This is a genomic window from Promicromonospora thailandica, assembly GCF_024171955.1.
GTDB classification, from domain to species: domain Bacteria; phylum Actinomycetota; class Actinomycetes; order Actinomycetales; family Cellulomonadaceae; genus Promicromonospora; species Promicromonospora thailandica.
Genome location: NZ_JAMTCS010000002.1, coordinates 1 through 56,595, shown reverse-complemented (window position 1 = coordinate 56,595; position 56,595 = coordinate 1). Strand labels below are relative to the sequence as shown.

Below are 56,595 nucleotides of genomic sequence, written 5' to 3'. Positions count from 1 at the left end.
ACCGGCATGACCTGCGGGCACTGCGTGTCCGCCGTGACCGGCGAGCTGCGGAACGTGCCGGACGTCCAGGACGTCACCGTCGAGCTGCACGCCGGCGAGACGTCGCAGGTGCGCGTGATCTCGGACGCGCCGCTCGCGGAGCAGCCGCTGCGCGACGCCGTCGACGAGGCCGGCTACGCGGTGTCGGGGGTCGACGTGCTCGAGAACGCCGTGGCCGCCGAGTCGGCCGCGCAGGCGCCGGGCAAGCAGGCGAAGCGCACGCTCCCGATCATCCCGTCCTGATCGCGGTGACCGGCATGACCGGCGCCACCGGGCCGGACCCGCGGGTCTCGGCCGTGCAGGTGGTCGGTGCGGGTGCGGGCCCGGAGGACGGGGCGCCGGAGCAGCGGGCCGAGATCCTGCGGTATGCCGGTGCCGTCGCCGCCCTCGGCGACGGCCCGGTGTGGCGCGCGATCGCGGCGGCGGACCGGGCAGCGAACGAGGCGGCGGACGACGGCGACGCCCGGCCGGAGCTCGAGGTCGGCGGATTCGTGGCGCACGCGGACGGCGGTGCCGAGGGGCTCGTCCGCCGCGCGCACGCCGGTCTGGCGCCGGGCGGCCTGCTCAACACCCGCCGGGTGCTGCTCGGCCCGCCCGCCTGGCTCGCCGGGCAGGGCGTGACCGTGCCGCCCGAGGTGGCTGCCGCCGTCGGGCCGCTGGACGGGCCGCTCGACGAGCAGGGTGCGGCGGACGCCGTCGCCGTGGCATGGCACGGCGCCGTGCGCGGCGTGATCACGCTGCGCACGGCGCCGTCGGGCACCAGCTGACGGGCGCCGGCCCTAACGGAACCGCCGCCCCTCGTCCCGCCGGTAGGCGAGCACCGCCAGCACGGCGAACAGCACCGTCCAGCCGACGAGGACCGGGAGTGCGAGAGCGTAGCCCTCGGCGCCGGTGGTGGCCTGCACCAGCAGATCACGGCCGGCGCGGGTGGGCGTGGCCTGCGAGATCGCGTCGAGCCAGCCGGGGAACATCTGCGGCGGCAGGAACAGCCCACCCGCGAAGGCCAGCGGGAACAGGATGACCTGCACCACCGGCAGCGCGGCCTTGGCCGACAGCGCGTGCCCGATCGCCATGCCCAGCAGCACGAACGGCACGGACACGGCCAGGATGGTCCCGATGCCGGCCAGCAGCTGCCCCGGCGTGACCGTGGCCGCCGTGAACAGCCAGCCGATGACGATCAGCGGCAGGAGCCCGAACAGCGAGAAGATGCCGCCGTTCAGCACGCGCGCCACCATCTGCGGGCCGGGCCCGGTGGGCAGCGAGCGCAGGAACGGGTAGAACGGCAGCTGCCGGTCCTCCGCCACGCCGAGGCCGTAGGTGAACAGGCTCGCCGAGCACACGGCGAACAGGCCCAGGCCGGCCACCGCGACGGTCGCGAACAGCGGGTCGTCCGCCACGGTCCGCTGCGGCACCACGAAGAAGAACATGGACAGCGAGGGGAACAGCAGGTTCCCGAGCACCGCGACCGGGATCCGCACCGTCTCCAGGAACTGGTAGCGCAGGTGCAGCCAGGCCAGCACCCAGAACGGGCGGGTCCGCCGCTCCGGCTCGGCGTGGGCGGACGCCGCGGCCGTGGCCGGGCTCGTCGTGACAGGGCTCATCGGAGTGCTCCTTCGTTCCCGTGGGCGACCAGCTGACCGAAGGCCTCCTCGAGGGACGCACCCCGGATCTCCAGGTCGCTGAACCGCGTGCCGGAGGTGACCAGGTCGCGGACGAACGCGTCCGAGTCGGCCACGAGGTGCTCCTGGCGCACGCCGTCGCCGTCGGTGAGCTGCACGCGCCGCACGCCCACCCGGCGCAGGATCGCCGCGAGGGAGTCGTCGGCGAGCACCGTGCCGTGGTCGATCACCACGACGCGCTCCGCCAGCGCCTGGACCTCCTCCAGGTAGTGCGAGGTGAGCAGCACCGTGCCGCCGCTCGCGTGGTAGGCGCGGATCGCGTCCCACAGGGCGGCGCGGCCGCTGACGTCGAGGCCGGTGGTCGGCTCGTCGAGCAGCACGACGCGCGGCCTGCCCACGAGGGAGAGCGCGACGGCGAGCCGCCGCTTCTGACCGCCGGACAGCGACCCGGTCTGCCGCTTGCCGAGGTCGTCGAGGCCGAACTGGTCCAGCAGCTCGCCGGTCGGCACCGGGTCGGGGTAGTGCCCGCCGACGAAGTCCACGACCTCGCGCACCCGCAGGGTCGCGGGCAGGCCCGTCTCCTGCGGGGTCAGGCCCAGCGTCGTGCGGGCCCGGGGGTCCCGGGGGTCGCGACCGTCGAGGCGCACCTCTCCGGCGTCGGGCCGTCGCTGGCCGCTGACCAGCGACAGCAGCGTGGACTTGCCGGCCCCGTTGGGGCCGAGCAGGCCGACGAGCTCGCCGTGCCCCACCTCCAGCGAGACGTCGTCGAGGGCGACGACGGTGCCGAAGCGTCTGGTCACCCCGCTGACCTCTACCGCGCTCATCACTGTGCTCCCTTCAGAAGGTCCATCAGTGCCGCCTGGTAGTCCGCGAACGCGGTGCGGCCCTTGTCGGTGAGGGCGAGGTACGTGGCAGGCATCCTGCCCTCGTGCGTCTTGGTGACCTGCACGTACCCGGCGTCCTCCAGCTTGCGCAGGTGGGTCGACAGGTTCCCGGCGGTCATGTCCAGCAGTGCGCGCAGCTTGGGGAAGGCCAGCTCGTCGCCGCGTCCCAGCGCCGCGAGCGAGGCCACGACGCGCAGGCGGGCGGGGGCGTGGATGACCGGGTCGAGGTCCTCAGGCACTCCGCACACCGCCCTCCGTCCGGGCAGAGGTCGAGCGGCGGCGCCGGCGCAGCACGTGCTCGACGACGGCCATCGCGAGGAACCCGCCCCCGCCCGCGAGCGCCATGACGAGATAGGTGTGGGGCATGCCCGCGAAGGCGGCGACCACCGCGGTGACGAGCATCCAGCCGCCGACGGCCGACATGCGGTACTCCTCGAACAGCATGCCGCCCGCGATGTACAGGAGGCCGGTGATCAGGGCCGCGAAGCCGTTGGCCGCGATGGCCATGATCTCGGGCTCCGCGCCGGCCCGGCCCATCGCCCCGAGCAGCACGCCGAGGCCCAGGAACGCGAGGAACCAGGTCCACCCGTACATGGCGCCGATCCGGGCGCTCACGCCGCGCACGCCCGCGGTGCGGGTGACGCTGTGCACGATGGTGAACACCATCGCGCCGACGATGCACCCGGCGAACACCCAGCCGGCCCAGGCCGCGGGCAGGCCTGCCGTGCGCGCCGTGGTCCACATCGCGAGGTAGCCGATCAGCCAGGCGAGGCCCCAGGCGCCGAACAGCAGCCGCCCGTCGGGTCCGGTGGCGTCGCGGGCACGCTCCTGCTGCTCGCGGATCAGGCGCAGGGTCTCGGCGGCGTCGAGCGCGCCACCGTCGCCGTCCTGCCCGGCCCCCGCCGGGGTTCCTGCCGTCGGATCGCTCACCATGATCTCCACCTCGTCGCCCAAACTGGTTTGTACCGCAAACCAGTCTGCCGCACGCCGCGGCGGTTTCGCAACCCTCCATCCGGCCTGATCCCCTTTGAGACCGAGGTTGCTCGCGTTTGCGGGGCCTCAAAGCGAAGCAACCTCGGTCTCGAAGGGGATCAGGCGGGCCGCACCCGGGCTCGCGGTAGGTTCCTCGCGTGACCGATGCGAAGAGCACCAGTACCGACCAGCCCGAGGCGACCCCGGCGGCGTCCGACAGCGAGAAGAAGGCGCGGCGGGAGCCGGCCGACGACCTCGTCACCAGCCACCACACCCTGCACACCGCCGACGGCGACCTGGCCTACACCGCCACGACGGGCCGGGTCGTGCTGCGCCAGGAGGTCGTGAAGGACGAGAAGTACGACGGCCGCAGGCCCAAGGCCGAGGTCTCGCTCACCTACTACACGCTCGACGGTGCCGACGTGACCGAGCGCCCCGTGACGTTCGCATTCAACGGTGGCCCGGGGTCGTCGTCGGTGTGGCTGCACCTCGGGGTGCTCGGCCCGCGCCGGGTCGACTCGGGCGACGTGGGCCACCTGACCCCGCCGCCCTACGGTCTGGTCGACAACCACGAGACCCTGCTGCGCGTCTCCGACCTGGTGTTCATCGACCCCGTCTCCACCGGCTTCTCGCGCGCCAGCGAGGGCGAGCAGGCGACGCCGTTCCACGGGTTCACGGGCGACCTGGAGTCGGTGGGCGAGATCATCCGCCTGTGGACGAGCCGCCACGACCGGTGGATGAGCCCCAAGTTCCTCATCGGCGAGTCCTACGGCGGCACGCGCAGCGCCGCCCTGGCCGAGTACCTCCAGCAGCGCTTCGGCATGTTCCTCAACGGCGTCATGCTCATCGCGCCCGCCTTCAACCTGGAGGCGTTGTTCGACGCCGAGCGCTCCAACCTGCCGCACCCGCTGTTCCTGCCGCTCTACGCGGCGACGGCGCACTACCACGGGCTGCACGGCGACCGAGAGCTCGACGACGTCGTGGCCGAGGCCCGCGACTGGGCCGAGACCTATGCCTCGGTGCTGGCGCGCGGCGCCCGCGTGCCGGACGACGAGCGCGCCGCCGCCGTCACCAAGATCGCCGCCCTGACCGGCCTGAGCGAGGACTACGTGGACCGCGCCAACCTGCGCCTGGAGCACACGCGCGTCTACGCGGAGCTGCTGCGCTCCCGGCGCCTGGTCACCGGGCGGCTCGACACGCGGTTCACCGGCCCGGCGGACCACTACATCCACGAGCAGATGCCGTACGACCCGTTCATCACCGCCATCTCCGGCCCGTACACGGCCGCGCTGCACCACTACCTGCGCGGGGAGCTCGGCTACGAGCACGACGCGGTCTACGAGGTGCTGTCCCGCCACGTGCACCCGTGGTCGTTCAAGGAGTTCGAGGGCAAGGCGGTCGACGTCGCGGACAAGCTGGCCACCGCGATGCTCCTGAACCCGCACCTCCAGGTGCACGTCGCCATGGGGCGGTACGACGGCGGCGTGCCGGTCGAGGCCATCGAGTACAGCCTCGACCAGATGGACATCCCGGCGGCGTACCGCGAGCGCATCGAGACCCGCGTGTACCCGGCAGGGCACATGATGTACATCCACCCGGAGTCCCGCGTCGCGCAGGCGGCGGACCTGGCGGACTTCGTGCGGCGGGCCTCGAACCGCTGAGCGCCCGCGCTGCCCGGCCGGCCTCCCCGGCCGGGCCCCAGCCTCGGCTGCTATAACGGGGCCGTGCCCTCCAACCGCCGTGTCGCCGCCGAGGTGTGGATCGTGCTCGGGCTCAGCCTGGGCCAGTCCGCGGTGTACGCGCTCGTCAACATCGCGGCCCGGCTCACCGCGGGGACGCCCCTGGCCGAGCAGACCGCCACGCTCAACGCGAGCCGTTCCGAACGCCCGTACCTCGACCTGGTCTACCAGCTCCTCTCCATCGGGTTCGCGCTCGTGCCGGTGGCGCTGGCGCTGTACCTGCTGAGCGACCACGGCCGCAGCGCCGTCCGCCTGCTCGGCCTGGACCGGAGCCGGCCGGGCCGCGACCTCGGGTGGGGCGTGGCCCTCGCCGCGGCCATCGGCCTGCCCGGCCTGGCGTTCTACGCCCTGGGCCGGGCGCTGGGCATCACGGTGGAGGTGCAGGCCAGCGCCCTGGACACGCACTGGTGGACCGTGCCGGTGCTCCTGCTCAGCGCGTTCCAGAACGGTCTGCTCGAGGAGGTGATCGCCGTCGGCTACCTCTTCGAGCGCACGCGCGAGCTGGGCTGGAACCGGGTCAGGTTCGTCGTGGCGAGCTCGCTCCTGCGCGGTTCCTACCACCTGTACCAGGGGTTCGGGCCGTTCCTGGGGAACGTCGTGATGGGCGTCGTCTTCTCGTGGTTCTACACGTCGCCCCGGTTCGCGGCGGGCGGGCGAGGGCGCGTGGCACCGCTCGTCGTCGCGCACACGCTGCTCGACGTCGTGGCGTTCGTCGGGTACGCCCTCGTGCCCGCCGAGTGGCGCGAGGCGCTCGGTATCCGGTGAGCTTCCAGGTCCTGGTCGTGACCTGAGCCGTTGCGGACCCGGTCCGGGGTATCGCGGGTGTCACTCCCCTTTCCCGGTCATGGCACGCCCAACCGCCCTAGACTCCCGAGTATGTCCGAGCCGCGCACCGGAAGCGCCGATGCCGGTGCCCGGCTGTCCGAGGCGCCGCAGCAGCAGCCGCCGCCCGGGCTCGTGCGCGTGATCGACACCCCCGAGGAGCGGGTGCGGCACCCGCGCGCGCTGGTCTGGATGATCGGCTGCGCCGTCGGCGTCGCGGCGGTCATGGTCCTGTCGGTGGTGGCGCACGGCACGACGGCGGGCGTGACCGAGGACGTCCGGAGCTTCAACGACCTGCTGGCCACCCTGCTGTTCGTGCCGGTCGCGGTGCTCCAGGGCCTGGTCAGCCTGTTCGCGCCCGTCGCCGTGATGATCGAGCTCGGGGTGCGGCGGCTGGGCCGGCAGATCGTCGAGTCGATCGTCGCGGGTGTCACCGGCCTGGTGCTCGGCGTCGCGACGACCCTGCTCGTGCGGCACCTGGGCTCGGACGAGCTGGTCCGCGGCATGTCGGTGTGGGAGCGCGGCACGGGGTACGTGCTGGCGGTGCCCGAGTACGCCGTCGCCCTCACCGCGATGCTGACGGTCGCCGGTCCGGCGACCCGCCGCCGGACCGTCCGCATCTCGTGGAACCTGATGTTCGCCGCGCTGCTGATCGTGCTGATCACCGGCCAGGTGTCCCTGCCCGGCGTGCTCCTGGCGCTCCTGCTCGGGCGGCTGGCGGGGTCGGCCGTGCAGTACGTGTCGGGCACGCGCAGCGAGCGCGCCTACGGTCCCGACCTGGTGGAGGCGGTGCGCCGGGCGGGCTTCGCGCCGACGTCGCTGGCCCGGGTCCGCGACGTGACGGACGGCGGGGCGCACGACGACGGCGCGCGCTCCGACGTCGGCCCCGGACGCGCGGGCGACCCGGCGGCCCTCGCCCTGAGCCGCGCCGGCGACAACCGCGTCTACGCCCTGTACGACGCCGACGGCGTGCGCCGCGACGTCGTGGTGCTCGACGGCGACAGGCAGGTGGTCGGCCTCATCACGCGCCTGTGGCGATCCCTGCGCCTGCGGGGCATCGAGGGCCGTGCCGCCATCTCGCTCAAGGCCGTGGCCGAGCGCACGGCCCTGCTGTCCTACGCCGCCACGGCCGCGGGGGTGCGCACGCCGCGCCTGCTGGGAATCGGTGAGTTCGGCGACTCGGTGGCGCTCGTCCTGGAGCACGCCTCCTCGGCCGTCTCGCTCCGCGACCTGCCGGACGACGAGGTCCGCGACGACGTGCTGGCGAAGGCCTGGGAGCAGCTCGGACGCGCGCACGCCGCCGGGCTCACGCACCGTGCGCTCACCCAGGACGTGCTGCTCCTGCACCGCGACGTGTCCGGCACGGACAGCACCGACGGCGCGGGCCCCGCCGGGGGCGACGGGAGCCCGCACGTGTGGCTCACGGGCTGGGAGCAGGGCGACATCGCGTCGTCGCCGCTGTCGCGGCGCCTCGACCTGGTGCAGATGCTCGCGCTGCTCGGGCTGCGCGTGGGCCCGCGCCGGGCCGTCGCGTCCGCCGTGCGGGTGCTGCCCGACGCCGACATCGCCGCCATCGGACCCCTGATCCAGTCGATCGCCCTGCCGCGGACCACCCGCGAGGAGGTGCGCCGCGCGAAGGGCCTCCTGGGTGAGCTGCGGGGCGCCCTCGTCGAGCGACTGCCCGAGGCCAGCGTCCAGCCGCAGCGCATCTCGCGGTTCAGCGCCCGCACCGTGCTGACCACGACGCTGATGATCGTCGCGATCGCCGTCGTCGTCACCACCATCAACTTCAACGAGATCACCCGGGCGGTGCGCGAGGCCAACCCGTGGTGGATCGCGGTGGCGTTCGCGCTCGCCCTCGTCACGTGGTTCGGGGCCGGGCTGACGCTCGTCGCGTTCTCGCCGGCGCGCGTGCCGGTCACGCGTGCCACGCTCACCGCGGCGGCGGGCTCGTTCGTCGCACTCGCCGCGCCCGCGGGGATCGGCCCGGCGGCGCTCAACCTGCGGCTCCTGACCCAGCGCGGCGTGTCGATGTCGATGGCGGTGGCCACGGTCGCGCTCGTCCAGGTGTCGCAGTTCGTGGTGACCGTGCTGCTGCTGGTGGGGCTCTCGATCTTCACCGGCTCGGGCGCGCTGGTCGAGCTGCCCTCCCCGGCGGTGCTCATCACGCTCGCGGGCGTGGCGCTGGCCGTCGTCGCCGCGCTGCTGGTGCCGCCCGTACGCCGGTGGGGCATGGGGTACATCGGGCCACGGCTGCGCCAGGTCTGGCCCCGCCTGGCCCAGATGCTGAGCCACCCGGGCCGGCTCGCGCTGGGCGTGGCCGGGAACCTCGTCATGACCCTCGGCTACATCGTGGCGCTGTGGTGCTGCCTCGCGGCGTTCGGCGAGTCGCTCTCGCTGGTCGACATCGCACTCGTCAACCTCGTGGGCAACGCGCTCGGCGCGCTGATCCCCACGCCGGGCGGCCTGGGCGGTGTCGAGGGCGCCCTGACGGCGGGCATGTCGGCCGCGGGCGTGCCGGCCACCATCGCGTTCTCCGCGACCATCCTGTACCGCCTGTGCACCTACTGGGGCCGGGTGCCGATCGGCTGGGTCGCGATGCGCTACCTGGAGCGCAAGGGCGACCTCTGATCTGCCGAGGTAGAACTCTGGCGAGATAGAACTGGGGCCGAGGTGCTGATCAGCACCTCGGCCCCAGTTCTATCTCGCCAGAGTTCTACCTCGGCAGATCAACGGCGAAGCGTCACTTCGCGACGGCCTTCTTCAGCAGCGAGCCGGCGCTGATCTTGACGCCGAAGTTCGCCGGGATCGAGATCTCCTCGCCGGTGCGCGGGTTGCGGCCCGTGCGGGCGGCACGCTCGACGCGCTCGGCCGAGAGGAAGCCCGTCACCTTGACGGCCTCGCCCTTGGCGAGCGACTCGATCAGCACCTCCTGGAAGGCGTTGAGCGCGGCCTCGGCCTCGGACTTGTTGATCTCGGCCTTGCTGGCGATGGCCGAGACGAGCTCGGACTTGTTGAGCGACATGCGGTTCCCTTCATCGGTCACGTCGTGCGGCGGTACCCGCCCGACGACGAGGCCCCATACTGCCAGCAGATCGGCGGGAATTCGCGGAGAACGGGCACTTCCACGGCGAGTCGTGGCTAACTTTCCGCTCTCAGAGGACACGAACCTGTGTACGAGCCTGTGGATGACGACGTCGGAGGCCCGTCGCGGCCGTGTCACCCTGCACTATCCGATGACTTCCGCAACCCAGAGCGGTCTACCGTTCCGGTAGGGCCCCGTCGATGAGAGGAAATCGTGGAGAAACCGCCGCACGAGCGCCGCAACCTCGTGATCCTGGTGCTCAGCAACCTGCTGGCCGGCGTCGGGGTCGCGTCGGGCGCCGCCGTCGGGGCCCTGCTCGCCGAGCAGCTCGGCGGCACCGCCATGGCCGGCCTGGCGCAGGCCGTGGGCATCCTGGCCGCCGCGGTGGCGTCGATCCCGCTCGCGACGCTCGCCCAGACCCGCGGACGGCGCTGGGCGCTGTCGCTCGGGTACGCGCTGTCGACCGTCGGCGCGGTGCTCATCGTCACCGCGGCCGTGCTGGGGCAGCTCGTCGTGCTGCTCGTGGGTCTCACGCTCTACGGCGTCGCCAACGCGACCAACCTGCAGTCCCGGTACGCCGCGGCCGACAACGTCGGCTCCGGCACGCGCGCCCGCACCATGTCGGTGGTCCTGTGGTCCACGACCGTCGGGTCGGTCGTGGGCCCCAACCTCGCGGCGCCGGGCGCCGTCGTCGGGCAGGGGTTCGGTGTGCCGGACCTCGGCGGCCCGTACCTGTTCTCGGTCGTGGCCTACCTGCTGGCGGGCCTGCTGCTGGCCGCCCTCTACCGCGACCCGGTGGGGGTGGTCGAACCCGTGGGCCGCGCCGGGACGGCGGCCGGGGCGGCGACGGCGGCCGGCGCGACGGAGCCGGGCGGGGTCGCGGCCGGCGCGACGGAGCCCGGCGGGGTCGCGGCCGCACCGGACGCGGGGACGCCGCCCGCCAGGGCCCGCCGGACCGGTGCCCTCGGCGCGCTGCGCTGGGCCTGGGCGCACCCGCGGGCCCGGTTCGCCGTCGTGACCACGGCCGCCGCGCACGCGGTGATGATCATGGTGATGGTGATGACGCCGGTGCACATGCAGCACGGCGGCATGTCGCTGCAGCTCGTCGGCATCGTGATCAGCCTGCACGTGCTGGGGATGTTCGCGCTCAGCCCCGTGTTCGGGTGGCTGGCCGACCGGTTCGGACCGCTGCGCGTCGCGGTGGGCGGCATGGTGCTCCAGGGCGCGGCCGTCGTGCTCGGTTTCACCGCCGCGGCCCTCGTCCCGGACGCGCCGCGGCACGCGGGCCACGGTGCGGGCCCGGCCCTGGACACCGAGGTGCTGACGGCGGTCGCGCTCGTGCTGCTCGGACTCGGCTGGTCGGCGTGCGTCATCGCGTCGTCGGCCGTGCTGGCGGCCGTGGCGGAGCCGCGGGTCAAGCTGCCGCTGCAGGGCGCGACGGACGCCCTGATGAACTACTTCGGCGCGGGAGCCGCGGCCCTGGCCGGGCCGCTGCTGGCCTGGGGCGGCTTCGAGGCGGTCAACACGGCGGGCGCGGTGCTGCTGGCGCCCGCCGTGGTCGCGGTGGTCCTGGCCACCCGCTCCCGCGCCCCCGTGTCAGACCCTCAGGCCACCCGGGTGACCTGAGGGTCTGGCACGTCGCGGGTCAGTGCTTGGTGTCGCGGTTCTCGTTCGGCTTGCCCGGGTCGCGGGACTCCGCCTCGTCGGCCTGGCGCAGACGGTCGTTCTCCAGGATCTTGCGGCGCATGATCACCAGGAGACCGAGCACGACGAGCACGGCGGCGAGGATGCCGCCGCCCACGGCGAGCCCGTTGGGACTCGCGCCGTCGCCCGCGCCCGCCAGCTCGGACGGGGTGCTCGCGTCGGCGGTGGGCTCGGTGGGCTCCGCCTCCTGCGTGGACATCTCGGGCTCGCTCGGCTCCGTCGACGGCTCCGGCTCCAGCTCGCCCTCGACCGTGTAGGCGAGCTCGCCCTCGATCGGGTGGCCGTCGGAGGACACCACGTGCCAGGCCACGTCGTACGCGCCGGCGGGCAGCCCGGCGTCGAGCCGCGCGGTCACCACCCGGTCCTCGACCTGGATGTCCTCGCCGCGCGCGGTGACGCCGTCGGGACCCGAGAGGACGATCTCGATGCCGGTGTCGAGCGGCTCCGAGCTGAACGTGAGGCTGATCTGCTCCGGCGCCGCGTCGAGGGTGGCGCCGTCCTTCGGGTCGGACGACAGCAGCTGGTCGTGCGCGCTCGCCGGTCCGGCCACCAGGAGCACGCCGACGAGGGTCAGGACGGCCGCGAGCGCGGCGACCAGGCCGAGCCGGCGCCGGATCGCGGGCCGGGCCAGGGCTACCGAGCGGGCGGGGGCAGCAGGGGAGACGGCAGGCATGACGGCACCCTACCGGCCCCCTCCGGGCGGGCGCCGGGGCCTTCGTCACGGGCGTAACCCTGGCGCCTCGGGGAGTCCCGGCCGCGGTCAGGACTCCGGGACGTCGCGCTCCAGCTCCGCCAGCCAGGCCGTGGGCGCGGCGTCCGAGGGCATGCGCCAGTCCCCCCGCGGGGACATCGTGCCGCCCGCCGACACCTTGGGGCCGTTGGGCAGGGCGGACCGCTTGAACTGCGACGCGAAGAACCGGCGCAGGAACACGTCCAGCCAGTGCCGGATCGTGGCCAGGTCGTACGCCGTGCGCCGGGCGTGGGGGAAGCCGGGGGGCCACTCGCCGTCGTCCGCGGCGTGCCAGGCGTGCCAGGCCAGGAAGGCGATCCGCGACGGCCGGAAGCCGTAGCGCAGCACGTGGAACAGCGTGAAGTCCTGGAGCGCGTAGGGGCCTACGGTCGCCTCGGTGGACTGCGGTGTCTCGCCCTCCTCGGTCGGGATGAGCTCCGGTGTGATCTCCTGCTCGACGATCTCCGTCAGCACGGCGTTGACGGGGCTGTCGGGCTCGGCCGCGAACTGCCTGCTGTCGACCGTCCAGCGGATCAGGTGCTGGATCAGCGTCTTCGGCACGCCCGCGTTGATGCCGTAGTGCGACATCTGGTCGCCCACCCCGTAGGTGCACCAGCCGAGCGCCAGCTCGGAGAGGTCGCCTGTGCCGAGCACGATGCCGCCGCGGTGGTTCGCGAGCCGGAACAGGTAGTCGTAGCGCAGACCGGCCTGCACGTTCTCGAACGTCACGTCGTACTGCTTGGCGCCCTCGGCGTACGGGTGGCCGAGGTCGCGCAGCATCTGCTCGGCGGCGGGCCGGATGTCGATCTCCTCGAACGTCACCCCCAGCGCCTCGGCCAGCCGGTACGCGCGGCCCTTGGTCTCCGAGCCCGTCGCGAAGCCGGGCATCGTGAACGCGTGGATGTCGGTGCGGGGCCGGCCCAGCCGGTCCATCGCCTTGGCCGCGACGATCAGGGCGTGCGTCGAGTCGAGGCCACCGCTCACGCCGATCACCACCTTCGGCTGCCCGATCGCGCGCAGGCGCTGCTCCAGGGCCGTGACCTGGATGTTGTAGGCCTCGTAGCAGTCCTGGGCGAGGCGGGCCGGGTCGTCCGGCACGAAGGGGAAGCGGTCCACCTTGCGGCGCAGGCCGAGGTCGCCCTGGGGCGGGTGCACGCTGAAGGCCACGTCGCGGAACCCCTCGCCGGGCTCCAGCCCGAGGCCGCGCCGGTTGTCGTCGAACGTGCCCTGCCGCAGCCGCTCCTGCCGCAGGCGGTCCAGGTCGACGTCGACGACCGTCGCGCGCGGGCCGTCCGGGAACCGCTCGGTCTCGCCGAGCAGGTCCCCCGCCTCGTACACGAGCGTCTGGCCGTCCCAGGACAGGTCGGTGCTGGACTCGCCCTGGCCCGCCGCGGTGTAGACGTAGGCAGCGCTGCAGCGGTAGCTCTGGTCGCGCACCACGAGGCGGCGGTCCTCGGCGCGGCCCACGGTAATGGGGCTGGCCGAGAGGTTGAGCAGCACGGTGGCGCCCGCGAGCGCCGCGAGCGAGCTGGGCGGTACGGGCACCCAGATGTCCTCGCAGACCTCGACGTGGACGGCCAGCCCGCGGACGTCGTCGGCCCGGAAGACGAGGTCCGGGCCGATGGGCACCTCCTCGCCGAGCAGCGTGAGGGTGCCGCGGTGCTCGTCGCCCGAGGCGAAGTACCGCTTCTCGTAGAACTCGCGGTAGTTCGGCAGGTAGGACTTGGGCGCGACGCCCAGGATGCGCCCCCGGTGCACGACGACGGCGGTGTTCAGCAGGCGGCTGCCGACCAGGAGCGGGGCTCCGACCACGAGCATCGGCATGAGCTCGACGCTGGCGGCCTTGATCTCGGCGAGGGCGTCGAGCACGCCCTCCAGGAGGGTGTCCTGCAGGAACAGGTCGTCGATCGCGTAGCCGCTCAGGGACAGCTCCGGGAAGACGGCGACCGCCACGCCGTCGTCGTGCAGGCGCCGGGCCTGCTCCAGGACGACGGCGGCGTTCGCCGCGGGGTCGGCGACGGTGACGGGGATGGTGCAGGCCGCGACCCGGGCGAACCCGTGGGCGTACGCGTTGTAGAAGTCCACGTCTGCGAGTCTAGGTACGTGGGCGTGACCTGCCCGGCGACGGTGTGTGCGCCCTCGGCTAGAGTCCGCGCATGACCCAGCAACCCGACTGCCTGTTCTGCGGGATCGTTGCCGGCACGGTCCCCTCGACACAGGTCGACGAGGACGAGCGCACGCTCACGTTCATGGACATCAACCCCGGCACCGACGGGCACGCCCTCGTGATCCCCAAGGCGCACGCGCGCGACCTGTACGACATCGACCCGGGCGACCTGGCCGCCTGCTCGGTGACCGCGCAGCGGGTCGCGGGCCGGGCGGTGCGACAGCTCGGCGCCGACGGCGTGAACCTGATCAACTGCGCCGGGGAGGCCGCCTGGCAGACCGTGTTCCACTTCCACCTCCACGTGGTGCCGCGCTACCGCGACGACCAGGCCCGCGACTCGCTCCGCCTCCCGTGGACGCCGACGCCGGGCGACCCCGCCCGCATCGCCGCCGCGGCGGACCTCCTGCGTGCCGCCGGCTGACCCGCGCCCCGGAAGCGATGAGTTCTCCGCGACCGGGACGTCTGTCCTGGTGGGGCGCACGGGCGCCCGCTGCTGACGAGAGGATCGCCGATGTCGTTCCAGGCCTATCTCGACGCCGTCGAGGACAAGACCGGTCACAGCCCGCGGGAGCTCGTCGCGCTCGCGCAGGAGCGCGGCTTCGACGCGTCGACGAAGGCAGGCCCCATCCTGGAGTGGCTCAAGGAGGACTACGGCCTGGGCCGGGGGCACGGGATGGCGATGGTCCACGTGATCACCAAGGGGCCGCAGATCAGCGCGAAGCACGTCGGCTCGTCGGGCACGCACCGTGACGCCTCCGACACGCTGTGGCTCGACGGGAAGGCGACCAACCCGGCGACGACCGGGTGACGGTTCCGGGACGTCGTTACCTTCGGTAATGATGTACCCATGACAACGCGCTCCAGCATCGCCATCACCCACGCCTACGTGGTCCCTGTCTCCGCCGAGCCGATCGAGGACGGCACGGTACTCATCGAGGACGGCGTGATCACCGCCGTCGGGCAGGACGTCGTCGTGCCCGACGGCGTCGAGACGATCGACGCGGGCGGCCGGTGGCTGCTGCCCGGCTTCGTGGAGGGCCACGGCCACCTCGGCGTCCACGAGGAGGGCGAGGGCTGGGCCGGCAACGACACCAACGAGATGACCGACCCGAACGGCTCGGCCCTGCGCGCGATCGACGCGGTGCAGATCGACGAGGAGGGCTTCCGGGACGCGCTCGCCGGCGGCGTGACGACGGCGGTCATCAAGCCCGGGTCGGGCAACCCCATCGGCGGGCAGACCGTCGCCATCAAGACCTGGGGCGGCCGCACGATCGACGAGCAGCTGATCAGCGACTCCGTGTCGGTCAAGAGCGCCCTGGGCGAGAACCCGAAGCGGGTGTACGGGGACAGGAAGCAGCTCCCGTCGACCCGGCTGGGCGTGGCCAACGTGATCCGCGCGGCGTTCGTCGAGGCGCAGAACTACGTGGCCCGGCGCGACGCCGCGGCCGCCGAGGGCAAGCCGTTCGAGCGCGACCTGGGCAAGGAGACCCTGGCCCGCGTGCTGGCCGGCGAGCTGGCGTGGGACCAGCACACGCACCGCGCCGACGACATCGCGACGGCGATCCGGCTGTCGGAGGAGTTCGGCTACCGGCTCGTGATCAACCACGGCACCGAGGGTCACCTCATCGCCGACGTGCTCGCCGAGAAGGACATCCCCGTCATCTACGGGCCCATGTTCGTCTCGCGCTCCAAGGTCGAGGTGCGGCAGCGCGCGAACCGCAACATCGCGGCGATGGCGGCCGCCGGCGTGCGCGTCGCGATCACCACCGACCACCCCGTGATCCCGATCAACTTCCTGGTGCACCAGGCGTCGTTCGCCGCGCGCGACGGCCTGCCCCGCGAGACGGCGCTGGCCGCAATCACCGCCAACCCGGCGTCGTTCCTGGGTCTGGACTCACGGGTGGGGTCGATCACGGAGGGGCTCGACGGCGACGTCGTGCTCTGGTCCGGCGACCCGTTCGACACCGACCAGCGCGCCGAGCGGGTGTTCATCACGGGTACCGAGGTCTACACCTGGGACCCGGAGGCCGACGCCGGCCGCGGCGCGGGCCGCGTGCGGGAGCGCACGACCCGCTTCGCCTGACACCACCGTCCGCTGCCCCGCCGCCGACTGCAGACTGCCGCCGACTGCAGACTTCCTCCCGGCGAGTAGTCGACTGCAGAGTTGTCGCCCGCATCGGGGGGCACCGGCGCACGAAACTCTGCAGTCGACGGCGGGACGCACGGAAGTCTGCAGTCGGCGGCGGCCGGTGGCCGGCGGCCGGCGGCCGGTGGCCGGTGGCACCACCGGACGACACGCGGCGGTACCGCGGACCGACGCGGGCGTCACGCGCCGGGCGTAGCGTGCGAGCATGCTGGGCACCATCCGACCCGCGCGCGACGACCCCGCCGCCCCCGGGCCCTTCGACCGTCTGCGGCCGCGCGTCCTGGTCGCGCTGGCCGCCGCCCTGTTCAGCACCACGGGGTCGGTCTTCGCGGCCCGCAACCAGGGCTGGACGGACGAGCCCGGGCTGGTCGGCCTGCTCCTGCTGCTGGTGGCGCCGGCGGCGCTGGTGCTGCTCCTGCCGCGCCGGCCTGCCCTCGCCACGACGGCGGCCGTCGCGGCCACGCTCGCGTTCCTGCTGCTCCGGTTCCCGTGGGGTCCCGTCTTCATCGGCCCGGTCGCGGTGCTCGTCGGTGTGATGCTGAGCGGGCCGGTGCGCCGCGCGCGGCTGGTCGCCTGGTCCGGGGCCGCGCTGCTCGCGGGGGGCGGGGCGGCCGTCGCCGTGCTGGTCGCACCGCACGCCGAGCAGTACCTCCGGGACCACCCGGCGGCGTGGGTCAAGGACTGGGGTCCGCCCGGACCGGGCTTCCACGGGCCGGGCTGGGCCGACGACGGCGCCTGGTTCTTGAGCCCGGGCTCCCTGATCGCGGGGGTCGCGTGGCTCGCCGTCGCGATGCTGGTCGCGAGCGCCGCCCGGGACCGGGTGTCGCGCCGGCTGGCCGCGCAGGCCGCGGCCCGCGAGACGGCGGCCGAGCGCGAGCGCACCGCGGTCACCTCGGAGCGGCTCCGGATCGCCCGCGAGCTGCACGACGTCCTCGCCCACTCCCTGTCCGCGATCAACGTGCAGGCGGGGGTCGGACTCCACCTGCTGGAGAAGCATCCGGGGCAGGCGCGCGAGGCGCTGACCAACATCCGCGACACGAGCCGGGAGGCGCTCACCGAGGTCCGCACGGTGCTCGGGATCGTGCGCGACGGGACGCCGGCCGCCCCGGACGCCGGAGGCCCGCGCCCCGGCTGGGACGCCGCCGCCCCGCTCACCCCGACGTGGGACCGCACCGCCCTGGACCGCCTGGTCGAGCAGGCGCGGGCGGACGGGCTCGTCGTGACCGCCGATGTCGCCCCCGACCTGGACGACCTGCCCGACCACGTGGCCGGCGTCGTGCACCGCGTGGTCCAGGAGTCGCTCACGAACGTGCGGCGCCATGCGCCGTCCGCCCGCCGTGTCACCCTGCGGGTGGCCCGGGCCGACGCCCTGGAGGTCGTCGTGACCGACGACGGCCCGGGGCCCGCCGCGCCGTCCGCGCCCGGTTACGGCCTGGTCGGGATGCGCGAGCGCGTCGAGGGCGCGGGCGGCACGCTCGACGTGGGGCCGCGGCCCGACGGTACGGGCTGGCAGGTCCGGGCGCTGCTCCCGGCCCCGCGGGGCGGGACCCGGCCGCCGTCCGGCCCGTCGCCCGACCCGGCTGACAGCCCCGACACCACCGAGACCCCCGGAGGGGCCGCATGATCGACGTCCTGCTCGCCGACGACCAGGCCCTGGTGCGCGGCGGGTTCCGCGCCCTGATCGACTCGGAGGACGACATGCGCGTCGTCGCCGAGGCCGCGACGGGCGACGACGCCGTCGCGCTGACGCTGCAGCACCTGCCGCAGGTGGTGCTCATGGACATCCGCATGCCGGGCCTGGACGGGCTGGCGGCGACCCGCCGGATCATCGCCGAGCCGCGCGCCGCGGACGTGCACGTGGTGGTCGTGACCACCTTCGAGCTGGACGAGTACGTGACGGACGCGATCCGGGCCGGGGCGTCGGGGTTCCTGGTCAAGGACACCGAGCCCGCGGAGCTGGTGCGCGCGGTGCGGGTGGCGGCGTCGGGCAACGCGCTGCTGTCGCCGACCGTCACCCGTCGCCTGCTGGCGCGGGTCGCGGACGCGACCCGCGAGGTGCGCCCCGTGCCCGCGCTGGCCGAGCTCACCCCGCGCGAGCGCGAGGTGCTGGTCGAGGTGGCGGGCGGGCTGGCGAACGACGAGATCGCGAGCCGGCTCTACCTGTCGGAGTCGACCGTGAAGACGCACGTCTCCCGGGTGCTCATGAAGACCGGGTCGCGCGACCGCGCGCAGCTCGTGGTCCTGGCGTACGAGGCAGGCCTCGTCCGGCCCGGCTGGTCGCACGGCGACTCCTGAACGACGCCGGCACCACGGGGGTAGACGACCAGGCACACCGGGCTGACGACCGCGTGGTCCGGCGGCGGCAGCCTGGTGGTACGGCCGGAACGACCGGCCGAACCGACTGCTGGAGGTCGACATGCTCACCGCGACGACGGAGGTCCTCGCCAACGGGCCGCACGACGGCTGGGGCGGGCCCGGACCGTTCTTCTTCATCTTTCCGCTGCTGTGGTTCCTGCTGTTCGTGGCGGTGATCATCCTGATCGCCCGCCGGGCACGCCGCGGCCCGCGCGGCGGCTGGGGCGGGCCGTGGGCCGCCCACGCGGCGGCCGGGACGGATCCGGTGACGCTGCTGGGCACCCGGTTCGCGCGCGGGGAGATCGACGAGGCCGAGTACCGCTCGCGCCTGGCCGTGCTGCGCTCCGCCGACCCGTACCCGACCGCTCACCCCGGCGGCGCCCCGGCGTCCGACGTGCCGCCCGCGGCCCCCGGGCCGCAGGACCGCCCGCCGGCCGAGGGCTGAGCCCCCCGTCCGGACGCCCGGACCGCCCGCGCGGTCCGGGCGTCCCGGCACGTGCGGGTGAGCCTGTCCCGAGGCCCCGGGCGATTGGTGTTCCGGCGGGACCGTGGCGCTAGACTCGCGGCGGGTGCGACGGACCGCACTCTTCCGAACCGTTGACGTGAGGGAAGTACATCGTGAGCACCAGCAAGAAGTGGGGGGCCGCCGCACTGGTCTCGTGCGCGCTCCTGCTGTCCGGATGCGCGGCCCTCGAGGACATGGCCAACGACTTCATGCCCTCGGGAGAAGAGGTGCAGCAGCAGGCCGACCCGTCGGAGCAGGCCGTCCAGGCCCCCATCAGCACCGGCGAGTACGACCTGGTCGAGGCGTGCAACACCTTCTTCAAGGGCCCTCTCGTCCAGAGCATCACGGGTCTCTCGCAGGCCGTCGCGGCACCGCTCAACGAGGAGTACACGGGCCTCGCGAGCGGCGTCAGCAAGAGCATCGGCCTCATCATCGGCAAGGCCGACGAGGTGAGCATCGCTCACCTGGAGGCGGTCCGCGCGCCGTTCGACCAGGCGCTCGACGGCACCATCGCCCGTCCGACCGCGGTCCAGAAGGCGATCAAGGACTACCGCGACACGTGCACCGAGGCCGGCTGGAAGGGCTGAGCGCCCGCCGCACGCACCACGCACACAGAGGACCCCCGGACCGCCGCAGCGGACCGGGGGTCCTCTCGTCCTGTCCGGCGTCAGCCGTTGGTGAGGAACTCGTGCATCACGGGCGCCGCCACCGTCGAGGCCAGGTCGCCCTCCTCGATGAACACGGCGGCCGCCAGGTCGTCCGTCACGGCGACCATCCACACGTGCGCCTTCGACCCGTCGCCGAACTGGGCGGTGCCGGTCTTCGCGCCGACGATGCCCGGCACGTCCTGCAGCGTCGTGCCGGACCCCTCGCGCACCACACCACCCATCAGGTCGCGCAGCGTGGCGGCCTCCTCGGCGGTCAGGTCGCCCGACGGCGCCTCGGGCGCCTCACCGTTCTCCGGCTGCACCAGCCACGGGGAGACCGTGTGGCCGGCGGCCACGCTGGCGCCCACCGTGGCCATCGCCAGCGGCGTGGCCAGCACCTGGCCCTGACCGATCATCGACGCGGCGTGCTCGGTACCCGTCGCCTCGGCCGGTACGTCACCCATCGTGCCCGCGGCGCCGAACCCGGTGGCCTCGACGCCCAGGCCGAGCGACGCCGCGGCGTCGTGCAGCTGCTGCTGCGTGACGGACTGGTGCTGCGCGATGAACGCCGTGTTGCACGAGTTGGCGAAGACGGTGCGGAACGGCACCGCGTCGCCGAGGGCGGACGCCGGGTAGCCCGGCACGTTCCGGAACTCGCGGCCCTCGACCGCGATGGTCGGCGTGCAGGGCAGCGGGGTGTCGGGCGTGACGCCGGACCGGATCATCGCGAGCGACGTCGCGATCTTGAACGTGGACCCGGGCGGGTACTGGCCCAGGGTCGCCGTGTTGTACCCCTCCGACCCCGGCCCGGACGCGACGGCGAGCACCTCGCCCGACGACGGCCGGATCGCCACGATGGCGCTGGCCAGGTCGGTGATGTCGGCGAGGGCGGCCTCGGCGCGGAGCTGCGTGGCGGGGTCCAGCGTGACGACCAGCGGCTTGCCGTCCTGCTTCTCGATCGTGAACGCCTCGCGGCTCGCACCGCCCTCGTCGCCCTCGCCCGCCGGCTCGATGGTCACGGCCAGCCCCGGCACGCCGCGCAGCTGCTCGTCGTAGGCGGCCTGCAGCCCGGAGACGCCGACGACGTCGCCCTGCCGGACGGTGCCCTCCGACTCCTCGATGATCTCCGCCGTGGCCTCACCGACCGTGCCGAGCACGCTCCGCGCGAAGTCGCGGCTCCGGGCCAGCGGCATCTCGTCCGGGATGCCGACCACGCCGGGGATGGCCATCGCGGCGTCGAAGTCGTACTCCGGGTCACCGTCGCGGATCGTGATGACCTGGACGAACGCCTTCTCTCCGGCCGATGCGACCCGCGCCGCGACGTCGTCCGTCGCCGCCTGGTCGAGCCCGAGCACCGTGCCGAGCTGCGGGGCAGCGGTGTCCCAGCCCGGCCGGGTCTTGTCGATGCCGACGTGGTGCACCGGCGTGATGCCCACGAGCGTCTCACCCGTGGTCGTGACGATCTCGCCGCGCGCGGGTTCGGTGCGCTCGACGGCGAGCCGTTCGGCGGGCTCCAGGCCGGGCACCAGCACGCCCGGGTCCCAGGCGGCGGCCCACTCCCCGGCCTCGCCGTCGGTGGCGCCCGGGTAGCTGAGCCGGACGACGGTCTCGTAGTCCCAGGCCGTGTCGGTCGCGACGGGCCAGCTCCAGGCGAGCGTCGCGGTCGCGGTCGCGGTGCCGCCGTCGCCCTCCTCGACCGGGGTCACGTCCGCGACCGTCACGGTCCCGGCCTCCTCGCCGACGGCGGCCCTGAGCTGCTCGAACACCTGGGCGTACTGCTCGTCCGGCGAGGCCGACGTGTCCAGGACCAGCGGCACGTCCGCCGGCGTGCCCGCCTGGAGCGCCGCGGCGAGCCGCTCGGCGGCGGGCTCCGGGTCGGGCACGGGCGGCTGACGGAAGAACAGGAACCACGCGGCGACGCCGGCGGCCGCGAGGAGCAGCACGACGACTCCGATGACCAGGGCGCGGCGGCCCGGGCGCCCGGCGGCGGGCGGCGGGGGCGGCGGCGGTGGCACCGTGTCCGGAGGGACGGCGGCGTATCCCCCGGGTGGCGGCGGCACCGGCGCGTGACCGTCCGTCGGCGGGTGGGGAGACGAGTATCCGCTCATGCCCGAGAGCCTAAGGGCCTGGTCATGATTCGCTCGTGCACATTCCTGGGTGAAAAAGGGCGGAGCCGCCGAACCCCCTGGATCTGCGGCTCCGCCCGCGACGTCACGCGTCCAGGGACCGCTTGCGGTCCCGGGAGCGCGTGGCGAGCTGAAGATACGAGGTCACCGGTGCCGACCGGCCGGCGGCACGGATCTTGTGCTCACGCCGGACGAGCAGCTCCATGCGGCGCAGGTCGCGCTCGATCCCGGCGACGTCGGTGCCGGTGACCGCTGCTGTGCTGGTCGTCATGGTGGTTCCCCGTTCTCTGGCTCCTCGTGCGGGCAGCCCTCGGAGAACAAGGACGCGCGAGAAGCTCGTTTCGTTGTGAGGGAGGCGGGAACCGGTGCTTCGTGACCGCGACGGCGGACTTCACCCGGCGGAGCGGGCGTCCAGGAACGCACGCACTGCCGGGTCGGTGGTGAGCGACAGGGCCTTCTCGTACGCGGCACGGGCGGCGTCCGGGGCGCCGGACGCCGCCAGGAGGTGGGCCCGGGTGGCCCACAGCGGCTGGAACCGCCCCGACGCCGGGTCCGCCGCGGCGACCCGGTCCAGCTCGGCCAGACCTGCCGCCGCGCCCTCGACCCGGCCGAGCACCGCCGCGAGCGCGACCCGCCCGCCGAGGGTCGGCGCGACGCGCACGAGCGCCCGGTGCAGGGTGAGCAGGGCCGGCCAGTCGGTGCGCCCGGTCCGGGCACGCGCGCAGTGCACCGACTGGACGGCCGCCTCCAGCCGGAACCTGCCGGGCGGTCCGGGAGCCGCCAGCGCGCGCCGGAGCAGCGCCTCCCCGCGCTCGATGAGCGCATGGTCCCAGCGGGCGGCGTCCTGCTCGTCGAGCGGGACGAGGGTGCCGTCCGTCTCGCGTGCGTCGGCGCGGGCCACGGAGAAGCAGAGGAGCGCGGCCAGGCCCAGCACCTCCGGCTCGGGCAGCAGCCGCGCGAGCAGGAGGGCGAGCGTGAGCGCGTCGCCGGTGAGGGACCCGCGGACCTCGGGGGCGGCGCCCCGCCAGTCGATCGCGTACGCGCCGTACGCCGCCTCCAGCACGGGTGGCAGCCGGCCGGGCAGCTCGTCGCGGCCCGGCACGCGGAACGGGATGCCGGCGTCCCGGATCCGGCGCTTGGCCCGGACGAGCCGCTGGGCCATGGTCGGGGCCGGGACGGCGAAGGCCGCCGCGACGTCGCGGGCCTCGACACCGAGCACGGTCTGCAGCATGAGCGGGGTCCGGACGCCCGCCTCGATCGCGGGGTGGGCGCAGACGAACATGAGCTCGAGGCGGCGGTCCCCGATCGCGTCGGGGTCGAGGTCGGCGGGCGGCGCGGCCGGCTCCGGCCCGGTGCCGGGCGGCGCCGTGGTGCGGTGCGCCGCGGAGCGGTACAGGTCGCGCAGCCGGTTGCGGGCCACGGTGAGGAGCCAGCCGTCGGGGTTGTGCGGCACGCCGTCGTCGGGCCAGTGCCGCAGCGCCTGCTCGAAGGCCTCGGCGAGCGCGTCCTCGGCGCGCCGGATGTCGCCGTCGCGTGCCGCGAGCAGGGCGAGCAGGCGGCCGTACGACGTGCGGGCGGCCGCCTCCGCGGCGGCCCGCACGTCGGGGTGCGGGGTCAGCGCGTCCACGCGCCGTTCTCGAAGTGGGTGGCGCTCGGCCGCACCTCGACGGTGCCCCACTGGACCGACGGCGCCTTCTGCGCCCAGGCGAGCGCGGCGTCGAGGTCCGGCACGTCGACGACGAAGGTACCGCCGAGCTGTTCCTTGGTGTCGGCGAAGGGACCGTCCTGGACCCGAAGCTCGCCGTCGCGCACGGTCACGGTGGTGGTGGCCGACGACGGCTGCAGCACCTCCGCCGAGAGCAGCACCCCCGCCTGGTCGAGCGCCGTGGCGTAGGCCTCGAACGCCCGCTCGCCCTCCGCCCAGCCGTCGCCGAGCTCCTCAGGCGTCATCTCCGGGTAGTGCAGCAGGATCGTGTATCGCATGGTTCCGTCCTCCGGTCGGTGTCGGGGTCTGTCACCGGGGTGACGATCTCACCGGCGCCCGATCGACAGGCGGGACCGGGCACGACGCGGGCCGGAGCGCCCCCTGGTGCGCCCCGGCCCGTCTCCTCGTGCTGCCGGTCTCTCAGACGGACGGCGCCGCCTTCACCACCGGCCCCCACGCCAGCGGGTCGAGCGCACGGTCGTCGTCGTCCGCCGCCCCGGCCCACCGGCGCGCGTCGGCGATCGTGGCCGCGAGGAGGTCGCGCAGGCGCGCGTCCACGTCGGGCACGAAGGCCTCGGAGATCCCCTGTACCGCGGTGGACACCACGCTCGGCGCGGCGTCCCGCACGAAGCGCTTGGGCCGCACGCTGGTGCCGGCGCAGAACCGCTCGGCCCAGGCCGCCGTCTTCGGAACCGCCGCCAGCGCGTCCTTGCTCTCGGGCGCGAGCGTCCCGGCGGGACGGTCCTCGAGGACGTCGAGCATGCGCTCCGAGCCGAGGATCGCCACGGCCAGCGTCTGCTGGCGGTCGGCGGGCGACACGGGCAGCGCCGTCTGCGCGGCGCGGAGTGCGATGCGCACGTCCCAGCGCGGGTCGGTGCTGGTCAGGCCGATCACCGACGGGATGAGCGGCGCGAGCCTCGGCCGGGCGTGGTCCGCCGTGAGGTCGTTCACCGCCCGCGCCAGCATGGCGATCAGCGGGTGCGTGCAGGCGGGGTGGTCGCTCCACTTCTCCCCCGCAAGGAAGGAGGCGAGCTCCATGAAGCACGCGCCCTTCTTGGGGTTGCGGTGCTTCCCACGGCCCAGCATGGGCAAGATGTCGTACGTTCCAGCTTCGGTTCCGGTCACGATCCACCCCCGAATTGGGTCCGCTACTTGTTCCAGTGTGCGTCCGGTGTGACGTAGATCGCAATAGTGCGCCCGCGAACCCGCCGGAACTCGCCCCTGCGCCCCGGCCACGGACGCCGCACCGGGCACCTCAGACGGTCCCGCCCCACCTCAGAGGTACCTCAGACGGCGTTCTGAGGTACCCGGCCGGTCAGGACCGGGCGATCTCCCGATCCGCCGGCCCGGGCCTCAGGACGAGTGTCTTCCTCATCAGCCGGACGGGCGCACGGCCCGCCGGGGACACCAGGAGGAACCATGTCGCTGTGGGGACCCGCCGCCGAGGCGGAGATCAAGTACCGGCAGGCCGAGCTCGAGCGGGCGTGGGGCGGCCGGCGCGCGAAGGACCGGTCCGGGCGTGCGCGGCGTGCTGCCGAGCGCCGGACGGACCGGGGCACCGGACGGGGCACCGAGCGGGCCACCGAGCGCCCGGCCCGCGCCGAGCAGATCAGGGAGGGCCTCGCGGGCATGCGCCCGGCCGGCGCACAGCCGGGCCTGTACGCATGACGCAGGGGGAACCGACGCCCGGCGTCGGGGAAAAGGCCAGGGGGAGTGTCGGTGACCGGTGGCACGATGTGCAGGTGCGACGGTCCACGACGATCCCCCTGGTCTCCCGGCAGGAGCAGGTCGCCTCTCTCCTGCTGGCGGTCGGGCGCGCGTCGGCGGGCCGGCCGGGCCTCACGCTCGTGGGCGGTGACGCGGGCGTCGGCAAGACCCGCCTGATCAGCCACGTGGCGCAGGCGGCGGAGCAGGCGGGCGCGAACGTCGTCGTCGTGCACTGCGTCGACCTGGGCCAGGTGGGCATCCCGTACCTGCCGTTCACCGACGCGCTGACCCAGCTGCAGGCCGGGGCCGCCGGCCCCGAGGCGGCCACCCGGGTCGCCGACCTCGTCAAGGAGCGTCCCGCGCTGTGGCGGCTCCTGGAGCCCGGCGTCAGCGGGGACGCCGACCACGACGAACGACTTCAGCTCTTCGAGGGCATCGCGCGCAGCCTGGCGGTCGCCGGCGCGCCCGAGCGGCCCCTGGTCCTGGTGGTCGAGGACGCCCACTGGGCCGACGCGTCGACCCGTGACGTGCTGCGCTTCCTCGCGGCCCGCGCGCGGTCGGAGAACGTCCTGCTCGTCGTCACCTACCGCGCGGACGACGTCGACCGGCGCCACCCGCTGCGCCCGCTGCTCGCCGAGCTGTCCCGGCTGGAGCACGTGGAGCGGATGGACCTGCGGCCGTTCGACGAGGCCGAGCTGCGGGAGTTCACCACCGCCCTGGCCGGCCGGCCGCTGCCGCCCGCGGGCTTCGCCGAGGTGCTGGACCGGTCCGAGGGCAACGCCTTCTTCGCGGAGGAGCTCCTGGACGCCGGCCCGGACTCCGCGAGCCTGCCCTGGACCCTCACCGAGGTGCTCCGCACCCGGCTCGAACGGCTGGACCCCGAGGTGCAGCAGGTGCTGCGCATCGCGTCGGTCGCCGGACGCCGGGTCCGTGAGGACCTGCTGCGGGCCGCCGCCGCACGGTCGGGCTCGCCGGACATCGACGCCGCGCTGCGCGAGGCCGTGACCCAGCAGGTCCTGGTGGTGTCCGGCACCCACCTGGAGTTCCGGCACGCGCTGCTCGCCGAGGCCCTCTACGCCGACCTGCTGCCGGGCGAGCGGTCGTCCGTGCACCGCGCCTACCTCGCGGTCATCGAGCAGGAGGGGCCGGACGGCATGCCGATCGGCAGCGCCGCCGAGCGCGCCCACCACGCCTTCGAGGGGCACGACCTGCCCGCGGCGCTCAGCGCCTCGCGGGACGCCGCGCTCCGGGCCCGCAGGCTCCTCGCGCCCGAGGAGGAGCTGCGGCACTGGGAGCAGGTGCTGGCCCTCTGGGAGTCCGTGCCGGACGCCGAGCGGCGCATCGGCCGCGACCGGGTGGACGTCGCCCTCTCCGCGGGGGAGGCGGCGGCGCGGGCGGGCGACCCGATGCGCGCCGTCAAGCTGACCCGGCGCGCGGTCGAGGGCGTCACCGACCCGGTGCGCCGCGCGGGCCTGGAGCACGTGCTGGTGCACCGCTACCTCGACCTGCCCACCTGGGACGAGACGCCCGGGCAGGTCGAGCAGGCCATCGCCGACCTGCGGTCGGCCCTGGCGAAGCTGCCGCCGCGCAGCCCCGACCGGATCTGGACCAACGCCCTGTCGGCGCGGCTCGCGATGATCCTCGACCGCGACGAGGACGCGCGCGAGTACGTCGAGTGCGCCGTGGAGGAGGCGCGGGCGACGGGGCAGGCCGGTGCGCTCGCCGTCGCCCTGTCCACGCTCGCCGTGCTGAACGTCGACGCGCCGGACCGGGCGTCCGAGATCCTCGACGAGGCGCGGACGGCGTCGGTCGAGGCGGGGGACGTCCTGACCGAGATGCGCACCCTGTACAGCGGTACGGCGAACCGCTTCTACGCGGGCGAGCTGGAGGCCGCCGAGCAGCGCGTGCGGCACGCGCTGGCCCGGGCCGACGAGCTCGGCCTCGCCTGGAGCGCGCCGACCGTCAACCTGCGCATCCTGCAGGAGGTCATGCTCTACTTCCGCGGCGACCTCACCGAGCGCGGCGGCCCCGGCGTGCCCGCGACGGCCCGGTACGTCATGGAGGCCGTCCGGATGTACGCGACCGTCGCGCGCGGGGACGACGACGCGATCGCGCGCGGCGAGGCGCTGATCGACCACTGGGCCACCGACGGCCAGATCGCCCTCATCGGGGGCGGCAGCCTGGTCGACGCCCTCACCTGGGCCGGCCGGTACGACGACGCGGCCGCTCTGGCCGAGCGCATCACCGCCCACCTCGGTGAGGTGTGGTCCGAGGTGTTCCTGGGCCGGATCTGGCTGTCCGCGCTGGCCATCGCCGCGCTGGCCGACGCCGCCGAGGCCGAGCGGTCGGCGGGCCGGGCCGGTGCGCCCGGCTCGGCGGCGGCCACGGCGGTCGAGACCCGCGCCGCGGAACGGCTCGACCGGGGCGACTCGCTCCTGGCCGTCGCGCGGGAGACCGCGCAGCGAGGCCGTCCGCGCGGCGGCGTGCTCGGCCCGGAGGGCCTGGCCTGGCTGCAGCGGGCGGCCGCGGAGAACGCCCGGCTGCACGCGGTGACGGGCTCGGTCGCGGACGGCGGGTCGTCGTCCGCCGTGCTCTGGGCCGACGCCGCGAGCGCCTGGCAGGAGACGGTCAACCTCTTCGGTTTCGGCTACCGCTACGAGGTGGCGCGTTCGCGCTACCGGTGGGCGGAGGCGCTGCTGGGCGCGGGTGAGCGCGAGGCGGCCGAGGTCGAAGCGGCGGAGGCCCTGACGGAGGCGCAGGAGATGGGTGCGCGGCCGCTCGCGGAGGCGGTCCGGGGGCTGGCCCGGCGGGCCCGCCTCGACCTGCCGGGGGTGCGGCGCGCGACGGCGTCGACGCTCACCGAGCGGGAGGAGGAGGTGCTCGGCCTGGTGGCGCAGGGGCTGTCCAACCGGCAGATCGGCGAGCGCCTGTTCATCTCGACCAAGACGGTGAGCGTGCACGTGTCCAACCTGCTGGCCAAGCTCGGCGCGTCGGGCCGTGCGGAGGCCGTGAGCCTGGCGCACCAGCGGGGTCTGCTCGAGGTCTGATGCCGGTCTCCGGCTCGGGAACGTCACCGCGAGGCCCGCAGACTACCCGCCCGGAGCAAAAGGGACACATCCGGTACATCTATCGCGCAGGCGTACTTCTCTCGCAATACTGAGCAGATGCCGACGGACCTCCAGGCGCTGCGAGACCTTGAGCACGTCGGTCTTGGATCACCCACCGCGGACGAGGCATTCGACCGGTTCGCCCGCCTGGTCCGGCGTCACCTGCGGGTGCCCGCCGCGGTCGTGTACTTCACGGTCCAGGACGGCCAGGTGCTCGCGGGTGCGTCCGGCATGCCGGAGCCGATGCAGACGAAGAGGTTGCTCCAGCACCCCGGCACCCTCACGAACCTGATCACCGCGCGTGCCGAGCCCGTGGTGACCGCGGACGCACGCCTGGACCCGGTGCTGCGGGACAACTACCTGGTGCGGGAGATGGGCCTGGTCGCGCTCGCCGGCTACCCGGTCTTCGACCTGCGCGGGCGCGCGGTGGGCGCGCTCTGCGCCGTCGTGGACGAGCCCCGGGAGTGGTCCGGCGACGACCTGGACTCGCTCGCCGACCTGGCGGCGGCGTGCACCGCCGAGCTGCGGCTGCGGGCCGAGCGCGAGCGCGCCCGGCGCATCCAGGAGACGGCCGTGCGGGCCAACCGGCGCAGCCGGTTCCTGCTGTCGCTGAGCGAGGCGTTCGCGAACGCGAACACGATGGACCAGGTCGAGGAGGTGATCATCGAGGTCGGTACGGCGGGGATCGGCGCGCGCTACTGCGCGTTCGCCGTGACGGACGCCGACGGCCGCGGCATCACCTACCGGTCCCTGGTGCACGCCGAGCCGCAGTTCCCGCAGCGGCTCCGGCAGGCCAAGCTGGACGAGCAGCGCCCGCTGGCCGAGGCGGCACGCACGGGCCGGCCGCTGTTCTTCCGGACGGCGGAGGAGATGCACTCGGCGTTCCCCCACCTGCGCGAGCACTGCAGCCCCGAGATCGAGGCCCGGGCCTTCCTCCCGGTGGTCACCGCGGGCGCCGTGGTCGCCGTCGTCGTGCTGGCGTGGGAGCGCGACCGCGGGCCCGACAAGGACTCGTACGCCCTGCAGACGGGCCTCGCGCACTACACGGGCCACGCCCTGGAGCGGGCGCGCCTGCTGGAGGAGCGGCGCGAGTCGGCGAAGACGCTGCAGCGGGCGATGCTCAGCCGGCTGCCCGAGGTGCCGCACCTCGACATGGCGGCGACGTACGCGCCCGCCACGCGCTCGGACCAGATCGGCGGCGACTGGTACGACGCCGTAGCGGTGGACGACGACACCACGATGTTCATGATCGGCGACGTGACCGGCCACGACATGCGGGCGGCCGCGAAGATGGGCCAGCTCCGGTCCCTGCTGCGCGCGTTCGCCTGGAGCCACGACGAGTCGCCGTCGGCCCTGCTGTCGCTGCTGGACAAGGCCAACTCGGGGCTGGGGCTGCTCGCGAGCGGGACCGCGGTGGTGGCCCGCCTGGAGCGGGGGCCCGGCGCCTACCAGCTCACCTGGTCCACGGCCGGCCATCCGCCGCCGCTCGTGCTCCGGCAGGACGGGACGGTGGAGCGGCTGTCGGTGCTGCCGGACATGATGCTGGGCGTGCGGCCCACGGCGAAGCGCACCGACCACACGACGCTGCTCCGTCCCGGCGACACGCTCCTGCTGTACACGGACGGGCTCGCGGAGCAGCGCGGCACCACCCCCGACCAGTGGCTCAGCCGCCTGCAGAAGACGCTCGGCATGCTGGGCGACACGGCGACGGCGGCGCTGCCCGTCACCCTGGTGCGCCGGCTCGCGTCCGACGACCAGCGGGACGACGTCGCCGTGCTCGCCGTCCGCGTGCGGGCGACGGCACCGTCCGGTCCCCCGTCGCTGGGCCGGCCCGCCACGGCGGAGCGCAAGCTGGCGCCGTCCCTGCTCGACGTCGGGCCCGCCCGCATCTGGGTCGACGACGTGCTGGAGAGCTGCGGGGTGCCGATGCCGCTGCGGCGCACCGTGATGCTGCTGACGTCGGAGGTGCTGACCAACGCGGTCGACCACGGGCAGGCGCCGTTCACCGCCACGGTCGAGGTGGACGCCGACAGGCTGCGGGTGGGGGTGCGCGACTCGTCGACCGTCCAGCCCGAGCTGCGCGACCCGGCGGTCACCGAGTTCGGTGGGCGCGGTGTGCAGTTCCTGGAGCGGCTCGCGTCGCGCTGGGGCGTCGACCGGCACGGTGAGGCGGCGGCAGCGGACCGGCCGGGCGGGTCGCGCGCCCGCCGGCGCACCGGCAAGACCGTGTGGTTCGAGCTGGATCTGAGCTGACGTCCTCGGCGTCCCGGTGCTTCGGCGTCAGACGAATCCCGGCCGGAGTGTCAGTGGTCGCGCGTACCGTGTGATCCATGGCACAGACAGCGTCAGATCTTGGGCAAGGCACCGGTGCGGCCCTGGCGACGGACGAGCTCTCGGCACAGCTCGAGACGTACCGCCGCGAGCTCACCGGCTACTGCTACCGGCTGCTGGGCGGCGCGTTCGACGCGGACGACGCGGTGCAGGAGACCCTCCTGCGCGCCTGGCGGTCCTACGAGCGGTTCGAGGGCCGCTCCTCGCTGCGCACGTGGCTCTACCGCATCGCCACCAACGTGTGCTTCGACCAGCTCGGCTCGAGCCGGGCCAAGCGTGAGCGTCCCATGGGTCTCGGCGCCGCAGCCGACCCGGTGGAGGAGAGCCTCGCGACGGTGCTGCCCGAGTACGCCTGGGTGGAGCCGGTCCCCACGGACCACGTGCTGCCCGGCGCGAGCGACCCCGCGGACACCGCCGTCGCGCGCGAGTCGGTCCGGCTCGCCTTCGTCGCCGCGCTCCAGCACCTGCCCGCCAAGCAGCGCGCCGTGCTCATCCTGCGCGAGGTGCTGCGCTGGCCCGCCACGGAGGTCGCCGCGCTGCTGGACACGACGGTGGCCTCGGTGAACAGCGCGCTGCAGCGCGCCCGGGCCACGCTCGCCGACAAGGCGCCGGACCGGTCCGACGCCTCGACAGCCCCCGCGCCGGCGACGGCGGACGAGTCCGACCTGCTGGAGCGCTACGTCGCGGCGTTCGAGCGGTACGACATGGCGGCCCTGGCCAACCTCCTCCGGGAGGACGCGGTCATGAACATGCCGCCGTACGCCATGTGGCTGGAGGGCATCGAGAACATCCAGGCCTGGATGCTCGGCCCGGGCAGCGAGTGCGAGGGCTCGCGCTGCGTACCGGTGCACGTCAACGGCACCCCGGGGTTCGCGCAGTACCGGGCGGACCCGAAGGGCGGGCACTTCCCGTGGGGCATCGTGGTGCTGGAGAACGACGGCACGCACATCACGGGCATCACCACGTTCCTCGACACGGAGAAGTGGTTCTCGCGTTTCGGCCTGCCGGACCACCTCGACTGACGTTTTGGCAATACCCTCACCAGGGTGACTGTGCGATCCGTGGTGGTCGGCGTGGACCACAAGCATCCGGACCTGGCCCGGCGGGCAGCGTCGCTCGTCCAGTCCCTGGGGGGAAGTCTGATCGAGCTCGTCTGCGTGTGGGTCGACGAGACCGCCGTCTCGGACTCCCGGGGCTTCACCGTGTCGGTGGACCCCGACATCGCGGTGTCGTCCGACGCGTACGGGGCGGACGTCCTGGCCGGGCTGCACCGGGCCATGGCCGACGTCGGCCTGCCGTGGAGCGCGCACCGCGGCGCGGGCGACCCGGCCGTCGAGCTCGGCCGCGTCGCCGACGAGGTGGGGGCCGTGATGATCGTGGTCGGGGCGCACCGGTCCGGCCTGCGAGGCTGGACCACGAACCTCGTGGGCGGCACCGTGGCCGGTCGGCTCATCCACAACCAGGCGCGGCCCGTCGTGGTGCTCCCCGAGACGGTCACGGCGCCGTGAGCGCTAGATTCTCCACAGGCCTGCCGACCACTCCCGAGGGGACCCGCCGCGTGACCCGACCGCTGCACCGCGACTGGCGGTACGTGGGCCTCGTCGCGCTCGGCGGCGCGTGCGGTTCGGTCGCCCGCGTCCTCGTCGGCGGGTGGGCCACGTACCTCCAGGTACCGCTGATCACGCTCTTCCCTGGCACGGCCGACGCGGTCCTGTGGTTCCCGCTCGGCACGCTCCTCGTGAACGTGCTCGGTGCCTTCGCCCTGGGCTACCTCCTGGAGGCGCTCGCCCGGCGCGGTCGCGAGACCGTGCGGCGGCGCAAGATCCGGCTCGGCATCGGCACGGGCGTGCTCGGCGGCTTCACCACGTACTCCGCGCTCGCGTTGGACACGCAGGAGCTGCTCGCCGCGGGGGTGCCGTGGATCGCCCTGCTCTACGTGGTGCTCACCCTCGCCGGCGGTACCGCGGCCTGCCTCGCCGGGATCGCGCTCGCGACGCGCACCGACCGCCGACGGAGGAGCCTGTGATCGAGTTCTCGTTGCTCGACCTCGCGCTGTTCGGCCTCGGCGGCGGGGTGGGCGCCGCCGCCCGGTTCATGGTCGACGGCGAGATCCGGTCCCGGCACCGTGGCGGCTTCCCGTGGGGCACCGTCGTGGTGAACGTGAGCGGCTCGTTCCTCATCGGCGTGTTCTCCACCCTCGTGGCCACGCTCACGCCGCTCGGGGTGCCCGCGGAGGTGGCGCACCTGGTCCAGTACCCGCTGATGGTGGGCCTGTGCGGCGGGTACACCACGTTCTCCACGTCCACCGTAGAGTCCGTGCGGCTGGCGCAGTCCGGGCGCCTGCACCTCGCGCTCGGCAACACGCTCGGCACGCTGGTGGCGACCGTGCTGGCAGCCGCGGCGGGTATCCAGGTGGGTATCGCGGTGGGTGCCGCGGTGGGCGGGCTGTCCGGCTGACGGGCCGCGTGTCGGTGGCCCGTGGCAGGCTTCCCTCCATGAGCCTCATGCTCCTCGACTCCGCCTCGCTGTACTTCCGCGCGTACTTCGGCGTGCCCGACTCGCTGCGCTCGCCCGACGGCGTGCCGGTCAACGCGGTGCGCGGCCTGCTGGACACGATCGCGTGGCTCGCCACGACCCACGGCCCGGACCGCATGGTGGCGTGCTGGGACGACGACTGGCGGCCCGCGTTCCGCGTGGCCGCCATCCCCAGCTACAAGGCGCACCGGGTCGCGCAGGAGGTGCCGGGCACCACCGGGATCGAGGAGGTGCCGGCGGACCTGCTCGCGCAGGTCCCGGTGATCGTGGACGTGCTCGCGGCGCTCGGCATCGCACGCGTGGGCGTGCCCGGCTACGAGGCGGACGACGTCATCGGCACCCTGACGGCGCGGGCGGTGGAGCAGGACGCGGGCCCCGTCGACATCGTCACGGGGGACCGCGACCTCTTCCAGCTCGTCGACGACGCGGCCGGGGTGCGCGTGCTCTACCCCGCGCGCGGGGTACGCGACCCCGACGTGGTCGACGAGGAGCGGCTGGCCGCGAAGTACGGCGTGGCGTCGGGCCAGGCGTACGCCGACATGGCGACGCTCCGGGGCGACCCGAGCGACGGTCTGCCGGGCGTGCCCGGCATCGGCGAGAAGACGGCGGCCAAGATGCTCGCGCAGTACGGCACGCTGGCCGGGATCCTGGCCGCGCGGGACGACGGCGACAAGGGGCTCACCGCCACGCAGCGCCGGCGGTTGCAGGAGGCCGACGAGTACCTGCGGGTGGCACCCGTCGTCGTGCAGGTGGCGCGCGACGCGGCCGTGCCCCCGTTCGACCCGGCGGTACCGAAGGCGCCGGCCGATCCGGAGGCGCTGGACGCCCTGACCGCGCGATGGGGCCTGCGGTCCAGCGTGGAGCGCGTGCGGCAGGCCTTCGGCTGGGTGTGACGCCGGCGCGTCAGGCGCCGAGCGCCGCGTCGTACCGGTCCAGCACCACCTGCACGAGGCGCGGGTCGGCCTTCTCGGCCCCCGCCGGGCCCGCCACGGGGTCGGTCACCACGTCGGCGCCCGCCTCCAGCACCCGGTCCAGGAAGTATCCGGGCGCGAGCAGGTAGGACACCACGATGACGCGTGCGGTGCCCGGCGTCGCGGCCCGCGCCGCCGCCACCGCTGCCGGGACGCGCGGTTCGGCGCCCGCACCGTAGGCGGGTGTCACCCGGCGCCCGAGCCGCTGGGCCAGCGCGCTCGCGACCTCCTCGACGGCCGTCGCGGCGGCCGGCACCGACGAGCCCGCGGCGGCGAGCACCACGGCGTCGTCCGACGTGAAGGGGCCGTGCGCCGCCTCGGCGGCGGCGTACCGGTCGGCCAGGATGTCCACGAGCAGCGGGTGCGGGCCGAGCGGCTCGGCGGCGACCGCCACGCGGGTCAGGCCGGCCGCAGCGCCCGGGGCAGGCGCAGCGCCGGCCGCAGGAGCCGCCGCGTCGTTGACGGCCGCGACCGCCTGCGCGATGTCGTGCCGCACGTGGTACCCGGTCGACAGCAGCAGCGGCACCACCACGGCGGCAGGTCCGGATCCGCCGAGCGCCCCGGCGTCGCGCACCGCCTCGGCGAGCACGTCACCCACCTCCGGCTGCTGCACGTCGACGAACGCCTCGCGGACGTCCAGCCCGGGCCGGGCCGCGCGGACACCGTCGAGCAAGGCCCGCACCGCGGCCTGACCTGCCGGGTCGTCGGTCCCGTGGGACGTCCCGACCAGTACCGCACCCATCGCGTCTCCCCTCATCCCAGCTGTCAGCCCGAGGCGCCGAGGTCGGTCCCTTGCCCCGAGATCGGTCGCTCGATGGACCGATCTCGGGGCAAGGGACCGACCTGGCGGCCGGCCAGGGTCACCCCGTGTTCTGCAGGCCCGCCGAGACGCCGTTGACCGTCAGCAGCAGCAGGTGCTGCAGCCGGCCCGCGTAGTCGCCGTCCACCGCGGAGCCGCCGTCCGCCCCCGTGCGCAGGCCGCGCAGGGCACGCACCTGGAGCAGCGAGAGCGCGTCGACGTACGGCGAGCGCAGCTGCACGGCTCGGCCGAGCACGCGCTTGCTCTCCAGGGGGAACGTGTTGCCGCTGATCTTGAGCACCCACTCGCGCGTGAGGCGGAGCTCGTCCAGCACCAGCGCGGCGAGGTCGTCGCGCGAGCCCAGGGCGAGGTACTGCGCCGCGATGCGCTCGTCGGTCTTCGCGAGCGACATCTCCACGTTGTCCAGCATCGTGGCGAACAGCGGCCACTCGGCGCGCGCGGCACGCAGCAGCTCGACGTCGCCGACCTCGGCGAGCGCCGTGCCCAGCCCGTACCAGCCCGCGAGGTTGATGCGGGCCTGCGACCAGGAGAACACCCACGGGATGGCGCGCAGGTCGTCGAGCGAGTTGACCGAGAGGCCGCGCTTGGCCGGCCGCGACCCGATGGGCAGCAGGCCGACCTCCTCGAGCGGCGTGACCTGGGCGAACCACTGCGGGAAGCCCTCGGCCTTGACCAGCTCGTGGAACCGGGTGCGCGAGGTGGCGTCGAGGGAGGCGGCGAGCGACTCGAACTTCGCCGCGGCGGTCTCGTTGACGGCCTCGACCGACGGCGCCGACGCGAGCAGGGTCGCCGCGGCGACCTGCTCGATGTGCCGGGACGCGATGACGGGGTCGCCGTAGCGGGCGAGGATGACCTCGCCCTGCTCGGTGAGCTTGAACCGGCCGTCCACCGAGTGCGGCGGCTGGGCGAGCACCGCGCGGTTGGCGGGGCCGCCGCCGCGGCCGAGCGCACCGCCGCGGCCGTGGAACAGCGTGAGCCTGAGGTCGTTGGCGCGGGCCCACTCGGCGATGCGCGACTGGGCGTCGTGCAGGGCGAGCGTGGCCGCCACGGGTCCGACGTCCTTGGACGAGTCGGAGTAGCCGAGCATGACCTCGACCCGGCGCCCGTTCTCCGCCAGGCGCTTCTGCACGGCGGGCAGCGTGAGCATCGACTCGAGGATCGGCACCGAGTTCTGGAGGTCCGCGAAGGTCTCGAACAGCGGGATCGCGTCGATCACGGGCGCGTTGTCCGGGTCGTGCGCGAAGGCGTGCGCGGCCAGCTCGTAGACCGCGGCCAGGTGCTCCGGGGCCTGCGTGAACGAGACGATGTAGCGGCGTGCGGCGCGCTCGCCGAACCGGTGCTGGATGGCCCCGAGCGCCCGGTAGGTGTCGAGCACCTCGCGCGTGCGGTCGCTCAGGGCGCCGTCCACGCCGAGCTCGCGGATCTCGTCGAGCGCCGCGGCGTGCACCTGCGAGTGCTGCCGCACCTCGAGCTCGGCCAGGTGGAACCCGAAGGTCTGCACCTGCCAGACCAGGCGCTGCAGGTCGCCGTACGCGGCCCGCGCCGCGCCGGTGGCCACGAGGGAGGCCTGCACCACGAGCAGGTCGGCCTCGAGCTGCTCCGCGTCGGCGTACGCCAGGTCGGCGTCCCGCGTGCGGGTCGCGCCGATCCGCTCGGCGATCGCGAGCATGACCGCGCGGTGCGGCTCGTTCGGCGAGGCCTCCTCGGCGCGGCGGGCCACGTCCTCGGAGAGCTGCCGGATGCGCCGCCACAGGGCGTTCAGCTCCGGCGAGGGAGTGGTGCCCTCGGCGTCGAGCGTCAGCTTGCGGCCGGTCTCGACCGCGAGGCGTTCCAGCGCCGCGAGCGCGTGCTCCGCGGCGAGCGTGGCAGCCTGGCGCGTGACCTCGGCCGTGACGTTCGGGTTGCCGTCGCGGTCGCCGCCGATCCAGGTGCCGAGCTTCACGAAGGGCTTGGCGACGGGCGTGGCGCGGCCGGCGTCGTCGGCGAGGAGCCAGTCGTCGAGCCGCCGGTAGACGTCGCCGAAGACGTCGACGAGGACGGCGTCGAACACACCCATGACGGTCTTGACCTCGTCGATCACCGAGGGCTTGCTGGTCCGCACGGGAGCGGTGCGCCACATGGTGTCGATCTCGGCGAGGATCCGTCGCTCGTTCTCCGCGAGGGTCACCCCGCCGAGGCGGCGGGTGTCACGCTCGGCGATCAGGTCGGAGATGCGGCGGATGGTGCCGCTGATGGCCCGGCGGCGGGCCTCGGTGGGGTGGGCGGTGAGCACCGGCCGGAACTCGAGCTCGCCGAGGCGGCGCAGCGCCTCGTCCCGGCCCACCTCCTCGGTGAGCCGTGCGAACGCCGCGGGGATGGTGTCCTCCAGGACGGCCGGCCCGGTCTGCGTCTCGGCCTCGCGCGAGCGCAGCACACGCACCCGGTGGTACTCCTCGGCGAGGTTCGCGAGGTGGAAGTAGCACGTGAACGCGCGGGCGACCTGCTCGGCGCGCTCCACGGAGAAGGAGGCCACGACGGCGGCCGCCTCGTCCAGGGCTTGCGGCGACGGGTCGCCGTAGGCGCGGATGGTCAGCTCGCGGAGGCGTTCGACGTCGTCCAGGAGATCCTGGCCGCCGTCCTCGCGCAGGATCCTGCCGAGCAGCCCGCCGAGCAGGCGTACGTCCTCGCGCAGCGGGTCGGGTACCTCGTGCCGGGCATTGCCGCGGACGGTCTGAGTTGATTCACTCACGAGCCTGAGCCTAGGCCGAGATTGCCAATGCCCGTTCATCGTGTCCGATTGTTGGTCTGGTCATGACCTGCGGGACTCTGGTTGGCTGTCGGCCTGTGACCGGCTACGACGCGGATTTTCTCGGGCTCGGCGTACCCCTCCCCGTCCCGCCGGGCGAGGTCCGTGTGCTCCACTACACGCACTTCTCGGTGCTCCTGGACCCGGTCCGCCGGCTGGCGGCGGCCACGGTCTGCGCCGTCGACGGCGCCGCGCTCCTCGCGCTGCCCCGCAGCGGGCGCTGGCGGCTGGACGACCGCGTCGCGGCCGGCGAGCAGGCCGGCGCGGAGCTCTACGCGCGCAACCCGCTGGACCGTGGTCATCTCGTGCGGCGCCTCGACCCGGTCTGGGGCGACGCCGAGACGGCGGCGCGCGCCAACCGCGACACGTTCCGGTACCCGAACGCCGCGCCGCAGGTGAACAGGTTCAACCAGTCCAAGGAGCTGTGGAACGGGCTGGAGGACCACGTGCTGGCGTACGCGGCGGCGTACGACCACCGCATCGTCGTCCAGACCGGACCCGTCTTCGGGGCGGACGACCCGCCCTACCGCGGCGTGCGCATCCCGCGGCTGTTCTGGAAGGTCGTCGCGTGGGTCGGTCCGGGCGACGTGCTGCGGTCGACCGCGTTCGTGCTCGACCAGACGCCCCAGCTCGACGACGCCCGGCTGTCCGAGATCACTGCCCAGGCGCTCGCCCGGGACGACATCCCGCCGCTCGGGCCGTTCCGGACCTACCAGGTCCCGGTGCCCGACGTCGCCGCGCTGACCCGGCTGGACCTGGGCCCGCTGCCCCGGGCGGACGTGCTGGCCGGGCCGCACGTCACGCCCGCAGGCAGCCGGCCCACGGACATCACCGTCCAGCGTCTCCCCCGGGCGCGGGCGTGGTCGGAGATCCGCACGCCCGCCGAGATCACGCTGCCCTGAGCCGGCCACGTCGTCAGTCGCGACCGTACGTCTCCAGGAGCCGGAGCCAGATCTCGCTGACGGTGGGGTAGGCCGGCACGGCGTGCCAGAGGCGGTCGATCGGCACCTCGCCCGCCACGGCGATCGTGGCGGCGTGCAGCAGCTCGGCCACGTCCGGCCCGACGGCGGTGAAGCCGACGACCACCTTCCGGTCCTCGTCCACGATCATGGCGGCACGCCCGGTGTAGCCGTCGGCGTGCAGGGACGCGCCCGCGACGGCACCCAGGTCGTACTCGACCGCGCGCACGCGCAGCCCGGCGGCCTGGGCGGAGGCGGCGGTGTGCCCGACGCTCGCGATCTCCGGGTCGGTGAAGATCACCTGCGGCACGGCGCGCTCGTCGGCCGTGGCCGCGTGGCGGCCCCAGGGCGCGAGGTCCACGTCGGCGCCCTGCGCGCGGGCAACGATCGTGTCGCCCACCGCGCGCGCCTGGTACTTGCCCTGGTGCGTGAGCAGGGCGCGCCGGTTGACGTCGCCCGCCGCGTAGAGCCAGCCGTCGCCGACCGGCTCGCCCTCGGTGCCGAGCACGCGCAGGGAGTCGTCCACGCGGAGCCAGTCGCCCGGCGTCAGCCCGACGTGGTCCAGGCCCAGCGTGGTCGTGTTCGGCGTGCGGCCGGTCGCGACCAGCACCTCGTCGGTCTCCAGGACGGTGCCGTCCGCGAGCGTCGTGCGCACCGTGCCGTCGCCGTTCCGGTCGACCCGCTCCGGGCCGACGGACAGGTGCAGCGCCACGCCGTGCGCCTTGAGCGCCTCGGCCACGTGGTCCCGCGCGAACGGTTCGACCGCGGGCAGCAGCCCGTCGCGGGCGATCATCGTGACCTGGGCACCCAGCGCCGCGTAGGCGGTCGCCATCTCGGTGCCGACCACGCCGCCACCGATCACCGCGAGTCGCCCGGGCACGGCCTGCGCGGACGCGGCCTCCCGGCTGGTCCACGGCGCGGCGTCGGCCAGGCCGGGGATCTCCGGCAGGCGGGCGCTCGTCCCGGTCGCGACGACGACGGCGTGCCGCGCCCGCAGCACGGTCGTGGCGCCCTCGGCGTCGGTCACCTCGACGGTGCGGGCGGCGCTGATGCGCCCCGTACCGCGGACGAGGGTGATGCCCGCGCCGTTCAGCCAGTCGACCTGACCGTCGTCGTGCCAGTGCGCGGCGAACGCGTCGCGGCGGGCCAGCACGGCGGCCGTGTCCAGCTCACCGGTGACGGCGGCGCGCGCCCCGGGCAGGCTGCGGACCGCGCGCAGCGCGGCGGCGTCGCGCAGCAGGGCCTTGGTGGGCATGCACGCCCAGTAGGAGCACTCCCCGCCCACGAGCTCGCGCTCCACGATCGCGACCGTGAGGCCGCCCTGGACGATCCGGTCGGCGACGTTCTCGCCGACGGGTCCGGCGCCGATGACGACGGCGTCGAAGATCTGCTCGGTCATGTCAGCTCTCCTTCTTGGCGACGCTGTTCAGGCGGAGCGCGGAGACCAGGAAGAAGATGCCGCCGAGGGTCGCGTACCCGGCCAGCGAGGTCAGCATCGCGTTCGGGCCGCCGGCCATCGCGAAGAAGCCGGAGCCGGCGAACACCGAGATGCCGCCGCTGAGGATCATCGGCCACTGGCCGCCGAGGCGGTACCGCATGATCGCGACGATCAGCTGGACGATGCCGGCGGTGATGGCCCACACGCCCCAGACGCGCAGCACGGCGGGGATGCCGGACGTGACGGCCACGATCAGGCCGATCGTCGTCAGCAGGCTGAGCGCCATGTTGAAGTACAGACCCACGGTGGGCCGTGCCGCCTTCGAGGACCGGAAGTCGACGACGGCGGCGGCCACGTCGAACAGCGGGTACAGCACGAGCAGCGGGATGCTGACCGGTCCGAGCGCGGAGCCGGTGAGGAACAGCAGCACCGCCCAGACGATGGCGAAGCCGAACCGTACGAGGTACAGGTTTCGCAGCGCGGTCGCGGTGGCTGCGGGAGATTCCGCGGTGGTCGACATGAGCTTCCCTTCCAGAGGATTGACCTACCAGGTAGACTTACTAGTTACTCTACCTAGGCTGACGGTACACACCCGGACGCCAGGGCGCAAGAGACGACGAGAAGGAGGCACGTATGATCGCGACCGTGCGGGGATCCATGCGGGACCGGCTGATCGAGGCGGCGAACGAGCTCTTCTACGCGCACGGCCTGCGCGCCGTGAGCGCGGACAAGGTGATCGAGCGCGTCGGCACCACCAAGGTCACCTTCTACCGGCACTTCCCCACCAAGGACGACCTCGTGGTCGCCTACCTGGAGCACCGGGCCGCACAGGAGCGCGAGGGGGTCGACGCCGCCATCGCCTACGGCGGCGGGGACGTCGACGTCACGCTCGGCCTCATGGCCGACCACACCGGGACCATGGCGTGCACGCCGGGCTTCCGCGGCTGCCCGTTCATCAACGCGGCGGCCGAGTACGCCGACCCGGACAGCGCGGTGCGGCGCGTCGTCGACACGCACCGCGCGTGGTGGGCGAGCGCGTTCGTGCGGCTCGTGGAGCCGCTCGGCCTCGCGGACCCCGACGCGGTCGCCGAAGACCTCGTCCTGCTGCGCGACGGTGTCATGGTCGCCGGCTACCTCGGCGACCCGAGCAGGGTCGCCGCCTCGTTCCTGCGGAGCTGCCGGGCCGTCGTCGGCTCGGCGGAGCGCGCGGCCGCCTAGGCCGCGCGGGGGCGGGTCAGCGCCAGCCGTGCTCCGGGGCGTACCCGAGCACGCGGCGCGCCTTGTCGATGCTCAGCAGCGTCTCCCGACCCTGGATCGGGCGCTTGTGCGGTACGTCGGGGAAGACCTCTGCGGCCAGGTCGGCCGAGTCGCGCTCCATCACGGTGTCGGCGTTCGCGATGACGAACGCCTCGAAACCCGTGAAGTCCGCCTCCAGGGCGCGGCGCACGGCCTGCGCCCCGTCGCGGCCGTCGATGTAGCCCCACAGGTTCCAGCGCCTGGCCCGTGCGTCGTCCTGCCAGGACGGGAACTGTGCGTAGTCCTCCGGGCGCATCACGTTCGAGAACCGCAGGGCCGCGACCTTCAGCGCGGGGTCCCAGCGCGTGAAGTGCCGCGCCATCTCCTCCTCGAGCGACTTGCCGAGCGAGTAGGTCGACTGCGGCAGCACGTCGTACTCCTCGTCCACCGGCAGGTATGGCGGCGGCACGTCGAACGGCAGGCCCAGCACAGTCTCGGACGAGGCGGTCACGATGTTCCGGATGCCCACCACCTGCGCGGCGCGCAGCACGTTGTACGTGCCGGGCACGTTGTTGCGGAAGGTGGCGGCGTTGGTCGCCAGCCCGGGGGCGGGGATCGCGGACAGGTGGACGACGGCGTCGGCCGGGCGCCGCTCGTCGACACCCGACAGCAGCTCGACGACCTGGCCGAGGTCGGTCAGGTCCGCCACCGTGAAGTCGCCGGGGCTGCCCGCCGGGGGCGCCACCCGGTCGGTGGCCGCCACGGAGTACCCCGCGTCCGCCAGGTGCTCCACCACGAACCGGCCGAGCTTCCCGCTCGCCCCCGTGACCACTACCCGCTGCGTCGTCGCCATGCGCCCGATCCTGCCCGACGGACCCCGTCCGGGGAAGCGGGGTCAGCCCAGTCGGGCGCGGAGCCAGGCGATGTCCGGGGCCATGTCGCCCTTCGTCTCGCAGATCACCGGGGCGCCCGCCGCGGCGATCACGCCCACCAGCAGGTCCTCGGGGATGTTCCCCTGGCCGAAGTTGATGTGCCGGTCGGCACCGGAGCCGGCCACGTCGCGGGAGTCGTTGGCGTGCACCAGGTCGATGCGGCCCGTGATCGCGCGGATCTGCTCGGCGGCCGTCGCGAGATCGATGCCGCCGGCCCACGCGTGGCACGTGTCGAGCGTGAAGCCCACGTCGTCGCCCCCGTCGGCCGCGGTCACGGCCGCCCACAGCTGCTCGATGCGCTCCAGGCGGCGCGCCATGGAGTAGTCCCCGCCCGCGGTGTTCTCGATGAGCACCGGCACGTCGGTCTCGAGCGCGTCGATGGCCTTGCGCCAGTTGTCGAAGCCCTTGGCCGGGTCGTCGTTCGCGGTGACGTGGCCGCCGTGCACGACGACGCCCTTGGCGCCGACGGCCGCGGCGCCGTCCATGATCTGCTGCAACAGCTTGCGGCTCGGGATACGGATGCGGTTGTTGGTGGAGGCCACGTTGATGACGTAGGGCGCGTGCACGTAGACGTCGAGGCCCGCCGCCTCGACGTCGGCGCGGAACGCCTCCGCACCACCCTCGTACGGCAGCTCGGGAACCTTCCACGCCTGTGGGTCGCTCAGGAACACCTGCACCGCGTCCGCGTCGAGGGCCTTCGCCGCCCCGATCGCGTCGGACAGGTCCACGTGCGCGCCGATCTTCACCATGACCCCACCCTAGGACGGGTCACCGACACTCCGGCGGACGAGGGCTCAGCCGAGCCCCCGCACCCCGCCCGCGGTGATCTGCACGACGTGACCGGCCACCGCCACCAGCGCGCTGTCCGGGTCCGCCCACGGCCCGGTCCGGACGTCCGCCCCGGGCAGCGCCCGCTCCCACAGCACGTCGCCGGAGACCGGGTCCACGACCCGCATCGCCGGGCCGCCGCCGAACATGTCGGACAGCATCACGAAGCGGCCGTCGGTGAACGCCCGCACGCCGAACCCGACCTGCTCGCTGTCCACCGTCTCCCAGAGGGTCTCGCCCGTCCGGAGGTCCAGCCCCTCCAGGCCGGCCATCGTCTGCACCACGGCGGTGCGGCCCACCCGGGCGAGGAAGAGCTGCCAGACCCCTGCCGTGTCGTCCGTCCAGAGCGTCGTCCCGTCCGGCTCGACGGCGGACCGCTCCTCCTCGGTCGTCGTCAGCAGCACCTCCGGTGCGGTCCCGTCGTCGGCGGTCGCCTGCGTCAGGTAGCCCTCGGTCTCCCCGACCACGTCGCCGGCAGCGTCGCGCAGCACGGTCCGGCCGTCACCCTCGAACACTGCGTACCCGCCACCGCGCAGGTCCGTGACGCCCCAGGTGCCGGGATCCTGGTCGAGACCGAACACCACCCCGTCCGGCGTGACCGCCGACTCGACCCCGCAGCCCTGCAGCTGCACCAGACCGTCGGTGACCGTCCCGCCGAACGACTCGGCGTCGATCGTGCTGTCATAGGTCCGGTTCTGGTTCCCGCCGCTCCAGGAGCTCTCGTACCAGCCCGTGCACAGGTCGGCACCCGTGGGCCGGAAGGGCACCGTCACGGTCCAGCGCACCTCGCCCGTGCCCACCTCCTCCGCGCGGAGCGTCAGGTCACGCCCGTCCTCGACCGTGCCGGTGCACCCGTCGTCGGTGCACCGGGCGGCGGACACGTCGACCGCGTCCGGCGGACCGACGCGGCGCGCGCGCACCAGCAGGCCGTCCGGCCCGGGCCGCACCGAGCCGTAGCGGGCGTCGTCCGCCGCGTCCAGGGTGCGTTCGGCCGAGACCGTGCCGTCCGCCTCGATCACGCGTGCCACCCGCGCGAGCGGCGGGCCTGCCACGCAGGTCAGGCGCCGGGCGGTGACCTCGCCCCAGTGCACGGCGCCCAGCGGCCCGCAGATGGGGTTGTCCCCCAGGGGCACCGTCCAGAGCAGGTCGCCCGACGCCGGGTCGAGCGCCACGACGTCCTCGTCGGAGGGGAAGACGATGCTGCCGCCGAGCACCGCCACGACCGTCATGGGCCAGTCGTCGGCCGTCTGCTCGGGGCCGACGTCGCCCCGCCACTCCCAGGTCTGCTCGAGCGGCACCGACAGGTCCACCACACCGCCGGGCACCTCGCGCACCCGCTCCATGCGGGCGCCGTCCCGCACCCCCTCGACCGCGAGGCCCGTACCGAGCACCACCGCCAGCAGGGCCGCGACCGGGCCCACGACGCGGAGGTACCGGCCGCGGTCGCGAGCCGGCGGCTGCACCGGCCCGGCGCCCTCCCCCTCGGCCCCGGGACCGTCCGCCGCACGGTCGCCGGGGCCGTCGTCCGAACCACCCGCGCCGGCTCCCCCGGACGGGTCTGCGGGACCCTCCGCGTCGTCGACCAGGTCGAAGACGAAGGCACCACCCGGCTCCGGATCACGCGTCATGCGATCGAGGGTATGTCGCGGACGTCGGGTTCTCACCGGAAACCGGACGAGCTCACCGGAACCGGTGCTCAGCGCAGGGCGCGCACTCCGCGCGGCGTGACCTCCAGCAGCGTGCCGTCGACCGCGACGAGCCCGCCGACCACCCCCTGCTCACCCAGACCGCCCGCGGCCGGGTCGAACGTGGTGACCGCCGCCCCACCCGGCCGGTCCCAGACCACCGCGCCGGTGTCGGCGTCCAGCGCGACAAGACCGTGCGTGCCGCCGGTGTCGCCCTCGGTCAGCAGCAGCACCGTCTCGCCGTCCGTGAAGGCCTGCACCACGGAAGCGGTCCCGAAGTACCCGCCGTCGTCCGCGGGCGACGACGGGACGGACCCGTCCCACACCCACCGCTCCTCGCCGGTGCCGAGGTCGAGGCCGCGCACCGACCCCGCGCCGGTCGAGACCACGACGGTGCCGCCGACCTGCGCCAGGAACTGCTGCCCGCCCGACTGGAGCACCACGTCCCAGCGCGGCGTCCCGTCGCCGTCGTACGCGCGCAGACGCCGGCCGGGCTCGTCCACCCCGAGCACGGTGGCCCGCTCGGCCTCGTCGGTCGCCTGCGGGGCGAGCGGGTAGCCGGTGACCTCGCCCAGCCGAGCGCCGTCCGCCGAGTAGAGGGTGGCGCGGGGCACGCCGTCGAACCGGGTGGCGGCGTAGCCGCCCCCGAGCCGCGTGACGCCGCCCCGCCCGGGCTCCGCCCCGGTGCTCAGCACCCTGCCGCGTGGCGTGACGGCGGCCTGCACGCCGCAGCCCGTCAGCTCCACCAGCCCGGCCGTGACGCGGCCGCCGAAGGTGTCCGGCGTCAGCAGGCCGTTGATCACCAGCCGGGTCTCGGACCGGCCCCACGAGGCGCCGAAGGTACCCGTGCACTGCGTCGCGTCGACCGCCCGGAACGGCACCGTCACGCTCCAGCGCTCCGTGCCCGTCGCCGCGTCCTCGGCGCGGAGCACCAGGTCGCGGCCCGCCTCGACCGTCCCCGTGCAGTCCCCGGCCGGCGTGCACCGGGCGTCGCCCAGGTCCACGGCCGACGGCGGCCCCACGCGCCGGGCCCGCAGCACCGTCCCGTCCGGGCCCGTGTGCGGCAGGCCGTACCGCCGGGAGTCCGAGGCGTCGAGCGGCCGGGACGCGGAGAGCACGCCGTCCGGACCGACCGCCACCACCTCCCGGTCCGCGCCCGTACCCTGCAGGCACACCAGCGCGGACGTCGCCGGGTCCGGCGAGGTCGGCGGCACCATGGGCCCGCAGTCGGCGTCCTCCCGCAGCGGGACCGTCCAGGCCACGGCGCCGGAGCCGGGGTCGAGGGCGACCAGGCCGTCGTCGGACTCCACGGCGAGCACGTCACCCAGCACCGCCACGTCCGTGGTGCTCTCGCCCGGGCCGACGCTGCCGCTCCACGCCCAGGCCTCCACGAGCGGCGACGACAGGTCCGCGACCCCGCCGGGCACGTCCCGCATGCGCTCCATCCGGGCGTGGTCGCGCGCGCCGTCCACGGCGACACCCGTGCCGAGCACGATCGCGAGGACCGCGGCGGTCTGGGCCGCGAACCGCCGCCTGCGGCCCGGTCCGTCGGACGGCGGAGGTGCCCCCGGGCCCGGGTCCGCGTCGGCAGGCGCGTCGTCGCCGACCAGGTCGAAGACGAACGCGTCGCCGTCGGCGGGTTCGCGCGCCATGCGGCCGAGCGTAGTGCGGCCCGCCACGCGGGACAGCCCTCGCCGGGAAGGTCACCCCAGGCCGTGCAGACCGTTCGGCGTGATCGCGACCAGGTTGCCGTCGACGGCGACGACCGGGCCCGCGACGGGCACGGCCCAGCGCTCCTTGCCCGTGGCGAGGTCGATCGCGACGAGCTCTCCCCGGGCCGCGTCGTCCTGCGGCAGGTAGACGGAGGCAACGGTCTCGCCGTCCGTCACCGTCCGGAACAGGCCCAGGCCGCGCGGGTCGTCGTGCTCCCACTCCCAGACCTCCGCACCCGTGTCCCGGTCCAGGCCCACGAGCTTGCTGCCGCGGTCCGCGACCACCACGTCCCGGGCGGAGAGCAGCACGCGCGTCGCGTACCGCTCCGTCCACAGGACCGTCCCGTCCTCGCGGACGGCGTCGAACCCGGCACCATTCATGGAGCTGGGGAACAGCAGGTCGTCCGGAGCGTCCGGGGACGCCTCCACGGGCTGCGGGTACCCCGCGACCGTGCCCAGGACCGCGCCGGCCCCGTCCACGAGGAATGATGTCGACGAGCCGGACTCCACGGCGAACCGCCCCGAGCCGAGCTCCGTGACCCAGGCGGGCCGCCCCGCCTGTCGCTCGCCCGCGGTGTCCAGGCGCACGCCGTCCGCCGACAACGTGGCCTGCACGCCGCAGCCCTCTACCGCCACCGTCTCCGCGCCCGCGCTCGCGGTCACGTGGTCGAGGTCCAGCTCCTGGGCACCGTCGGTGCCGGTCCACGGCGTGAAGCAGCTGGCGGCCTCCCGCGGCTCGAACGCGACACGCTCCCGCCACAGCTCGGCGCCGGTCAGCGGGTCCTCGCCGGTCACGCGCACGTCGCGCCCCTCGGTGAGCAGCAGCGAGTCGCAGACGCCCTCGGGATCGCACACGGGGGCGGGCGGCGGCTCGACGGGGTCGCCGAGCCGCCGCAGCCGGACCACGAGGCCCGCGGGCCCGGGGACGAGCTGCTCGTCGTCGGACAGCCCGGCCCGGCGGAGCGACGTGCCGCCGTCGGGCTGGATCGCAAGCACCTCGCGGGCGTCCGGCGGCCCCTGGACGCACGTCAGCAGCCCCGTGCGGATCGTCGCGTCGTAGCCGCTCGGCCCGCACTCCGGGTCCTCGCCCACCGGCACCTGCCACGCCACCTCACCCGAGGCGGGGTCGACGGCGGTCACGTCGTCGAAGCCGGCCGGGGCGGGATCGGCGGCGCCGGTCGCCGGGGGCAGCACGAAGTAGTCCCGGCGCACGGTCGGCAGCAGCACGAGCAGGCCGTCCATCACCACCGTCGGCTGGTCGACGAAGTCGCTCCGCCCGAAGGCACGGTCGAACGGGAGCGTCCAGACCTCCTCCGGCGGGTCGGCGAGCGACGCCACGCCCACCGGCGAGGTGCGCATCAGCTCCGCCCGCTGGTGGTCGCGCACCAGGCCGGCCGTCGTGAGCGTCACCGCGACGACGGCCGCCACCGCGGCCACGGTCAGCCAGGTGCGCCGGGGCAGGTCGGGAAGGCGGAGCCGACGCCTCCCGGAGGCGGCGGCGCCCGTGTCGTCGGGACCGGTGCCCTCGGCGCCGCCGGCACCGTCCTCGGCAGGGTCTCCCTCGACCAGCTCGAAGACGACGGGTTCCTGCGGGTCCGGCCGGGGCATGGCGGGAGCCTACCCCCGGGCGCCGGCCGTCAGCCCAGGCCCACGACGCCCTGCTGCGTGATCTGCGCGAGGTGGCCGTCCACGCTCACCACCTGCGTGTACGGCGTCTCCTGCTCGATCTCCCAGCGGACCGTCCCGTCGCGCAGGTCGACGGCCACCAGGTGCAGCCCGGACGCGCCGCCGTGCGGGTCCGCGGTCACCGGGAGCAGCAGCACGTCGCCGTCGGTGTACGCACCGAAGATCGTGGACCCCGCGTCCCACACGCCGCCCTCGAACCCGAGCACCTGGGGGTCGAGCACCCAGCGCTCCGCCCCGGTGCCCAGGTCGACGGCGCGGACCGCGCCGAGCTCGTCGACCAGCACGGCGGTGCCCCCGACGCGGGCGAGCAGGTCCGTCCCGCGCAGCAGGCGCGCCGTCCAGAGCACCGCGCCCGCGTCGCGCTCGTCGGTGGACAGGGCCACCGTGTTCAGGCCGGCCCGCACCAGGAGAAGACCCGGGTCGCGACCGTCGGTGGCCCACGGCACGAGGGCCTGGCCGCCCAGCGACACCGTCTCGCCGTGCGGCAGGTGCGCGACCTGGTTGGGCAGGCTGGTCTCGCCCGCCGGGGCGTCCGTCTGGTCGGGGCCCACCCAGCCGCCGTCGGGCAGGGCGGTGAACTGGCCCACCGCGGCGCCCGCCTCGAGGTCGCCCGCGTGTGCCGGGTCGTCGAGGCGCGTGCCGTCGAGCAGGAACGCCGCCGAGACGCCGCACCCGTCGATGTCCAGGATCCCCTGCTCCAGGTTCGCGTTCAGCCCGCCCCGGACGTCCAGCAGCGGGACCGGGGCGTCGTCGCCCACCTGGTTGTAGGTGAGGCAGGAGCTCGCCTCGGGCTCACCGGCCGAGAGGGTCTCGCTCCAGCGCTCCGTCCCTGTCGCGGCGTCCTCCACCCGGACCGTCACGTCCGGGGCGACGAAGTCCTTGGGGAGGTGCGCGGTGCCGGTCTTGTCGACCACGACGGGCTCCTGTTCCGGTACCTGGCCCACGGGCTCCAGGTGGACCAGGGCACCGTCGGGTCCCGGCACCACGTGGCCGCCCGGATCGAGCTCCCGCGTGGTCACGGTGCCGTCCGGGTCCACGACGGTCACGCCCTGCTCGGGCCCGGCCTCGTCCGTGCCGTCGCTGAACGTCACGCAGACCAGCGGGTCGGCCGGGCCCGTCGTGGCCGGGCCGCCGATCCCGACCCAGGGCGTCGGGCCGCACCACGCGTTCTCGCCGACGTCGACCGTCCACCGCACCTCGCCCGACGCGGGGTCCACCCCCTGCACCTTCCCGTCGCCGACGACCGTGAGCACCCCCGGCATCCGCACCAGCGTCGCGGAGATCGGGTTCTCGAGGTCGAGCTCCCACTGCTCCGCCGGACGCTCCGCGAGGCTGCGCACGCCACCGGGTGCGGCGAGCAGGTCGCGGTGACGCACCTGCGCGTCCACCAGGGCGGCCCCCGCGACAGCGAGCACGACGACGGCCGCCGTGCCGCCCACCAGGAGCGCCCGGCCGCGGCGGCTCGTCGGGAGCCGACGCCGGACGGCCGCCCGGGCACGCCGCGCCGTCCGGCCGGTGGCGGCGCGGGCACTGCCCAGCGCGAGCGCCGCCCGGCCGGGTTCCCGCGGCCCGGGCGCCCCGGCCGCCTCGTCGGCCTGCGTGTCGGGCCCGGCGCCCGGCTCGGTGTCGTCCGGGTCGGTGCCGTCGGTGCCGGGCGCGCTGTCGGACACGCCCGGGACCTCGTCGATCAGGTCGAAGGTGTGCACCTTCTCGGGGTCGGAGCTCCCGGGCGCGGCGTCGTCGTGCGGGGTGCGATCGGTCACGCCCCGAGGGTAGTGCCCCGCTCCGCGGCCATGGCCGACCTCCAGGAGACGCGCCCGCCGGTCTGCATCAGCGCCCCGCGGTAGGCACGCTCGCTGAGCAGCACGGCACCGACCGTGGTGGCGACGAGGATCGCGAGCGAGAGCAGGGGCTCCCACCACAGCGTGTCGCCCGCCAGGACCCGCACCGGCATCGACACGATCGACGCCGGCGGGATGTAGGACAGGACGCGTTCGAGCACGCCGTCGGCCGAGAACGTCACGATGTAGACGGCCATGAGCAGCATCATCAGCGGGCTGGTCGTGTACTGCAGGTCCTCGGTGCGGGACGCGAGCGAGCCCGCCACGGCGTAGAGCGCCGCTACCGCCACGAACCCGACGGTGAAGAAGACGACGAACCACAGCATGCTCGCCGTCATCGAGGGCAGGATCGACGACAGGTCCGTGAACGAGGCGCCGACGAGGCCCACACCGGCGAGCACGAGGTTCTGCCCCAGCGCGATCACGGAGCTGCCCACGATCTTGCCCGCCAGGAGCTGTCGCAGCGGCACGGCGGTGGCGATGATCTCGACGAGGCGGGACTGCTTCTCCTCGATCACGCTGCCGGCGATCATCGAGCCCGAGCCGACGGCGCCCATGAAGAACAGGAAGGCGAGCACGAAGCCCGCGACGAACACGACCTGCGGGTCCACCGGGTTGCCGTCGAGGCGCTCGGTCACGACCTCGCTGCCCGCCGTCAGGTCGTCCATGCTGGTCCCCACGCCGGCGGCACGGTCGGCGAGCACCTGGCCGCGCACGGTGGTGCCGACGAGCCGGGCCAGGGTGCCGTCGGGCTCGCGCCAGCCGGACAGGGTCCACTCACCGTCGCCACCCGCGGCGGAGCTGAGCCAGGCGTCCGCGGTCTCGTCCGCCAGGGCGGCCTCGGCCGCGGCCGCGTCGTCCACCCGCACCACGGTGACCTCGACCGAGTCGTCCGACGACGCCGCGCCCCGCCCGTCCGCCAGCGAGTCCAGCGCGGTCGCGGCTGACTCGTCGCCGGCGACCACCGCGACGTCGAACGACTCCGTGCGGCTCTCCATGTACGACGTGAAGCCGATCAGCCCGCCGATCAGCGCGATGGTGACCAGCAGGCCGATGACGAAGCCCTTGTTGAGCGCCCGCACGACGATCTCGCGCGTGGCCACCACCATCCAGGCGTTGCGCGCGGTGTCCCCCGCGCGGGTCGGGCCGGTCATGCGGTTACCTCACGGTAGATCTGGGCCAGCGTGGGCCGGACGGGGAAGAACTCGTGCACCGCGCCACGCTCCAGGGCGGCGGACAGCAGGCGGGACGCGGCCGCGTCGTCGTCCAGCTCGAGGAGAGCGACGGCGCCGTCCACGTCGACGGCGCGGACGCCGGGGACGCCGCGCACGAAGCCGGCGTCCCCGGACAGCACCAGCCGGTGCCGCGTGACGCCGGACGAGCGCAGCTCGTCGGGGGTCCCGTTCGCCAGGACCCGGCCGCCGCCGAGGATGACGAGCCGCTCGCACAGACGCTCGACCAGGTCGAGCTGGTGCGAGCTGAAGAGCACGGGCACGCCGCGGCGGGTGTGCTCGCGCAGCAGGTCGGCCATCGCATCGACGGCCGCGGGGTCGAGGCCGCTGAACGGCTCGTCGAGCACGAGCGCCTTGGGCTGCCCCATGATCGCGGCGACGATCTGCACACGCTGCTGGTTGCCGAGCGACAGCTTCTCGACGTGCTCCTTGGCCCGGTCGGCGAGGCCCAGCCGGTCCAGGTGCTCCAGCACCTCCCGCCGCGCCGCCGCGGGCGCGATCCCGCGGAGCCGGGCCAGGTAGACGAGCTGGTCGAGCACCGGCTGCTTCGGGTACAGGCCGCGCTCCTCGGGCATGTAGCCGAACTCGCGCCGGTCCGCGCGGGTGACCGGGGCGCCGTCGAACAGCACCTCGCCGCCCGTGATCGCCAGGACGCCCATGATCATGCGCATCGTCGTGGTCTTGCCCGCGCCGTTGCCACCGACGAAGCCCGTGAGCAGGCCGGACGTCGCCGTGAAGCTGACGCCGTCCACCGCCCGCCGGGCCGTGCCGCCCGAGGCGAACACGCGGGTCAGGTCCCGCACCTCCAGATCGCTCATGACGGCCACGCTAGGCCGCCCGGCGCGGGCACGGATCCACCGCGAGGCGGAACCGGCTCCACCTCCGGACGGGCTCGCGAAGAAGACTCCGGCGAAATACCGGAAAAACGGCATCCTGGACCGTTCCATTGGTGAATGAACCGGCATTGACCTGGTATTACAGGCCCCGGTTGCCGATGCCGTTCTGCCACGTATTGTCCCGAGCGGAACGTCGCGAGAAAGAGGCGGCGCTGAATGGTTCGACAGCCCGGTACGGAGATACCAGCACCGCACTCCGGAGGGCGCCTCGCAGTATCTGAGCCCGCAGGGGGAGCAAAGCGTGCGCAACCGTCTGATCGTCACTGGAACAGCCGCGGCCATGGTGCTGACGGCGGGGATCGTGGGTGCCGTGGCCGTGCAGCCGTCCGGACACTCGCAGGACCGCGAGACGACGGCGGGGCCCGCGGCCCTGCCCGACGTGCTGCAGGGCCTGCCGCCGATGATGGTGAAGCGGGACCCGGGTGCCCAGCCGGGGGAGGGGGGCACGGTGGACGTCCGCGCCAAGCCGGACGCACAGCCCAGCCCGTTCACCTACACCCCGCCGGCCACGGAGTACGTGCCCCGGCACATGGCCGACCGGCCCGCGACCCCGGGCAGCAGCTTCACGAACGCGCCGCTGCCGGGCATCGACCTGGGCAACGGTGCCTCGCCGACGCAGCCCGCGCCGCCGTCGTTCACGCCGACCCCCACGCCCGTGCGGCCGACCACGCCGCCCACGCAGTCGCCCAGCCCGGAGCCGACGCCCACCCCCACCCCGACGCCGACCCCCACACCGGAGCCGACGCCGGAACCCACGCCCACCCCGGAACCGTCGGACCCGCCGACGACCGAGCCGACCGAGCCGCCGCCCACGGAGCCGAGCACCGAGCCGACGCCCGAGCCGACGCCGGAACCCACGCCCGAGCCGACCCCGGAGCCGTCCACCGAACCGTCTCCGGAGCCGTCCGACCCGCCGTCAGAAGAGCCGACGCCGGAACCGTCGGGCAGCACCTCCGCGTAATCTCGGAAATGCCCGTCTTCCCGGAAAGGGGAGCGGCGACAATTCACCACGGAAAGCGGGAACGCCGAGACGTTCCCGCTTTCCGGCGCGCGTATCAGAACCGGGTCAGGAGGGCTTCGAGCGCGCGTTGAGACCGGCGATTCCGTCCTTGAAACGGCGCGCGACCTCCGGCGCGATGGCAGGCCCGGCACGGTCGACCGCATCCGCGAACGCCAGTCCGCGCCCCTGTGCTTGAGGAGGTTGAACGCCGTGACGCGACGCTCGTCGAACTCTCGTGCCCAGCGCGCCCGAACGTCACCGTTGTCCGGCAGCAGGTTGTCGATCCACGGTCGGATCGCCGCATCCGCGTGATCGCGTCGGGCGATCGGCAACGACACGGACAGGGGGGTCGCGCTCACGCCGAGGCGATAGTCGTCGTCATATCTGAATGCCAGCGTGCCGTCGTCCGACTGGTCGAGACGACCGGCAACTCGTCCGTCGAGCCAGACGGTCAGTCGGTCAGCCGTCGTCACGGTCCAGCAGGCGGTCCAGCTCCGCACCGGCCCGGTCCGGGGCGACGTCTACCGCGAGGTCAACCCACTGGAGGGCGCGGAGCACCAGGTCGAGGCGTGCATTGGGCGAGCCCGCCTCGACGGCGACGATCCAGGCGCGAGACGTCCCGACCACCTCCGCGAGCTGGGCCTGGGTCATGCCCTGGCGCTGCCGACCGTCTCGGAGGACCGCGCCGACGTCGGCGGCGTTGGAGACCCGCATCGAACCCCCTCGGATGTCAACGATCGTTGTCACCATGGGTGCATGTCACCGATCGGTGACATTTTCGCCAAGGCGGCTCAGACCAGGCCCGCGCGGTGTGCGAGCACCACGGCCTGGACCCGGTCGCGCAGGTGCAGCTTGGCGAGCACGTTCGACACGTGCGTCTTCACCGTCGCCTCGCCGAGGTAGAGCGTCGAGGCGATCTCGGCGTTCGACAGGCCCGTACCCACGAGCTCCAGCACCTCCCGCTCGCGCGGGGTGAGCTGCGCGAGACCGGCGGGGACCACGGCCGGGCCGGCCGGCTCCGGCGCGCCGGACGACGCGGCCGACCGGGCGGCGCCCACGGTCCGTTCGCCCGCCACCATCTGCTCGATCACGCGGCGCGTGATCTGCGGGGCGAGCAGCGCGTGCCCCGCCGCCACGGTGCGCACGGCCTCGACCAGGTGCTCCGGGTCGGAGTTCTTGAGCAGAAATCCGGAGGCGCCCGCTGCGAGCCCGTCGAACACGTACTCGTCGTGGTCGAACGTCGTCAGCACCAGCACCTTCGCGAGGTCCTCCGCGACGATCCGGCGCGTCGCCTCGATGCCGTCCATGACCGGCATCTGCACGTCCATCAGCACGATGTCGGGCCGGAGCTCGCGGGTCAGCTCGATCGCGGCGGCGCCGTCACCCGCCTCGCCGACCACCTCCACGTCGTCGTCCACCGAGAGGATGAGGGAGAAGCCCGACCGCACCAGCGCCTGGTCGTCGGCCAGCAGCACGCGCGTCACCGGGCCGCCTCCGTCCGCGTCTCGAGGGCGGCCGGGGCCGGGTCGGGGGCCGGCAGCGGCAGCCGCACGCGCACGCGGAACCCGCCCGTCGCCCGCGGACCGATCTCGACCACGCCCTGGTGGGTCGCCGCGCGCTCCCGGATGCCGAGCAGCCCGAGCCGGGAGCCGGACGTGCCGTGGCGCGGCCGGCCGTCGTCCAGCACCTCCACCTCGGCGAAGCCGTGCGCGAACCGCTCGCCCGCCGGGTCGGCCGCCTCGCGCACCACGCGGAGCGTCACCGTCGCGGACCGGGCCGTCGAGTGCTTGCGCACGTTCGCCATCGCCTCCTGTGCGGTGCGGTACAGGCTGAGCCCCATGGGTTCGGGCACCTCGGCCGCGATGCCCGGAGGCTCCTCGACCTGCCGGAACGCCGTGTCGAGGCCGTCGTGGTCGGCGGCGGCGAGAGCCGGCAGGTCGGCCAGGCCCGGTTCGGGGGACCGGGAGGCCGACCGCGGGTCGCCGTCGGGCACCGCACGGAGCGTGCCCACCAGGTTGCGCATCTGCGCCACGCCCTCGCGCGACTCGCGCTCGATCGTGACGAGGGCTTCCTCGGCCCGCGCGGGGTCGCGGCCCAGCACCCGGCGCGCGGCCGCGGCCTGGATGCCGATCACGGACACGTGGTGCGCGACGACGTCGTGCAGCTCACGGGCGATGCGCACCCGTTCCGCCACGACCGCCTGGTCGGTGAGCGCGTCGGCCTGCTTCTCGATGGTGACCGCCTGGTCGGCGAGGAGCTGCCGCCGTCGGGCCCCGTTCCACTGCATCTGCCCCGCCACGACCGCGCCGCCGAAGAACGCGACGTTCATGACGAACTGGTAGATCGCGTTGGCGAGGTAGGGCTCGACGGTGCCGGGCCAGTCCGCGCGCGTCGGGTACTCCTCGAGGATGTTCTCCATCCCCTGCTGGACCGCGAACATCCAGATCACCCAGGAGAACATCGCGAGCACGCACGCGGCGACCACCACGAGCATGGCGCGCCGGTCCCGCGCCCATGCCACCGCGGTGAACAGGGCCACGAAGTACATGATCTGCATGGGCATGAGCACGGTCACCTCGGGCAGGGTCAGCCCGATGCCCAGCCACATCCCGTACACGAGCACCACCGACACCAGGGGGTACCGGCGGCGCCAGGCCAGCGGCACCATGCTGACCACCCCGAACACGAAGATCAGCCAGAGGGGGTGCCGGGTGCCGTCGAACAGCCCCATGCTGCGGCCCAGCTCCACCGAGATCGCGGCGAACACCATGAAGGCGGCGCCCAGCATCAGGTCGCGCCGGTAGGCGTCGCGGCCCGCGGGTACGCGCTCCCAGTCGGAGTCGACGCCGAACCAGTCCAGCACGCGGCCGGCCACACCCTCGGCGGGGCGGCTCGGGGCGGACGGCGGCGTGCCGGGACGCCGTGCGTCGGCGGGCGGTGGTGCGTCGGACATGACCCCAGCCTAGGAAGCCACGGGCGCCCGCGCTTCCGCCTGGAGGCGGAGACGACGGCGAAAAACCTGCTGGACAGGGGGCGCGCGGTGGCGCAGTGTGACGGCATCAGTCTTCACGAAGGGAAGCCCGATGACGTTCTGGATCTGCAGTACCTGCGGTGTGGAGCACGAGTCCCGCCCCGACGTGTGCGCCGTGTGCGCCGACGAGCGCCAGTGGGTGCCCGCCGACGGGCAGCACTGGACGACGTTGGAGGAGCTGGCCGCGGCCGGGCAGAGCATCGCCGTCGAAGAGCTCGAACCCGACCTGTACGGCCTGACCACCGTGCCCGACGTCGGCATCGGCCCCACCGCCAAGCTCGTACGCACCCCCGCCGGCAACCTCCTGTTCGACGTACCCGGCTACCTCGACGACACCGCCGTGGCCGCCGTCCAAGACCTCGGCGGCCTGGCCTGCATCGTGGCCAGCCACCCCCACATGTACGGCGTCCAGGTCGAATGGAGCCGCCGCCTGGGCGGCGTGCCGATCCTGGTCGCCCAGGACGACGCCGACTGGCTGGCCCGCACCGACCCCGCCGTCCAGACCTGGAAGACCGACCTCCAGATCCTGCCCGGCATCACCCTGACCCAGCCCGGCGGACACTTCCCCGGCTCCACCGTGGCCCACTGGGCCGCCGGCGCCCAAGGCCGCGGCGTCCT

General features: G+C 74.3%; 52 protein-coding genes and 1 pseudogene (1 of these 53 only partly in view). 25 read left to right on the top strand and 28 right to left on the bottom strand.

Going from position 1 to position 56,595, the window contains the following annotated elements; genetic code table 11:
- Positions 1–282, top strand: the 3' portion of a protein-coding gene (locus APR03_RS03430; protein WP_253832833.1) for a heavy-metal-associated domain-containing protein. Its footprint begins 27 nt before the window's first position; only the last 282 of its 309 coding nucleotides appear in the window; its start codon lies beyond the left edge, outside the window; it ends in the stop codon at positions 280–282.
- A 14-nt stretch (positions 283–296) separates the two neighbouring features.
- Positions 297–806 carry a hypothetical protein gene (locus APR03_RS03425; protein WP_253832831.1) on the top strand — a complete coding sequence of 170 codons (510 nt, stop codon included), beginning with the start codon at positions 297–299 and terminating at the stop codon, positions 804–806.
- Between the two features lie 12 nt (positions 807–818).
- Here the strand turns inward: APR03_RS03425 and APR03_RS03420 are convergent, their stop codons facing one another.
- From APR03_RS03420 to APR03_RS03405, 4 genes are read right to left on the bottom strand one after another with little or no spacing between them, the layout of a single operon-like run.
- A complete protein-coding gene (locus tag APR03_RS03420) occupies positions 819–1,640 on the bottom strand; it encodes an ABC transporter permease (RefSeq protein WP_253832829.1) in 822 nt (273 codons plus the stop codon).
- On the bottom strand, positions 1,637–2,482 hold the full coding sequence (locus APR03_RS03415) for an ABC transporter ATP-binding protein (RefSeq protein ID WP_253832827.1): 846 nt from the start codon (positions 2,480–2,482) through the stop codon (positions 1,637–1,639). The genes APR03_RS03420 and APR03_RS03415 overlap by 4 nt, the downstream gene beginning before the upstream one ends.
- On the bottom strand, positions 2,482–2,781 hold the full coding sequence (locus APR03_RS03410) for a transcriptional regulator (RefSeq protein WP_253832825.1): 300 nt from the start codon (positions 2,779–2,781) through the stop codon (positions 2,482–2,484). Before APR03_RS03410 ends, APR03_RS03415 begins: the two co-directional genes overlap by 1 nt.
- Entirely contained in the window at positions 2,774–3,475 is a 702-nt protein-coding gene (locus APR03_RS03405; RefSeq protein ID WP_253832823.1) for a hypothetical protein, read from the bottom strand. The genes APR03_RS03410 and APR03_RS03405 overlap by 8 nt, the downstream gene beginning before the upstream one ends.
- Before the next feature lie 197 nt (positions 3,476–3,672).
- Between APR03_RS03405 and APR03_RS03400 the strand changes: the two genes are divergently transcribed.
- From APR03_RS03400 to APR03_RS03390, 3 genes are all read left to right on the top strand, one after another.
- The gene (locus tag APR03_RS03400) at positions 3,673–5,175 is read left to right on the top strand and encodes a S10 family peptidase (protein WP_253832821.1); all 1,503 of its coding nucleotides are present in this window, start codon (positions 3,673–3,675) and stop codon (positions 5,173–5,175) included.
- A gap of 63 nt (positions 5,176–5,238) precedes the next feature.
- On the top strand, positions 5,239–6,018 hold the full coding sequence (locus APR03_RS03395) for a CPBP family intramembrane glutamic endopeptidase (protein WP_253832819.1): 780 nt from the start codon (positions 5,239–5,241) through the stop codon (positions 6,016–6,018).
- A gap of 111 nt (positions 6,019–6,129) precedes the next feature.
- The gene (locus APR03_RS03390) at positions 6,130–8,706 is read left to right on the top strand and encodes a lysylphosphatidylglycerol synthase transmembrane domain-containing protein (RefSeq protein WP_253832817.1); all 2,577 of its coding nucleotides are present in this window, start codon (positions 6,130–6,132) and stop codon (positions 8,704–8,706) included.
- A gap of 112 nt (positions 8,707–8,818) precedes the next feature.
- Here the strand turns inward: APR03_RS03390 and APR03_RS03385 are convergent, their stop codons facing one another.
- Positions 8,819–9,100: an HU family DNA-binding protein gene (locus APR03_RS03385; RefSeq protein ID WP_119140759.1), complete on the bottom strand. Its 282-nt coding sequence runs from the start codon at positions 9,098–9,100 to the stop codon at positions 8,819–8,821.
- A gap of 273 nt (positions 9,101–9,373) precedes the next feature.
- On the opposite strand from APR03_RS03385, the gene APR03_RS03380 reads away from it, so the two are divergent.
- Positions 9,374–10,786 (top strand): MFS transporter, encoded by a 1,413-nt coding sequence (locus APR03_RS03380; protein WP_253832815.1) that lies wholly within the window; start codon positions 9,374–9,376, stop codon positions 10,784–10,786.
- Positions 10,787–10,805: 19 nt separating this feature from the next.
- Here the strand turns inward: APR03_RS03380 and APR03_RS03375 are convergent, their stop codons facing one another.
- Together APR03_RS03375 and APR03_RS03370 are read right to left on the bottom strand one after the other, a co-directional pair.
- A complete protein-coding gene (locus APR03_RS03375) occupies positions 10,806–11,537 on the bottom strand; it encodes a copper resistance CopC family protein (protein WP_253832813.1) in 732 nt (243 codons plus the stop codon).
- An 87-nt stretch (positions 11,538–11,624) separates the two neighbouring features.
- Positions 11,625–13,679 (bottom strand): NAD(+) synthase, encoded by a 2,055-nt coding sequence (locus APR03_RS03370; protein WP_253832811.1) that lies wholly within the window; start codon positions 13,677–13,679, stop codon positions 11,625–11,627.
- A gap of 71 nt (positions 13,680–13,750) precedes the next feature.
- Between APR03_RS03370 and APR03_RS03365 the strand changes: the two genes are divergently transcribed.
- The 7 genes from APR03_RS03365 (at position 13,751) to APR03_RS03335 (ending at position 19,354) form a co-directional block, all read left to right on the top strand.
- Positions 13,751–14,182 carry an HIT family protein gene (locus tag APR03_RS03365; protein ID WP_253832809.1) on the top strand — a complete coding sequence of 144 codons (432 nt, stop codon included), beginning with the start codon at positions 13,751–13,753 and terminating at the stop codon, positions 14,180–14,182.
- Between the two features lie 90 nt (positions 14,183–14,272).
- Positions 14,273–14,569, top strand: a complete 297-nt coding sequence (locus tag APR03_RS03360) for a DUF4287 domain-containing protein (RefSeq protein WP_253832807.1) — start codon at positions 14,273–14,275, stop codon at positions 14,567–14,569.
- 39 nt (positions 14,570–14,608) lie between these two features.
- Entirely contained in the window at positions 14,609–15,844 is a 1,236-nt protein-coding gene (locus APR03_RS03355; RefSeq protein ID WP_253832805.1) for an amidohydrolase, read from the top strand.
- A 268-nt stretch (positions 15,845–16,112) separates the two neighbouring features.
- Positions 16,113–17,531, top strand: a complete 1,419-nt coding sequence (locus tag APR03_RS03350) for a sensor histidine kinase (protein ID WP_253832803.1) — start codon at positions 16,113–16,115, stop codon at positions 17,529–17,531.
- On the top strand, positions 17,528–18,202 hold the full coding sequence (locus APR03_RS03345) for a response regulator (protein ID WP_253832801.1): 675 nt from the start codon (positions 17,528–17,530) through the stop codon (positions 18,200–18,202). Before APR03_RS03350 ends, APR03_RS03345 begins: the two co-directional genes overlap by 4 nt.
- Before the next feature lie 121 nt (positions 18,203–18,323).
- A complete protein-coding gene (locus tag APR03_RS03340; protein WP_253832799.1) occupies positions 18,324–18,707 on the top strand; it encodes an SHOCT domain-containing protein in 384 nt (127 codons plus the stop codon).
- 173 nt (positions 18,708–18,880) lie between these two features.
- Entirely contained in the window at positions 18,881–19,354 is a 474-nt protein-coding gene (locus APR03_RS03335) for a hypothetical protein (RefSeq protein WP_253832797.1), read from the top strand.
- 80 nt (positions 19,355–19,434) lie between these two features.
- On the opposite strand, the gene APR03_RS03330 is transcribed toward APR03_RS03335, so the two are convergent.
- From APR03_RS03330 to APR03_RS03310, 5 genes are all read right to left on the bottom strand, one after another.
- Positions 19,435–21,522, bottom strand: coding sequence for a penicillin-binding transpeptidase domain-containing protein (locus tag APR03_RS03330; RefSeq protein WP_253832795.1), 2,088 nt, complete (start codon positions 21,520–21,522; stop codon positions 19,435–19,437).
- A 103-nt stretch (positions 21,523–21,625) separates the two neighbouring features.
- Positions 21,626–21,811, bottom strand: a complete 186-nt coding sequence (locus APR03_RS03325) for a hypothetical protein (RefSeq protein WP_253832793.1) — start codon at positions 21,809–21,811, stop codon at positions 21,626–21,628.
- A gap of 120 nt (positions 21,812–21,931) precedes the next feature.
- The gene (locus APR03_RS03320; RefSeq protein ID WP_253832791.1) at positions 21,932–23,167 is read right to left on the bottom strand and encodes an RNA polymerase sigma factor; all 1,236 of its coding nucleotides are present in this window, start codon (positions 23,165–23,167) and stop codon (positions 21,932–21,934) included.
- Positions 23,155–23,523 carry a YciI family protein gene (locus APR03_RS03315; RefSeq protein WP_253832789.1) on the bottom strand — a complete coding sequence of 123 codons (369 nt, stop codon included), beginning with the start codon at positions 23,521–23,523 and terminating at the stop codon, positions 23,155–23,157. Before APR03_RS03315 ends, APR03_RS03320 begins: the two co-directional genes overlap by 13 nt.
- Positions 23,524–23,665: 142 nt before the next feature.
- Positions 23,666–24,331 (bottom strand): hypothetical protein, encoded by a 666-nt coding sequence (locus tag APR03_RS03310; RefSeq protein WP_253832787.1) that lies wholly within the window; start codon positions 24,329–24,331, stop codon positions 23,666–23,668.
- Positions 24,332–24,664: 333 nt separating this feature from the next.
- Here APR03_RS03310 and APR03_RS03305 point away from each other — a divergent pair, with 333 nt between their 5' ends.
- From APR03_RS03305 to APR03_RS03270, 8 genes are all read left to right on the top strand, one after another.
- Positions 24,665–24,913: a hypothetical protein gene (locus tag APR03_RS03305; RefSeq protein WP_253832785.1), complete on the top strand. Its 249-nt coding sequence runs from the start codon at positions 24,665–24,667 to the stop codon at positions 24,911–24,913.
- 74 nt (positions 24,914–24,987) lie between these two features.
- Complete coding sequence (locus APR03_RS03300; protein WP_253832783.1) at positions 24,988–27,999, top strand: helix-turn-helix transcriptional regulator; 3,012 nt, start codon at positions 24,988–24,990, stop codon at positions 27,997–27,999.
- A gap of 117 nt (positions 28,000–28,116) precedes the next feature.
- The gene (locus tag APR03_RS03295; RefSeq protein WP_253832781.1) at positions 28,117–30,312 is read left to right on the top strand and encodes a SpoIIE family protein phosphatase; all 2,196 of its coding nucleotides are present in this window, start codon (positions 28,117–28,119) and stop codon (positions 30,310–30,312) included.
- 77 nt (positions 30,313–30,389) lie between these two features.
- A complete protein-coding gene (locus APR03_RS03290) occupies positions 30,390–31,412 on the top strand; it encodes a sigma-70 family RNA polymerase sigma factor (RefSeq protein WP_253832779.1) in 1,023 nt (340 codons plus the stop codon).
- 24 nt (positions 31,413–31,436) lie between these two features.
- Positions 31,437–31,898, top strand: coding sequence for a universal stress protein (locus APR03_RS03285; RefSeq protein ID WP_253832777.1), 462 nt, complete (start codon positions 31,437–31,439; stop codon positions 31,896–31,898).
- Between the two features lie 50 nt (positions 31,899–31,948).
- On the top strand, positions 31,949–32,416 hold the full coding sequence (locus APR03_RS03280; RefSeq protein WP_253832775.1) for a fluoride efflux transporter FluC: 468 nt from the start codon (positions 31,949–31,951) through the stop codon (positions 32,414–32,416).
- Positions 32,413–32,847 carry a fluoride efflux transporter FluC gene (locus APR03_RS03275; protein ID WP_253832773.1) on the top strand — a complete coding sequence of 145 codons (435 nt, stop codon included), beginning with the start codon at positions 32,413–32,415 and terminating at the stop codon, positions 32,845–32,847. The genes APR03_RS03280 and APR03_RS03275 overlap by 4 nt, the downstream gene beginning before the upstream one ends.
- A gap of 38 nt (positions 32,848–32,885) precedes the next feature.
- Complete coding sequence (locus tag APR03_RS03270) at positions 32,886–33,818, top strand: 5'-3' exonuclease (protein WP_253832771.1); 933 nt, start codon at positions 32,886–32,888, stop codon at positions 33,816–33,818.
- A 10-nt stretch (positions 33,819–33,828) separates the two neighbouring features.
- Here APR03_RS03270 and APR03_RS03265 read toward each other — a convergent pair whose 3' ends face one another.
- A complete protein-coding gene (locus tag APR03_RS03265; RefSeq protein WP_253832770.1) occupies positions 33,829–34,638 on the bottom strand; it encodes a sirohydrochlorin chelatase in 810 nt (269 codons plus the stop codon).
- Between the two features lie 118 nt (positions 34,639–34,756).
- Positions 34,757–37,483 carry a phosphoenolpyruvate carboxylase gene (locus APR03_RS03260; protein ID WP_253832768.1) on the bottom strand — a complete coding sequence of 909 codons (2,727 nt, stop codon included), beginning with the start codon at positions 37,481–37,483 and terminating at the stop codon, positions 34,757–34,759.
- Positions 37,484–37,539: 56 nt separating this feature from the next.
- On the opposite strand from APR03_RS03260, the gene APR03_RS03255 reads away from it, so the two are divergent.
- Positions 37,540–38,403, top strand: coding sequence for a DNA/RNA non-specific endonuclease (locus tag APR03_RS03255; protein WP_253832766.1), 864 nt, complete (start codon positions 37,540–37,542; stop codon positions 38,401–38,403).
- 13 nt (positions 38,404–38,416) lie between these two features.
- Here APR03_RS03255 and APR03_RS03250 read toward each other — a convergent pair whose 3' ends face one another.
- Positions 38,417–39,859, bottom strand: a complete 1,443-nt coding sequence (locus APR03_RS03250; RefSeq protein ID WP_253832764.1) for a dihydrolipoyl dehydrogenase family protein — start codon at positions 39,857–39,859, stop codon at positions 38,417–38,419.
- A gap of 1 nt (position 39,860) precedes the next feature.
- Positions 39,861–40,418 carry a hypothetical protein gene (locus APR03_RS03245; protein WP_253832762.1) on the bottom strand — a complete coding sequence of 186 codons (558 nt, stop codon included), beginning with the start codon at positions 40,416–40,418 and terminating at the stop codon, positions 39,861–39,863.
- A 113-nt stretch (positions 40,419–40,531) separates the two neighbouring features.
- On the opposite strand from APR03_RS03245, the gene APR03_RS03240 reads away from it, so the two are divergent.
- The gene (locus APR03_RS03240) at positions 40,532–41,116 is read left to right on the top strand and encodes a TetR/AcrR family transcriptional regulator (RefSeq protein ID WP_253832760.1); all 585 of its coding nucleotides are present in this window, start codon (positions 40,532–40,534) and stop codon (positions 41,114–41,116) included.
- A gap of 16 nt (positions 41,117–41,132) precedes the next feature.
- On the opposite strand, the gene APR03_RS03235 is transcribed toward APR03_RS03240, so the two are convergent.
- The 8 genes from APR03_RS03235 to APR03_RS03200 all read right to left on the bottom strand — a co-directional run bounded on the left by APR03_RS03235 (position 41,133) and on the right by APR03_RS03200 (position 51,868).
- The gene (locus tag APR03_RS03235; protein WP_253832758.1) at positions 41,133–41,987 is read right to left on the bottom strand and encodes an NAD-dependent epimerase/dehydratase family protein; all 855 of its coding nucleotides are present in this window, start codon (positions 41,985–41,987) and stop codon (positions 41,133–41,135) included.
- Positions 41,988–42,029: 42 nt separating this feature from the next.
- Positions 42,030–42,815, bottom strand: a complete 786-nt coding sequence (locus APR03_RS03230; protein ID WP_253832756.1) for a deoxyribonuclease IV — start codon at positions 42,813–42,815, stop codon at positions 42,030–42,032.
- A gap of 45 nt (positions 42,816–42,860) precedes the next feature.
- Positions 42,861–44,522, bottom strand: a complete 1,662-nt coding sequence (locus APR03_RS03225) for a hypothetical protein (RefSeq protein ID WP_253832754.1) — start codon at positions 44,520–44,522, stop codon at positions 42,861–42,863.
- 68 nt (positions 44,523–44,590) lie between these two features.
- A complete protein-coding gene (locus APR03_RS03220; RefSeq protein ID WP_253832752.1) occupies positions 44,591–46,231 on the bottom strand; it encodes an outer membrane protein assembly factor BamB family protein in 1,641 nt (546 codons plus the stop codon).
- 51 nt (positions 46,232–46,282) lie between these two features.
- Entirely contained in the window at positions 46,283–47,899 is a 1,617-nt protein-coding gene (locus tag APR03_RS03215) for an outer membrane protein assembly factor BamB family protein (protein WP_253832750.1), read from the bottom strand.
- Positions 47,900–47,928: 29 nt separating this feature from the next.
- Positions 47,929–49,740 carry an outer membrane protein assembly factor BamB family protein gene (locus tag APR03_RS03210; RefSeq protein ID WP_253832748.1) on the bottom strand — a complete coding sequence of 604 codons (1,812 nt, stop codon included), beginning with the start codon at positions 49,738–49,740 and terminating at the stop codon, positions 47,929–47,931.
- The gene (locus tag APR03_RS03205) at positions 49,737–50,972 is read right to left on the bottom strand and encodes an ABC transporter permease (RefSeq protein WP_253832746.1); all 1,236 of its coding nucleotides are present in this window, start codon (positions 50,970–50,972) and stop codon (positions 49,737–49,739) included. The genes APR03_RS03210 and APR03_RS03205 overlap by 4 nt, the downstream gene beginning before the upstream one ends.
- Complete coding sequence (locus APR03_RS03200) at positions 50,969–51,868, bottom strand: ABC transporter ATP-binding protein (RefSeq protein ID WP_253832744.1); 900 nt, start codon at positions 51,866–51,868, stop codon at positions 50,969–50,971. The genes APR03_RS03205 and APR03_RS03200 overlap by 4 nt, the downstream gene beginning before the upstream one ends.
- 319 nt (positions 51,869–52,187) lie before the next feature.
- Here APR03_RS03200 and APR03_RS03195 point away from each other — a divergent pair, with 319 nt between their 5' ends.
- Positions 52,188–52,907 (top strand): hypothetical protein, encoded by a 720-nt coding sequence (locus tag APR03_RS03195; protein WP_253832740.1) that lies wholly within the window; start codon positions 52,188–52,190, stop codon positions 52,905–52,907.
- Positions 52,908–53,134: 227 nt separating this feature from the next.
- Here the strand turns inward: APR03_RS03195 and APR03_RS25420 are convergent.
- From APR03_RS25420 to APR03_RS03180, 4 genes and pseudogenes are all read right to left on the bottom strand, one after another.
- Positions 53,135–53,419: pseudogene (locus APR03_RS25420) on the bottom strand (HipA N-terminal domain-containing protein); the annotation flags it as partial.
- Positions 53,406–53,660, bottom strand: coding sequence for a helix-turn-helix transcriptional regulator (locus tag APR03_RS03190; protein ID WP_253832738.1), 255 nt, complete (start codon positions 53,658–53,660; stop codon positions 53,406–53,408). The pseudogene APR03_RS25420 and the gene APR03_RS03190, both read right to left, overlap by 14 nt.
- 77 nt (positions 53,661–53,737) lie before the next feature.
- Positions 53,738–54,430, bottom strand: coding sequence for a response regulator (locus tag APR03_RS03185; protein ID WP_253832736.1), 693 nt, complete (start codon positions 54,428–54,430; stop codon positions 53,738–53,740).
- Positions 54,427–55,899, bottom strand: a complete 1,473-nt coding sequence (locus tag APR03_RS03180; protein WP_253832729.1) for a sensor histidine kinase — start codon at positions 55,897–55,899, stop codon at positions 54,427–54,429. The genes APR03_RS03185 and APR03_RS03180 overlap by 4 nt, the downstream gene beginning before the upstream one ends.
- Positions 55,900–56,029: 130 nt before the next feature.
- Between APR03_RS03180 and APR03_RS03175 the strand changes: the two genes are divergently transcribed.
- Positions 56,030–56,595, top strand: a 566-nt coding sequence (locus APR03_RS03175) for an MBL fold metallo-hydrolase (protein WP_253832723.1), incomplete at its 3' end; no start/stop codon positions are given.

Coding starts and splice junctions, on each gene's coding strand:
- APR03_RS03375 (WP_253832813.1), bottom strand. CDS start 11,537: ATGCCTGCCGTCTCCCCTGCTGCCCCCGCCCGCTCGGTAGCCCTGGCC.
- APR03_RS03295 (WP_253832781.1), top strand. CDS start 28,117: ATGCCGACGGACCTCCAGGCGCTGCGAGACCTTGAGCACGTCGGTCTT.
- APR03_RS03245 (WP_253832762.1), bottom strand. CDS start 40,418: ATGTCGACCACCGCGGAATCTCCCGCAGCCACCGCGACCGCGCTGCGA.
- APR03_RS03365 (WP_253832809.1), top strand. CDS start 13,751: ATGACCCAGCAACCCGACTGCCTGTTCTGCGGGATCGTTGCCGGCACG.
- APR03_RS03385 (WP_119140759.1), bottom strand. CDS start 9,100: ATGTCGCTCAACAAGTCCGAGCTCGTCTCGGCCATCGCCAGCAAGGCC.
- APR03_RS03250 (WP_253832764.1), bottom strand. CDS start 39,859: ATGACCGAGCAGATCTTCGACGCCGTCGTCATCGGCGCCGGACCCGTC.
- APR03_RS03390 (WP_253832817.1), top strand. CDS start 6,130: ATGTCCGAGCCGCGCACCGGAAGCGCCGATGCCGGTGCCCGGCTGTCC.
- APR03_RS03315 (WP_253832789.1), bottom strand. CDS start 23,523: ATGCGATACACGATCCTGCTGCACTACCCGGAGATGACGCCTGAGGAG.
- APR03_RS03415 (WP_253832827.1), bottom strand. CDS start 2,482: ATGAGCGCGGTAGAGGTCAGCGGGGTGACCAGACGCTTCGGCACCGTC.
- APR03_RS03225 (WP_253832754.1), bottom strand. CDS start 44,522: ATGACGCGTGATCCGGAGCCGGGTGGTGCCTTCGTCTTCGACCTGGTC.
- APR03_RS03305 (WP_253832785.1), top strand. CDS start 24,665: ATGTCGCTGTGGGGACCCGCCGCCGAGGCGGAGATCAAGTACCGGCAG.
- APR03_RS03235 (WP_253832758.1), bottom strand. CDS start 41,987: ATGGCGACGACGCAGCGGGTAGTGGTCACGGGGGCGAGCGGGAAGCTC.
- APR03_RS03260 (WP_253832768.1), bottom strand. CDS start 37,483: ATGAACGGGCATTGGCAATCTCGGCCTAGGCTCAGGCTCGTGAGTGAA.
- APR03_RS03200 (WP_253832744.1), bottom strand. CDS start 51,868: ATGAGCGATCTGGAGGTGCGGGACCTGACCCGCGTGTTCGCCTCGGGC.
- APR03_RS03420 (WP_253832829.1), bottom strand. CDS start 1,640: ATGAGCCCTGTCACGACGAGCCCGGCCACGGCCGCGGCGTCCGCCCAC.
- APR03_RS03310 (WP_253832787.1), bottom strand. CDS start 24,331: ATGCTGGGCCGTGGGAAGCACCGCAACCCCAAGAAGGGCGCGTGCTTC.
- APR03_RS03355 (WP_253832805.1), top strand. CDS start 14,609: ATGACAACGCGCTCCAGCATCGCCATCACCCACGCCTACGTGGTCCCT.
- APR03_RS03190 (WP_253832738.1), bottom strand. CDS start 53,660: ATGCGGGTCTCCAACGCCGCCGACGTCGGCGCGGTCCTCCGAGACGGT.
- APR03_RS03325 (WP_253832793.1), bottom strand. CDS start 21,811: ATGACGACCAGCACAGCAGCGGTCACCGGCACCGACGTCGCCGGGATC.
- APR03_RS03290 (WP_253832779.1), top strand. CDS start 30,390: ATGGCACAGACAGCGTCAGATCTTGGGCAAGGCACCGGTGCGGCCCTG.
- APR03_RS03270 (WP_253832771.1), top strand. CDS start 32,886: ATGAGCCTCATGCTCCTCGACTCCGCCTCGCTGTACTTCCGCGCGTAC.
- APR03_RS03340 (WP_253832799.1), top strand. CDS start 18,324: ATGCTCACCGCGACGACGGAGGTCCTCGCCAACGGGCCGCACGACGGC.
- APR03_RS03350 (WP_253832803.1), top strand. CDS start 16,113: ATGCTGGGCACCATCCGACCCGCGCGCGACGACCCCGCCGCCCCCGGG.
- APR03_RS03425 (WP_253832831.1), top strand. CDS start 297: ATGACCGGCGCCACCGGGCCGGACCCGCGGGTCTCGGCCGTGCAGGTG.
- APR03_RS03205 (WP_253832746.1), bottom strand. CDS start 50,972: ATGACCGGCCCGACCCGCGCGGGGGACACCGCGCGCAACGCCTGGATG.
- APR03_RS03240 (WP_253832760.1), top strand. CDS start 40,532: ATGATCGCGACCGTGCGGGGATCCATGCGGGACCGGCTGATCGAGGCG.
- APR03_RS03220 (WP_253832752.1), bottom strand. CDS start 46,231: ATGGCGCGCGAACCCGCCGACGGCGACGCGTTCGTCTTCGACCTGGTC.
- APR03_RS03345 (WP_253832801.1), top strand. CDS start 17,528: ATGATCGACGTCCTGCTCGCCGACGACCAGGCCCTGGTGCGCGGCGGG.
- APR03_RS03330 (WP_253832795.1), bottom strand. CDS start 21,522: ATGAGCGGATACTCGTCTCCCCACCCGCCGACGGACGGTCACGCGCCG.
- APR03_RS03230 (WP_253832756.1), bottom strand. CDS start 42,815: ATGGTGAAGATCGGCGCGCACGTGGACCTGTCCGACGCGATCGGGGCG.
- APR03_RS03215 (WP_253832750.1), bottom strand. CDS start 47,899: ATGCCCCGGCCGGACCCGCAGGAACCCGTCGTCTTCGAGCTGGTCGAG.
- APR03_RS03360 (WP_253832807.1), top strand. CDS start 14,273: ATGTCGTTCCAGGCCTATCTCGACGCCGTCGAGGACAAGACCGGTCAC.
- APR03_RS03180 (WP_253832729.1), bottom strand. CDS start 55,899: ATGTCCGACGCACCACCGCCCGCCGACGCACGGCGTCCCGGCACGCCG.
- APR03_RS03405 (WP_253832823.1), bottom strand. CDS start 3,475: ATGGTGAGCGATCCGACGGCAGGAACCCCGGCGGGGGCCGGGCAGGAC.
- APR03_RS03265 (WP_253832770.1), bottom strand. CDS start 34,638: ATGGGTGCGGTACTGGTCGGGACGTCCCACGGGACCGACGACCCGGCA.